This is a genomic window from Candidatus Ryanbacteria bacterium CG10_big_fil_rev_8_21_14_0_10_43_42 (assembly GCA_002793915.1).
GTDB lineage: Bacteria > Patescibacteriota > Minisyncoccia > Ryanbacterales > 2-02-FULL-48-12 > 1-14-0-10-43-42.
Genome location: PFEF01000006.1, coordinates 15,082 through 72,752, shown reverse-complemented (window position 1 = coordinate 72,752; position 57,671 = coordinate 15,082). Strand labels below are relative to the sequence as shown.

The window sequence follows — 57,671 nt, the reverse complement described above, 5'->3', positions numbered from 1 at the left end:
GTTCACTTCTGGTCATTTCCCCAGTATAAATCAGTGCGTAAAAAGTGGAAAGCGGATGTATAATGAAGACAAAAAAAAGAGCGTAATGCTCTTATACGCGTCTTTGTATTTCTTTTTTCTTATTTTTTTCCCTAACCCTCTTTCCTGTAATCTCCAATTTTTCACCTCTCACTCGTTCGACAATTGACATCCTTTCAAAAGCATTACCGGCACGGGCATGTCTCCCATAAAATGTGTCCAGAAGACGTCCGATTAAGGGAGGGTTATTCAGAATCGAAGGGATTTCCCTAAACGACATAACCTTCCGTAAAAACGAAAGAGCCTCTTCTTGCGTAGGAGGGTCTTCACCCTCTCGCGACAATGCTTCATCAAGTGCCCTTTTCGGAATGTATGTAATCATAACAAATACTCCTTGCATACATTCTCCTCCTTATCAGGTAATCTTCGTTCCACTATAATGCCATGTAAACTAAAAATCAATCTTCTTAAAAAAGAACCCCAAAATTTCCAATAGAAATTCTGGGGTTTACATCTACGCCGCTTTAACTTCGTTATTCTGTAATTGCTCAAGAATATCTTTTGTTGCCTGCGCCGCTGTGAACGGTGTGCTATAAACACAATCCGTGAATCCCGTCATTTTCCTTTCAGCATGTATCGTTACCAAAACACCGTTCCGAACTTCCGTCCCTCCCGTTACAGAAACAGAAAACTGAGTTTGTGGCATAATCCCGATCGTTTGAGCCGCCTGCAACATAAGCGTCACCGCTCTCTCCTCAAGCCGACACGAAGAATCATCACCTTCGTATATTTCCGTTGCCGAAATGTCGTTCATCTTAAGCGTAATTTCCATATATACGCGCTCATTTTCTTGACGTAGTTTAAATACCATATCGAGCATATCGCACTCCTCCTTAGAAAATGGGGGTGCGTGTAAGCATCCCCATAAATCTTCACGATGGCAATCGTGAAGCAATATATCGTCGTGCAACCTCCATAGAAGCAAGGTCATCGCGCTCATCGGAAACTTCAACAGAAAATGAATCATCCTCCACAAAAAGTGTCACAACTCCCGACTGAAAACAGCTTTTAAATGAAGGAATATTCTCTCCCGCTATAATATCTGATTTAAAAGCAGCCAATAAAATGGACTCAATTAAGACATCTCTTACCGGCCGAACAGCATCAAAAGAAGTTGCCATCCCCTCATATCGCACTCCGTTGATAATCATGCCCACACTCGCTATCACCACCTCTATCCCATTTGCTCTATCAACACTCCAATTTGTATAAACAAAACATACTCTCTTATCCTGACGCTCTTTATGCCGTTGGTTTGCGTCTGCCATATCTTGAGAACACTCTTCCACCACACGCTGTAAAAGATCAGAAAGATTATTTTCCATGACTACTCGCCTCCCTTCGTAACTTTTTACGCTCTTTCTCTAAGCGGCGTAAGTTATCCTCAAGATGAGGATTTTCTTCAATCTCCGCTCTATCATATGTATCTCCCATTACCGGAGTAATGACAAACGGGTCACCTCCGTGCACCAGATGAGAATCTTCATCTTTTCTATTCTTGGGCATACTAAACCTCCTCCCTATAAGAGTTTAAATTGTCAACGAGCCGGCTTATGATCTTCATATGCCCACTATCAAGCAGACACATCGCAAACCACAAACAATCCATACATTATACAAAAATACTCTGCCGTGAAGCAGAGCTTGTTACTATAAATCATTTAAAACAAACTCTGCTACCTTTTCGTAAGGCACATAATTACATCTCCAAAGAGAAGCGCGGTCTTTTTCGTATCGGAAATATTATCTCCCTTTAACATTCCTTCATGCTAACAAAAAACGATCTTTTGTCAATAAAGGCTGTTAATAACGGTATAGTGTAAGTTTTTAAGAAAAAAGGGGTTATTATTTAATAACCCCCTTACCTTCTTAACAAATGGCTCCTAAATCCAAAGAGCCGTTTTCGTGGAAAGAATTACAAATTTCTCTGCGCATTTTAAGGAACAATATGCGCTCCGGAGAAAGTACAAAGAGCACCGCGTTTATAATGCTCATTTTGCATGTACAACAATAACTTAATGCAGAGCATATCTTTTTCAATCTGCCATTACACGGAAATCCATTTTTATCATAGTGCACGGCCATATTCCTCCTTTTTAAACATCGAAGAACCGTTTTTTATCATGGCCAATCCGCTCTTCATACTGCTGTTCAAGTAGTGCACTCGGGACGTACAAGGGCTCGATGCGCTTACGAAGTTCCCACACCTGCTGGCAGGCAGCGACTAAGCGGGAGAGCTGTTCGGGAAATAAGCCTTGAAATCCATCCGACTTGGCAATCAGCGGATTGGGGTGGGATTCAACGAGAACAACTGAGGCACCGGCCATAATTCCAGCCAAGGTTAGCGGATGGACCAGATCACGAATACCACTGCCATGCGAGGCATCAATAGCCACAGGCAAACACGACAGCTGATAATGAAATGCGGCAATACCACCCATATCCAGCGTATTGCGGGTATATTTATTTGAACTCACAATCCCCCGCTCACAGAGGATGACATTTTCTTTGCCCGCTGCCATAACGCGTTCAACCCACAAGAGATACGCTTCGATATCTAAGGAATTACCGCGTTTGTGGATGACCGGGAGCTGGGTGTCACGTAGACGATTGAGCAGAGACTGGTTTTTGGCGTTCGGTTCGCCAACTTGCAGACAGTCCACCCCCATATCTTCATAGATCGACACATCAGCCGCATCCAGCACCTCAACAACGGTTGGCAGATCAAAGGCACGCCCGGCTTTCACAATCAGCCGTAAGCCATTCCGCAGGGCTTCTTCAGAGCTTGAACCAATGCCTTCCCAACCACTGTATGGACTTGAGCGATATTTTACCACTCCACCCCGAAGCGCTTTTGCTCCCGACTCTTTAACAAAAAATGCCGCTTCCATAATCTGGGCCTCACTCTCAACCGAACAAGGACCGGCGATTATACTCAATGCATCGCCGCCCACTTCAACTCTGCCAATGCGAACCGTTTGATGGATAAGTGCTCCGGGCACCCCTTTTTGGGCGACCCGTTTATAGGCGCGCGAGATTGGGATCAGGCGGTCTACACCAGCCATCTCTTGAATCTCGCCAGTTGGCAGCCGGGTGATATCGCCGTAGACACCAATGAGGGTGATTTCCTCACCGACCATTTTGCCGGTTGTATACCCCAAACCGTGCAGCTTTTCCTCGATTGCCGTAATTTCCGACGACGATGCATGTCCATACATCTTAACAAGCATACTATTCCTCCTCTTGATGTACTTCTCTTACCATGCAAGATTTTTACCATCTTGATCTTCATGGTCTTCGTTGTTTTTTTTCGGACTATACAATGGCGTATATGCGTTGCGCCACCATTCTTCCTGATCTTCGAACCACATAACTCGTTCCTCCCTATTCCTTTTTTAAAGAACTTTCCTATAAATATGCTCTATAGGGCTCATAACCTTTTTATATTAAAAAATTTATAAAAAGATTATGAGCCGTTAAAGCACAAAAAATTCCTGCTTGGACAGGACTGGTATTTAGCATGTATTGTGAGTTTATATTACATCACATTCCTAAAACCAGTCCGCCTCATAAAGGCAAAAAACCATCCCCAAAAGGAGAAAAAGTTTTTAGACTGGTTCACGAATCTATTCATTACCAACCATTCTAGCAAATGAACTTATTTACGTCAACATAGCTTATGGATAGTTCTTTTAAATAAATTATGGCATACTATTTCAGCAACAATAAAACTATTGACTTTTATATATTTTTATGTCATTAATGTTTACAGAATATATTTGAGAGGTGCTATATGAAGGAATGGTATGTGGTAATGACCAATGCGGCAAAAGAACGTTCCGTAAAGAGTTATTTGGAAAGCATATTTCCTAAAGATGATATCTACCTTCCCATGCGATATCAAAAGATACAAAGAAAAGGACGTATAAAAACCCCTCTCTTTCCGCAATATCTATTTGTGTGTATTAATAAAGAACACATACACACCACAAACAATGTACCAGGCGTAAAATATATAGTGGGAACGACCGGTGAGATTCTGCCCATTGATAAACTTATCATTACCGAACTCAAGGAGCGAGAAACTGGCGGAATAATAGATCTTGAGAAGCAGTGGTCGGGAAATGTTCTTGTTGTCGATGGTCTTTTTAAGAATATTATAGGAGAGGTAATTGAAAGAGTAAAAAATAAAAAGAACTCTCCTTACGATTACATGGCCATTTTGATAAATTTAATCGGAAAAAAAATTCGCGTGAATATACCCGAGCATAATCTCGCAGAGATATAGCTAAAAGCCGAAGCATGCCATGCTTCGGCTTTTTTATGCATTACCGGAAAAAATAAAGATTATCTTGCCAATGCACTTTCTATGACGGATGATACCTGCGCAAACGGAAGAGCACCATTGATTGGCGTAAATGTATCGCCATCAACAACCACTACCGTATATGGTGTACCCGTACCGCCAGCCGTACGCGCATCTTCAAATGACCGCTGAACACTTTCTGCATATGTTCCTGAGCTAAGGCATGATTCAAATGCCGGTCTATCAAGTCCTATATCCTCGGCAACAGCTAGAAGCATTGACGTGGAAAGTCCCTGATCCTGGCGCAAAAATACTTCATCGATATACGCCCAAAATCCATCATTTCCTCCCAGCTCATTCGCACACTCACTTGCCTGTGCCGCCTCATTTGCCGATGGGTGAATTTGTGATAGCGGAAAATGGCGATATACCCATGCCACTTGCCCATCTTTTCCATATTCATCCATTACCTGCTTCATGGTGGCGTGGAATCGTGAACAAAACGGACACTCCAAATCCGAATATTCCACCAATTTTATCGGTGCGTCCGGATTGCCTAAAATATGATCTTCTCCCGTAACGGATTTTACATCACCCGTAACAGCTTGTTCATTACCACTTTCCGTACCGTCTTTTGGGTTTGTTGTATCCGTTTGTGCCACAAAACCACCCCCGTCTCCGGCATACATAATGGCTCCTGCAATGAGAACACCGGCGACAATAATGGAGAGAGGAATGACATACGGATTGTGAGATTCTTGCATATATTTCCGTTATTTATTACTATTTCCTATAATCACCTTAGTATATAAAATAAAAAGGAGAAATGCCATAAAAGATAAGCTGGTAAAAAAATCTTTGACATTGACATATGAGATAAAACGCGGCACTCTGATAAATCGACACGCTGCGCAATATATTATGATTGCCAATCGAAAGAAAATTGCCGATAAACATGCCTCGCAACGGGCAATCATCATCCAAAAATAATAAGTCCATTACAGGGCTTTTTTTAATTCTGAAAGCACACATGCATCCTTCCCGGTAAATGCGCCTACGCGCGTTCGCGTAAGTGCCGTAAGATATCCGCCCGTATGGAGCCGCTCTCCCATATCTCTTGCAAGCGCACGAACATATACTCCCGGTCCTGTCACGGTACGAAAGCAGACAAACGGATAGACATATGAAACAAGCTCCATTTCCTTTACCATAATTTGCCGCTCTTTTAATTCCACTGCTTTACCGGCGCGTGCGTATGCGTATGCCGGCACACCCCCTACCTTAAGAGCGCTATAACGAGGAGGCGCCTGCATACTGCGCCCGATAAATGATTTTATCACCTTTTCCACATCTTTTTTTGATGGCTGAATGCTTACATTCCTTTTTGTTTTTTCACCCTCTTCGTCGTCCGTACTACTTGTGGTGCCAAGAAGTACTTCTGCTACATATTCTTTTTCTTTTGCGACAATATCTCCCAACTGTTTCGTGGCATCCCGCCCAACCCCCACCACTAAAACTCCTTCCGCAAGAGGATCAAGCGTACCCGCATGTCCTACCTTTTTTATTCCCGTAGCACGCCGAACGGCATTCACAACATCATGCGATGTCATACCCTTCGGTTTCCACACGGCAAATATATCTTTCATAATAAAATCCATTTCATATTCTTCCCTCTTTTATGTCTTCACGAATACGCGCAACTTTTGCATGGAAAAAAAACAAATTGTGTATTGTAAGCAGTCTAAGCGGTGTTATTTCGTGAGCACGCAACATATGCGTAATATATGCCCGAGAATATACACCACATACCATACACCCGCACGTTTCATCGAGCGGTTTTTTGTCTGTAAAAAATAAAGCTTTTCGAAGATCAAGCCTTCCTTCAGATGTAAACGCAATGCCGCGGCGCGCATAGTGTGTTGGCACAATACAATCAAACGTATCAACACCTGCTTTAATAATCGGCAAAATGTCTTCCGGATGTCCCACGCCCAAGAGATGACGGGGTTTTTCTTCCGGTAATTCTTCAAAAACACATCGAAGCATGGATGTCATTGCCCGTTTACTGAAACCGAATTCCCCGCCAATACCGAATCCATCAAAGGGGAGATTTCCTATATATCGTGCAGACTGCATACGTAAGTTCTTATATTTTCCTCCCTGCACAATACCGTACAAAGATTGCTTCTTTGTAGTTTTCGCACTCAAACTTTCCTCGGCCCACCTATGTGTTTTTTCGAGTGACCGAATCATATATCGTTCATCCGCAAGAGGTGGCGGACATTCATCAAATGCAAACATAATATCGGCACCCAGTGCCTGTTGAATTTTTATGGAAGTTTTTGGATCGAGAAAAATCTCTTTTCCATCCACATACGAATGAAAATGCACACCTTTATCCGTTATGCGCAAAAACTTCGATTTCATATCCGCACTAACAGATGGTTTTTGCCTCTTTTTAAGAATTTTTCCCATACTTTGCTCTTTACCAAACCCCAAACTAAAAACCTGAAATCCTCCCGAATCCGTCATAAGGGGGTTATTCCATTGCATCATGCCATGCAATCCTCCATTCGCTTTTACTATCTTTTCTCCGGGACGAATATGTAAGTGATATGTATTACAAATAAGCATCTGAGATCCGACCGCAACAACCTCCTCACTTGTAAGTGTCTTTACCACACCTTGAGTAGCTACCGGTATAAAAGCTGGTGTTTCAACGATTCCATGGGTTGTTTTTATCGTGCCAACCCGTGCATGGGATTTCTTTGATTGTTTTTGTATAGAAAAATCAAGCATAGGGATAAGAATACAGAAGTAACGGAAAATAAGAAAGCCCTAAAAACATTCGCTGTAAAAGTTTGACAATCATACTATCATAATGTAAAATGCGAAGACTTGAACGAAGAGAGTGGTTATAAGGAAGAGTTTCATCTCCTCCTTGGGTAATACCTCTCCCCCACACACTTTCTTCGTTCAAGTACACAATTAAAGAATCCCATTTAAGAGAGCATTACCATTACATGCTCTTTTTTTAAATAGTAGTTTTCAAAAATATTATATTTCTAAAGTATTAATATCCCCTTTTTACTTTCACAATAAAGATATACAATATGAATATGAAAAAGTATGCTATCTTTTTTCTTTTGTCTTTCGCTTTTGTCTCTTTTGCTTCCGCGGAAGATTTTACACGGGACTTGTTTGTTGGCATTCGTAATGATCCTGAAGTAGTGCGCCTGCAAGAATTCTTACGCGCAAAAGGATTTTTTACCTATCCGGAATCTACCGGTAATTATTTTAGTCTCACACAACAAGCCGTTGCCGCATTTCAACTTGCGCACAACATAACACCCCCTGCCGGCTATTTCGGTCCCCTTACCCGTAATGCCGTAAACGGTCAATTATCCGGCGAAATACCAATCACTCTTCCGCCCGAAAACACACCCACTCCTCCCTTTACCGAATTTAAACGCACCTTTTCTCCCGGTCTTACCAATGATCCTGACGTTGTACGTTTGCAAGAATTTCTTCGGACCATGGGATACTTCACATATCCCGTTTCCAACGGAAATTATTTCTCTCTCACCGAAGAGGCTGTACGCAAATATCAAGAAGCGAATGATCTTCGCGTACATGGCCGATTTGATGCTAACACCTTGCGAGAAGTAAATAAGGATATTACCGATGGCGTTATAATCGTTGACAATACAACAACGCGCACACTACCTCCTTCGGAAACTGCAACGTCAACGTTTCATGAAATAATAATTATCTCTCAATTCCGCGGAAACCGTACCGATCCCGTATCGGAACAAGTCACTATTTCCAATAAGAGTAAAGAACAATCCGTTAATATAACCGGCTGGACCATTACCAATGCACGAGGCGGACGTATCACTATACCACAAGTTCAAAATTTGCCCGGAGGTACATCCATTCAATTAAGTGATCTCATTCTTACTCCTCGAGGCACGGTAATTATCACGGTGGGCAAGCAAGATCGCAACATAAATTTTCGAGAAAACCTTTGTACGGGTTATTTTAAAGAAACCTCCAAATTTACGCCTTCCATAGGAAGTCGGTGCCCTAACACCATCGACACCGCCGATCTTACCTATTTCAGTGACCGTTGCCTTGAGGTTATTGATGATATTCGAGGATGCAGAACTCCCGATTCAGGCGACTTTTTCGGCATTGAAAGCGAATGCTCCGATTATCTTATAGAAAATTTCAGTTACGCCGGTTGTGTGCGAAATTATAAAAATCAGGAAAACTTCTACCAGAATAGATGGCTTATCTGGCTTCAAAAAGACGCTGAAATGTTTCGCAATACACATGAAACCATTACTCTCCGGGATACGAACGGTAAGTTTGTAGATGAACGTGGATACTAAAATAAAAAACCGGAAACAACATTTCCGGTTTTTTATTTAATTATTCTGAAAACCGATATTGGGTTTATTATGTTCTCCGTCTTCCAGTTTTCCAAATGATCCCTCATAACGCTCTATCTGTTCTGTAAGAGCACGGTGAAAGCGCTTTGCATGTCCCGGACTTATGATTATACGTGATACGAGCAATGGATGAGGCGGGAGCATATTAATAAAATCCAGTACGAACTCTTCTTTTGTATGCGATATCATGGCATTATTGGCGCTTCGCCCCTTTAGATCCCTGTCTGCCGCTTTTATATTGAGCTTTTGCTGATTATTTTCCATAAGAACAGTATAAACCATCTGCGACAACGAATCCAGATTACGCATAAGCTTACCATAATACCAAAAAAACTACTGCTTTCCGCAGTAGTTTTTTGGTATGCTTATTTCTTCGCAGTTTTCTTTTTTGCAGGTTTTACCGTTTTTATGTTTTTCATCACTTGAGATGAAATACTCTTCCAGTGTCCTTTTAATTCCCGTACCATCTGATCCAGTTCTTTTCGATCCACCTGCTTTAATGCGCTATAATGACGAGCCGTTTCATCCACCACTCTGTTGTACGATTCTTTACTTACGTCCTGCATTTTTTCTATATTGTCCTGCACCTCGGCACGCATCTTAAACATCCAACTTTTTACTTTTTTTCTATTTTTCACACCATTCTTTCCGTACAAAAAATATGCACCAGCCGCGGCGGCCGCTAATGCCGCAAGCCCGATTCCCACTCCTTCAGTTGTTGATTTTTTAGCCATATATCTATGAAATTAGATTATCGTATAAAATTTATATATTCCATTACAACACCTACTCTACCGAGTCTTTTTTTGGTTTGGTTGCTCGTTTCTTCTTTGCCGCCAAAGCTGTCTTCGGTTCTTTCATAAGCGCTTTTATAAACCCTATGAAATAGCCCATCTTAACGGCCTCCTCCCGTACATACGCACGCGCCTCGCTAACATCACTCTTAATTTGCTCCGTTTCAGATACAATAAGACGGGAAATATATGCCGCATTCCTTATTATACGAATGATATAGTAAAGTAGTATTAAAAACGCAACAGAAAAGAGAACAAGCGCGATGGTGGTTACAAAAAAGAATATATCAGCTTTTACAATACTTTCCATACGGTTAAGTATACGGATAAGAACATACAAACGCCAGTATTAAAAAAATACTAAACTGTTAATAACATCTTCCCCATTACCTTTTTCTTACATCACGAAAATTATTCTCGTATGACATTCCCGTGTGCCTTAATTTTTCCGATATATACCGCAATACAACGCGCCACATCTTCCAAAATATCTTCCGGCAGTGCATCGGATGCGTTCTCTTGTGAATTTAAATCGATTGGGTGATTTGCATAATCAATAATTTTATACTCACCCCCCTCATCTATAGCAACTTCCGTTGTAAACAAATCAAGACCAGTAATATCATGAATGCGACAAAGCATATTCTTCAAATCTTTTGCAATATCACGCTCTTCCGCCGAACGTCCAAATGGTTGATAAAAATGGGAAAGCGGATCCCACCACAGAGGAATAACTTCCCCACATACATAAAGCGGTCTAAACCATGCTGTCTTCTTTCTTACTACCGTTGGTACAACATACTCCTGTGCAAGGGTTTCATCCGTACCGTTATCCTCCATAAATGTAATAATATCATCAACCGTACGGGCACGAAGAAGAACATCATCCACCAAACCGCCATACGCCGGCTTCAAAATAAACGGCACGCCCAATGCTTTCGGTATGTGAATAAGTTCTTTTTTTGCCGGTGGACGCGCAGGAAGAAGGAATACCCTTGGCAGTGGAAGCCCGGCATTACATAAAGCGCCGTATAATGCCGTCTTACTTCCCCACGCAATTACCGCATCCGGATTATTAACTACATACGCACCTTTCTTTTGTACAAGATCGGCAAATAGAAAATATGCCGGGTGATCAAATGAGGCGCGATCTATAAAAACACGATATGCGTATCGGTCGTTTTTAATGTCATCATATCGATGACGTAGGTTTTCATAAGTGACTTCATCAAATGAATATTTTTTCTTTCGTAATTCTTTTTTTAAAAATGAAAGGAACACATTCTCCACCGAACTCACCCAGCCAATACCAGCATCGTATGTTTTCTTTTTATCCATACGACAATAATATCTTTTTCTCAAAAAACAATAAAGCTATAAAAAAAAATACCCGTTACCGGGTAATGCATACTATCGAGGTCGTGGCGACCGCTTTACACAAGGCTCTTTGGAAAATTTTCTATTAGCACTGCTTTTATGGGACAACTCACCTCCATTTGTATGTTCTTTGGGTAAACAACAGAGCGTACGCCGAACTATTCGCTCTTCTTTCGGCGTAACCGACGGATCAAACTCCAATTTGATCTGATTAGCACCCGGCCTGATACCATTTAAGGAAATAAGCTTAAGCGCAATATATTTCGGAAGCTCTCTCTTCACATCTTCCTGCAAGGCACCGATATTCATCCAAAGCAAGGTACCGTTATCCAAGCACTGTCCCTTCGGTACAAAATTCCTATGAGCATTGCTCACAACCAAAGTGGATGCCATACAAACCTCCTCTTCTATGTACTAATTTCCCATTGTACAGATATGATCCTATTTCTGTCAATAAAGGACTCTTGTCGAAACAGGAGTCCTTTGTATTACACGCGTCATAAACTTTACCCTATTTAATCTCGTATACCAATGTCACGTAAATAATAATATCCTGCGAGCCCGGTTCAATACTGGGTGCCGGCACGGGCGCACTCGTACCACCCCCGACACCGAGCACAGCGGAATCTTCCGCATAATAAGAGCGAAACGGCTGAACACCTCCCCCTTCATTAATAGAAATAAGTTTACCGATACGAAAATCTCCGGCGTTTGCCACCTCTTCCGCTTTTCGTTTCGCCTTCGCAACAGCATCCGCACGTGCTTCATTTTCTACCGCTTCCGGATCATCTACGGTAAAAGAAAGTTGTGACACCGAATTAGCGCCATTCTGAACAACGCCGGAAAGGAGTGTTCCTACCGCTTCAAAATTACGCACCTTAACCGAAATAACCTGGCGTATGGTGTGTCCCACAATTTCAGCCGGCGGACATGGTTCCCCAATAGTGCGAAGCGATGAACAATTAACATACTGATATCGCGGCTCCACATTAAAGCTCTGTGTTTTTATATCTTTTTCTTCAACTCCTTTTTCTTTTATAAACGCAATTGCCCCGTTTACTTTCTGTACATTTGTCTGCTGAAGCTCCGCTATATCAAGCCCGCCTTCCGTAATAACCTGAAATGTAAACTGTGCCACATCCGGTACAGCTATTGCCTTTCCCTCTGCTGATACAGAAAATGTACGTCGTTCCGTCGGATCATTCACCTGGGAAATAACATACGCGCCGACAGCAACCGCAATGGTGATAATGGAAAGAGCTGCAATACCCACAATACCTAAAGCATTTTTAATTCGTATATCCATAATAAATCTATTATTTTATAACAGAACCTTCGCTGATACATTAGTATCCACGAACATATGTATCATATCATCCCTTTAATAAAAAAACGACTCCATTAACGGAACCGCTATAAAGGTTTCGGACGTTTTACATCCGTAAAAATACCCATCCATTCCCCGAGACAAATGAGATACCAGGTGAGGTCTATCTGCCACCAGAATCGCCCTTGCCGCGCGAGATGCTGGGCTATATGGTGCCAGTTATGCCATCCTTCACCAAGAGCCAAAAGCCCAACAATGCCATTATTTCTACTGGTATCTCCCGGTGCTGTTTCCGGCATCTGCGATCCCCACAAGTGACACACGGAATTCACACACCAGGTAACTTGCAGTACTACGGTAAATCGGATAAATCCGGCAAGAAGAAGACCGCCGATTCCTCCCTCTAAAACTGACATAAACGACCCGTCTCGGAATAACCCTTCCAGACCCGAAACAATAAGAACGAACACAAAACTACCTATAAGAATATTATTGTGCCATTTACGCTCCCATTGTATCGTTTCATTTTTGTCGAGATCGTCCGTTTTTACATCATCCGGTATATCCAAATGAACAAGAAGCCACCCGACATGGGCCCAAAAAAATCCGCTTTGTACCGGTGAATGAGGATCGCGCGGCGTATCAGTATATAAATGATGCGTCCGATGTGTCCGCACCCACCCCCAAGCATCTTGCCCCGTCATTCCTCCCATAAAGGCAAGTATACGAGCAACATATTTACTCGAACACTTAAACGAATTATGCGTAAAGAAACGATGGTACGCAAGCGTAGTACCAAATCCCTGAACGCCATACATAACAAAGGCAAGAATCCAATGAAACGCCGTAAATCCAAAATACACTCCCCACACTATGCCAATCAATGACATAAAATGAATAGCGCCGATAGCAACAATGTTTTTGTAATACAATTTACGGCCCAGTTGTTTTTCAAGATGCTCAATGGACGCTATTCTCATAAAGCGCCTCCTTTCTGTTTTCTTTACCCTAAGAAATCTTTATCTTATTGTAAATGCACTACTCCTCTTTTAGAACATCTACTCATACCGCAACGCCTCAATCGGGCTTTTGCGCGCCGCTTTACGAGCAGGATAAATACCAAACACTAAACCAACAAGAGCAGATACGCTTAGTCCGAGCAAGGCCGCCGGGACAGAAAACGTAAACGCCCAAGCAAGTTCCGCATATGTAGTGAGAACAACGGAAGCAAGAAACGCAAAAAATGCTCCCAGAAAAATACCTACTAATCCTCCTATACCGGTTAGAATAATGGCTTCCAAAAGAAATTGGCGTAGAATGTCTTCATTCGTGGCGCCCAAAGCTTTTCGAAGTCCGATTTCGCGCGTACGTTCCGTAACGGATACGAGCATAATATTCATGACTCCCACACCGCCCACTACCAGGGCAATCGCCACCACGGAAGACAAGAAAATAGTGAGCGCACCAAGAATAGTTCCTATTTGTTCTACCAGTCCCTGTTGAGTTTCCACATAAAAATCATCTTTATCCGGATCGGTAATGTTATGAGAGATACGCAGTGTACGTTCAATATCTTCTACGGAATGTGCCACAGCATCCGGATTTGTCGTTTTTATGATAAATTCATGAAAATGATTAATTCCCAAAAGATATGTCTGCGCCGTTGTATACGGAACAACAACCATGTCATTGATATTTAAAAACGCAACCTGTCCTTTTGCCGGAAATATACCTACCACCCGAAACTTCCTTCCGCGAATGGAAATTTGCTTACCGAGCGCATCTCCATCGCCAAAAAATTCATTCCGTACTTTACTGCCAATAACGGCAACACTGGCGCGAGTACGAATATCCTGTTCATCAAATACCACGCCTTCGAATGGATAGATATCAAATGTTTTTGCAAAAAATTCAGCTGAACCGCCAAGAATCTGTCCGCGGTACGTCTCCCCTTCGAACGATATCGTTCCCGGAACGGCCAACACCGGCATAATATCAACCAAATCAGGGACATTTTCTTTTCGGAGAAGCGCCGTGACGTCCCGCTCCTTGAGCGAATCGGAAAAAAGCGTTTCTGTTAAGTCGGTGGGGCCCGATGGTTCACGACCCGGACGCACAACAATAGTTTCCGCTCCCAAACCGGCAATTTCACCTAAAATAAGCTGTTCGGCACCATCGCCTATGGAAACCATTAGAATAATGGATGTTATGCCAATAACAATACCAAGAATGGTAAGCGCTGAACGTGACTTATTTGTTTTAAGGCCTATGACGGCCGTTTGAAGAATATATTTTGATTTCATTTTTTTGAATCACTTTCAATAACTCCATCGCTAATCCGAATAATGCGTTTTGCATATGCCGCCGCATCATTATCGTGCGTAATAAGAATAATGGTGTGTCCCTTCTTCTTATGTAAATCGGCCAAAATATCCATAACATTCTTCCCCGAAACAGAGTCGAGATTACCGGTCGGTTCATCGGCAAACAACACCTGCGGATCATTTACCAATGCGCGCGCTATGGCGACGCGTTGCTTTTCTCCCCCCGAAAGCTGTCCCGGATCGTGCTCCATGCGATGATTCAGATCAACGGCGGAAATTGCCTCGAACGCCTTTTTGTGCCACTCTGCCTCCGGCTTATCCGAATACATAAGCGGCAACGCTACATTATCAAAAACGCTGGTCCGCGCTAATAAATTAAAGGATTGAAATATAAACCCCATCTGACTATTGCGCAGGCGCGCGCGTTCTTCCTCCGTGTAGCTCGAAATCTCCCGCCCTTCAAATGTGTATTCCCCGCTCGTAGGTACGTCTAAAAATCCCAAGATATGAAGAAGTGTTGATTTTCCGGATCCGGACGGACCCATGATGGCGATAAATTCTCCGTTTTCAATGGAAAACGACATGCCATTCAAAACATGTGTTACAATATCTTCACTAGAATATGTTTTTTTTAAATTTTTTACCGAGATAAGGGCCATGGCTATTCTTCAATAAAAATTACAACCCTATCCCCTTCCTCTACACCTGAAATAATTTCCACGCTTCCATCCGACCCGCGAATACCCGTTACAACATCACCTTCCCGTATCGTTCCGTTCTCTTCCAAAAAACGTACCGTATGTCGTCCATCTTTTGTTACAACGGCTCGCCCCGGAACGGCAATAACTCCCGTTCGACGATTGGTTACAATGGTAATATTTGCCGTCATGCCTGAACGAATACGGTCATCTTTTTCGAGAAAATAAAGTGTTGTCGTATATGTAGGTACGCCTTCTATAATTGTCTCCGCCGGATCAATAGCGCTTACCTGCGCCTTAAATGGAATATTTCCATATGCATCAAGGGTAATATCAGCCATATCTCCCACATACACATTTGTAATATCAACCTCCGGAATAGAAACTTCAATATGAAGCATCTCCCCCGTAATAACCGAGATGACCGGCGTATTCGGACTCACAATTTCTCCGAGGGAAATATCTACAGCACTGACTGTGCCGGAAATGGGAGACCGAAGCGTTGCTTTAGCGCGCTTTGCCACAGCTACATCGCGTGTGGCAAAAGCTTTTTGCACAGCGGCGCGCTGTGCTGCGATATCCTCCTTTGTACTGCCAGCTTCAAGAAGAAGTAATTCATTTTCTGCAAGTGTGAGTGCGGAAGATTTTGCACGTTCATCTTTTTCGGCAGCGGCCACGTTAATGGCCGCCGTATTTATATTCGCCCGTGCTGTTGAAATATCCGCTCGATAACCGTCTATTGTCGCTTGAGTAAGATTTCCTCCTGGTTTTAATTCACTAATTACGGGAGCAAGCATATCAAAAAACACACGAATAGTTATAATATTTGCTTTTGCTTCAGTAATATAAAGTTCTACATCTGCAGATAGGTTAAGGTCTTTTAGGGATGTATTCCATTTTCTTAAAAGATCTTCAATGGAAAATCGCATCTGTTCAAGATCCGACGTAAGCTGAGAATTACTTATCAAAAGAGTAAAATCGGGATTTGTTCCCGGATTTTCAAAAAACTGGTCGGTTTTATTACGCACCACATCATCAAGTTTTGTATATGCATCCCGTATTTTTTGTCGAACATCCTCCGTGGCGTCATCAAGAGCTGTTTTGGCATTCGCCACCTTTACCTTTTGTATTGCTATCTCTTCGGGACGCGCTCCGCGTTCTAATTGTTCTAATTTTGCTGACTCAACCGCAAGGGCCGCCTCTGCTTCTTGTAGTCCCGCAGTAAGTTCTTCCGATCCCAGCCTTGCAAGTGCCTCTCCGACAACAACGTCATCTCCCACATCCGCAAACAAATCCTCCACTTTTCCGGCCTGTTCGAACGCTAAATGAATGCGGTCACTTGGTACGATAATCCCCGTCACGATTATTTCTTCCACTACATCCTGCCGCGCCGCCGTTACGGATGTTATTTGCGGATCGGCGGTTTGTGAAAACCACCAATATCCTCCTCCTATAAGGATAACTACAAGAACGCCAATACGAATAGCATACGTTGACATATGCTTTCATTATAGCAAACTATAAGTCATATATAAAACGGCGTTGTGTATTTAATCATAGAAAATTCATATAATATTACTCCCCCATTTTTTGCTTCAAAAAAGCAAGTGCACCATAAAGCCCTCCCACATCTCCTAATTCCGCTTTTTTTAATTTTGGTAATGTCGGGAAAATTTTTGTAATAGTACGTAAATAATACTCTATGCGATCCATAGGGATAACCGGATTTCCCATAATCATCGATCCCCCCAAACATATAACATCCGGAGACCAATGCACCATGGTATTATATAATCCGTATGAAAGTAATTTTGCCGCTTGCTCCCATACAGCGGGGTCATCAATATCATATGCCTTTTTTCCATACCGGTTTTCAAATGATCTCCCCGATACATAACCCTCCAAATGTCCCACCTGCCCGCATCCCAAACATCGTGTATCTCCATCGGGGGTATGTGTAAGTGAACCGTCCGCATCTATGATTTGATGCCCTATTTCAAACCCAAACGCGCTTCTGTCTATTCTACCGTCCACATAACGCGTTCCTCCCACACCGGTTCCCACACCCACATAAGCCACTATATCACACCCTTTTGCGGCGCCCGCCGTAACTTCTCCCAATCCCACAATAGCATTATCATTTTCCACAAAAACCGGAGCGTTAATGCTGTGCGCCAACGATTCCGTAAGTGGTTTTTGTATCCAATCGGAAATATTAGGCGAATTTACCAGCATGGTGCGATTTTTATCCAACGGACCAGCAATGCCACCCGCCGCCGCTTCAATTTTCGCACCTCCCGCCAGTTCATGAGCAAGTTCTCCAAACGCCCGTACGCCTTCCTCAAAATTATGTGGCGTGGGAATTTTTTTTGGTTCGCAAAATGTCTCGCCATCCTTAGAAACAGCAACGCGCATTTTCGTCCCCCCGATATCAAAAAGTACATACATATGATTGATTATTAACTTGTCTCAAGAATATTTTTTGTCTCCTTTTTATACGCTTCCACGTTCGGTTGATCAAAAACATTAAGCCGCATAAGCTTGCCAAGGTACATCATTTCCATCATCTTAAACTGCAAAAACATACCCAGTTCATATTCCGACAGTTCCGAAAGAATAATTTCCATAAACGGTAAATTATTTTTTTGATACGCAATTTTTACTCCTTCCCGAATCGCATGTATTATTTCCTCAAACGTACGTCCTGAAATATCTTTCACAAGTTCAGGAAACAACATATCCTTTCTTTCGGGTATACGCGCTTTTACCCCCGATACGTCGCTCCATACAAACGTTGTTATTTTGTCACGCGGTCCCCCTAAATATAATTGCGCCATAGAGTGCAGATCAACCGATCCCAGCGAAACTGTCGGAGTTATACCGGCATGCACAACAACACCGTCAATGTCTTTTTCTTTACCAATACTTTCTCCCATTAATTGCCGGTACCATTTTCCCAATGATTCGCATTCCGGATGAAAAAAGAAGTTATCGTTTATTATTTTTCCCTTTTTGGCACTTGCATATAAAACCGCCGCCGACTGCATGGCATAATTTTCTTCTATGGAATTTCCCGCGCATAGGGTGCGCATATCACATGCACCTTTTCGCAATGCTTTTATATCAAATCCGGCGGCCGCAAGTGGAAATAATCCCACGGCAGAAAACACCGAATAACGCCCGCCCACTATATGCGGAATGGACAAGCGTGTAATATCCGTATCCTTTTCCAAAACCTGCCACCATTTTGAATTATAATCCGTTATAACCACCAGACGATCCCGCACATTTACAATCACTGTTTTTAATTTCTGCATAAAAAATTCGGTATTGACGATAGTTTCAGTTGTGCCTCCCGATTTGCTGACGGCAATAACAAGAACTTCCTCCGGATCGGTTATATGTGAACACAAAAAAGCACACAGTTTTTTTGTGAACTCGTTATCGTTTGTATCCGCAAAAAATATTTTCGGATAGATATCCGGCTCAAGCGCATCCGCGTATCCGCGCATTGCATTATATACCGCTTGCGTACCCAAGTTAGAGCCGCCAATACCAATAACTACAATATACTTAAGTGCTGAAGATACTTTTTTTTCTTTTATGCGTAAAATATTTGCTAAAAGATTATCATCGGATGGCAAATTAACTGATGCTTCCGGCGCTTCATACTCTCCCGCGGAAATAACGGACCGCATGTGATTTACGTAGTCCGTAAGCAAACCTTCCGTTTCCAAAAGCTCCCTATCTTCTATTAACGCCGTTTTTTCATAAAAAAGCTTCATATCATTTTTTTACCTCATGCCCCCCAAAAGTGGTGCGCAAAGCCGACAATATCTTCCCCGCATAACTGGGATTATGTTCCGACTCCGTACGAAATTTTACCGCGCCTTCAATAATGGGTGCTGACACGCCCAGCTCTTTCGCCGCCTCTACAGTCCAAAGCCCTTCTCCGCTTTGCTTGACTGAACCGGAAATATCGGCAAGGTCAGCGCCATGCGTCTTATACGCTTCCACCAGCCACTCCGTGAGACGTGACTCCACCACAGAACGATGATTATATACATCGGCTATTTTAGGCAAATCCAAACCAAAAGGAGATGTCTGCATAATTTGAAAACCCTCTCCCATTGCTTGCATCATACCGTACTCAATACCGTTATGCACCATCTTAACAAAATGTCCCGCACCGGATGGTCCCATATAACCATACGCATCGGGAGCGGCAATGTCCTTGAATAACGGTTCAAACTTTTTGTATATTTCTTTTTTGCCCCCAATCATAAGACATGCTCCATCACGCGCGCCCTTAGGCCCTCCCGATGTCCCTACGTCCAAAAAATTAATTCCCACCTCTTCCAACTTTTTTGCATTCGCCATTGAATTTTTATAGAACGAATTTCCGCCATCGATAATGGTATCGTCTTCCTTCAAGATGGGAATTAAATCATCAATTACTGCATCCACCACGGTATGCGGCACCATAAGCCAGATAAGGCGCGGTCCTTCGAGCGAATTAACAACGTCCCACACAGATGTAGCGGTTTTCACGCCACCCCACGCAATGCGTTGCATAACCTCTCTATTTTCATCAAAGACAACAAGTTCATGCTTTTGTTCAAGCAAGTGCTCCACCATATTAAGTCCCATTTTTCCAAGACCGATATAACCTAGCTTCATATGTTTTTATATTAGCTTATAGTATGCTTGGGCTTGCTCCCTTTTTCATACTCCATCAAGGGATTATCCTGCCAATTCTGGAGTATGGGTGTTATAAACTTCCACTCCGCATTAACTTCTTCCGTACTTGCAAATAATGTCTGATCTCCCCGAACGCAATCATGAAGTACGCGCTCATAAGCATCCGGGAACATAACAGCGTTGGGAGAATCAGCGTACGAAAACGATAAGCGCTGTGGCTCTAAATCCATGCCAAACCCGGGTTTTTTTACCCAGAATAAAAGGGACATTCCTTCATTCGGCTGAAGACGAATGGTTAACATATTTTGATGATGCTGATCGGTATCCTTCGGACATACACACGATACCTTTTCCCGAAAATATAAGGTTATCTCTGTTCGTTTCTCATGCAGTGCTTTTCCCGCTTCCAAATAAAACGGCACATCGCGCCATCGTTCATTATCAATATATGTCTTCATACGAAAATATGTCTCCGTTGCGGAATTGGGATCGACACCTTTCGTATCCCGATAACCAACGTACTGTCCGCGTACCACCTGTGTTTTGATATCATTTTTTGTAAAAGGACGCAGGCACGTAAATACCTTTGCGCGCGCCGCACGAATTAAAGACGCATCCAACTCTTTCGGATCTTCCATAGCAATAAGCGCCACCATTTGAAGAATATGACTTTGCCCCAAATCTCTAAGCGCTCCTACGCCATCATAAAATGATCCGCGCGTGCCCACATCGATATCTTCCAACAATTGCACTTCCACCTTTTCTATATGGTCTTTATCCCAAAGCGGACCAAAAATGGTGTTTGCAAAACGAAATGCAATAATATTCTGTATTGTTTCTTTAGCAAGATAATGGTCAATACGAAAAATCTGCTCTTCTTTAAAGAGTAGTCCCAACGTTGCATCAAGTTCCTGCGCCGTATGCAAATCTTTTCCAAACGGCTTTTCCACCAAAATACGCGTCCACCCACCCACACACGGAATGGAAAGACCTGCATCCGCCAAATTTGTAAAAATAGACGCAAACGATATGGGAGGAACCGCAAGATAAAAAATCTTATTAGAACATTTTTTTGCAAGAATGTTATCAAGAGTTATAAGGGCTTCGGCAAGATTTTTATATGCTTCAGCATCTTCGAACGATCCTTGCACATACGAAACATGTTTTAAAAAAGCATCCTCCTTTTCCTTCGCGTGATTATGCATTTTCTCCCCAATAGCATCCCGCACCATATCATGAAATGTTTCTATCTCACAAACTCGCCGGGAAAACCCCATAATATAAAAAACATCCGGCAACATTTTTTTTACATATAAATCAAACAGTGCCGGAATTAGTTTTTTCCGCGCGAGATCTCCAGTGGCACCAAATATGACAAATGTTGTGGGGGATTCCATATAGTCATTATACATTGCTTTGCAAATTCGCAAAAATTGCCCTTCTTTCGAACGGGTGATAATCTAAGACCATGACTACCAAAAACATAGGCGCCCTTCCCGTTCAGCTGATTCGCGATCTTATCAATGCGGGCCATATTCATGGCGCAGAAATGGAAAACATAAGCCCCGCATCTCTCGATCTCGCATTATCAGACGAATTGTACCGCATTAATGAAGTATTTCTTCCATACCCAAACGAATCCATACGCAACCTCATGAAAGAAGTACATACAACGCCGCACGCGCCACACGAACCACTAATAAGGGGTAATACTTATCTGGCTCGTCTTCGGGAATCTCTTGCGCTCCCTCATGAGGTATATGCTTACTGTAATCCCAAATCAAGTACCGGCCGAAATGATATACATGTACGCGTCCTCGCAGACGGCATACCGCGCTTTGACTTTGCTCCCGCCGGATATAAAGGAGAATTATGGGTAACTATTACACCCAATTCATTTTCAACCAACATACCGCCCGGAGAAAAACTTTCCCAAATACGGTTTTTCACACATGACACCCGCCTTTCGGAACTCGAATTGCAACTCGCAATTGAACGCGATAAACTCTTATGGGATGCTTCTGGCACACCCATACGTTATCAAAATCTTCATATGAGCGACCGAGACGGATCTCTTATTCTTACCGTGGATCTTTCCGGAGAACATGTCGGATGGGAAAGTATTCCGGGAAATGCCGTATTAGACCTCTCTAAAAAACGTGAACATGACCCATTCACCTTTTTCCGCCCCGTGTTTTGTAGAAACGGACGCATTCTTTTAAAGCAAGGGCATTTTTATATTCTTCGCACAAAAGAAGCTATTCGTGTACCTCCCTATCTTGCTTCCGAAATTGTTCCCATGGACGAACGCGCCGGTGAATTCCGTTCGCACTATGCGGGATTTTTTGATCCCGGATGGGGATGGGGGAAAGATGGCGAAGGAAAAGGACGAACCGCTGTTATGGAAGTGCGTCCCCTTTTTCAAGACGTGGCTCTGCGCGATGGACAACCTATTGCCAAATTTCGCTTTGAACATTTAACCCATCTTCCCGAAAAGCATTATGATGAGGTTGAAACATCCCATTATACTAATCAGTCCCGCACAGCAGTGCTTTCCAAACACTTTCGTTTACCCGGAAAAATAACCATTAATCTTACGTAATTCCCGTACTACCAAACCCTCCCCTGCTATTGTTCTCCATCGAATCTGTTTCTTCCCACTTAGATACTTTTCCCAGACGCACAAACAGAGCCTGTCCAATGCGTTCCCCTCGTTTAATATGTACAGGGTCTTTTGTGATGTTGTATACCTGACACCCAAGCTCATCTTTGTTTCCACAATAATCCCCGTCCACGATACCAATGCCATGCGGAATAATAAGTCCGCGCTTTGGCGTACTGGAGCGAGATGCCATAATAAGAACATAATCCGGCGGGGATTTAATGATAAGATTTGAGGGAATAATACCAATTGTTCCCGGCTCTATAACCACATCTACGCGTGCATACATATCAAAAGCCGCCGCTCCTTCTGTTTTATATTCCGGCAACGGCAATGTTTTATCTATTCGTTTTATTGAAATTTTCATATACATTTTCGCTTACGGGTAATGAATGCATATGGGTATGGATTTTCTTTATCGGCTTCGTGGTCTTCTCGCGATATTTCACTCCATTCGTCTTCATTAAACGATGGAAAATATACATCCCCTTCAAAAACATGTTTAATGTATGTTAGATACATATAATGTGCGTACGGAAGAAATGTTTCATATATTCCGGCACCTCCAATAACCATAAGTTCCTGTTCTTCTTTATATTTTTCCATAATTTCGTGAGGTGAATACATAACTAAACACCCATGTGCCGCGATATACGCCTTGTTGCGGGTAAGTATGATATTTTTTCTTTCTGAAAGCGGATGACCAATGGATGCGAATGTCTTACTCCCCATCACTACCGGTCTCCCTACCGTGCAAGAGCGAAAATGCCGCATGTCTGCAGGCATATCCCACGGCAACTTTCCCTTATTACCAATCACACCATTCTCCCCCATGGCCGCTATAATCGATATATTCATAGAGTTAAACGGCCATATCCGCCTTAATGGAAGGGTGATGCTGATAATGCTCCAACGTAATATCCTTCATAGTAAAATCATTAATGTTACGCACAGCCGAACGCAGAACAAGTTTAGGTGATGGATACGGCGTTCGTGATATCTGCTCACGCACCTGATCAAAATGATTATGGTAGATATGCGCGTCTCCTAACGTATGAATAAAATCACCCGGCACCAGGTCCGTAACCTGCGCCACCATATGCAGTAAAAGCGCATACGAAGCAATATTGAACGGAACGCCTAAAAACATATCGCATGACCGCTGGTACATTTGCAATGAAAGTTTGCTATCAGCCACAGAAAACTGAAAAAAAGCATGACATGGCGGAAGTGCCATCTGATCCAATTCTCCAGGATTCCACGCTGTTACAATAATACGCCTATCATGAGGCGTTTCTTTAATACGACGTATGGCTTCCGCTATCTGATCAATCTCTCTACCATCCGGTGCTTTCCACGAACGCCACTGCACGCCATATACGCGTCCCAGATCACCTTCAAAACGCGCTTTCGGTTTCCAATAATCCGCATTGGCATTAGCGTCCCATATATGGGATCCCAATTTCTGTAAATCTTTTACATCGGAACTCCCCGACAGAAGCCAAAGAAGTTCCGCTGTAATGGATTTAAATGCAAGTTTTTTCGTGGTGACCGCTGGAAATCCATCCGCCATAGCATAGCGCATCTGCATACCAAATACACCACGCGTATCTACCCCCGTACGCGTAGGTCTATCAACTCCATGATCCATAATATGGGTAAGCGCATCAATATACTGCTTCATACAGGTATTCTTTTTTATGATATACTTCCATTGTATGACTGAAATCACCCCATCACAAGGTATGCTGATTCTCTTTGAGGGAGGTGAAAAAGCCGGCAAGACAACTCAAATTGCGTACACGAAAGAATATCTTAAAGCGCATGGATATACGGTACTCTCAAGCCATGAACCGGGTGGAGGCGACCCCTCTATTCGCACGAAACTCTTAGACATGAAAGGCGTACTCACACCGGAAGAGGAACTTAATTTGTTTTGCAGAGATCGCGCACTTCACATACAAAACACCATTATTCCGGCCCTACAGGAAAAAAAGATTATTCTCCTGGATAGATTCGAGCCTTCTACTATTGCCTATCAAGGATATGCACGCGGTATATCCATTGATCATATAAAGAAAAAAAGCGCGCGCGCACGAAAAGGCATATGGCCCGATATAATATTCCTTCTCGATGCTGATCCAAAAATGATTCTTACGCGAGAAGAAGCGACATCACGTTTCGATGCCGAAAAAATAGACTTTCATGAAAAAGTACGTAATGGATTTCTTGCGCAAGCAAAGGAGGATTCCGCAACATGGCATATTATTAATGCTCTACAGACACGGGAAGATGTATGGGAAGCGATTAAGAAAAAAATAGACACCTTCCTTTCTCTTCGATAAAACTTCCTCTTATTACCCGAATAATCGAATGCCATAGAGGCCCACGTACGCCATCATCGTATTAAAAACAACAGCTCCGAGCGTAAGCGGAATCATAACCTTCCAATACGGATAACGCGCAAGGCCGAACGATATTACCACAACATCATTCGAAAACGGAAATAAAGCACCATACAAAAAAATAAAGAACGGCATAACGGATGTAAACCGCTCTTGCACAAGCCAATTATGGAATCTTTGCAGATACTCTTGCAAACGGGACGGCACCACGCCATTACCATAATACCCTAAAAAATATGATGTGGAATCTCCCAAAAAAAGTCCCAGTGACGCCACGAGACCAAGACCCAATGGATGAAGCCCTCCCGCACCAAGTGTAACAATAATAAGAGTATACGGCACCGAAGAAAACGTGGAGAGACCGCCCAGAAATGCGGCGACAAAAGCAATAATAAAACCGTTTTCAATGCCTATCATTTCAACAATTTCACCCGGCGTGTATTTGTATAAAAAAACCGCCCACACAAAAACAAAGAGGGAAAAAATTAAAAATGCTCCGTATGGGGGATGTGATCTGGTTCGTTCCTCTTTAATAATTTCAACTTCTTTTTTATTCATACCCGCAACCTAATTTTATAACTTATTTCTTAAGTATATCACATTATGGGAAATTATTTTTTAATTGTTTAAAAAAAAACGACCAAAGTCGCTCCTTATCGTTAATACACCATAAATAACATTCCGGAAATAATTGATACGACGGTAAGACACGCAAGCACACATGTTACAATCCATCCATCGGGATCATCTTTATTCATAAAGAACTTTCCTCCTGTTTCAGAAGTATCCTAAAAAATAATATCATACACCTAACATTTCACGAAGCCCTTCCGACGGCTCCCAGGGCGGATCAAACGTAACTTCAATTTTAAGAGATTTCGGCTTAAGATTCTTTACGATTTTTTCTTTAATAGTACCCGCCATTTCCGTCCCATACGGACAAAGAGGTGTTGTAAATGTCATTATCATATAAATATCCTTTCCGTCTGTTACCGAAATATCATAAATAAGCCCAAGCGTCCAAACATCAAGATCCAACTCCGGATCTTTTATAGTCTTTAATATTTCTATAACCTGTTCTTTCGTAATCATAACACCTTATATTGACTGATATCCCTCCTTCTCTATTTTCTCCGCAAGTTCGCTTCCTCCCTCTTGTATAATTTTTCCCTCCTTCATGACATAAACCTTGTCCGGCACAAGGTATGAAAGAATATGGGTATGATGTGTAATTACCAATATGCCCATGTCATGTTTTATACGGACAATAGAATTCGCAATTATCTTAAGAGCATCAACATCAAGACCTGAATCAGTTTCGTCAAGAAAAGCATATGTCGGAACAAAAAGTGAAAGTTGAAGCATCTCCATGCGTTTCTTCTCTCCGCCGGAAAAACCCTCATTCAACGACCGTTTCAGAAAAGCGTTATCCATACCCAACATTGCCGCTTTTTCTTCAATATAATTTTTAAAATCCGGGACGGACATGGGATGCTTTTGAACGATATTGTACACTGAACGCAAAAAAGAAAATACTGAAACACCCGGAATTTCCGGCGGATGCTGGGGAGATAAAAACAGTCCCCTGCGTGCTTTTTCGTATGCCGGAAGTTGTGTTATATCCTTTCCGTCAAGAACAAGTGATCCACCGGTAATACAGAATCGGGGATGTCCCATAAGGGCACTGACAAGCGTACTCTTTCCGGATCCGTTCGGTCCCATAAGGGCAACGATTTCTCCCCGGGGAATTTCCAATGTAACACCATGCACAATCTCCATTGCATCTGCCGCAATATGAATATTATTTATTTGTAATACATTCTTTTTCATTATTCTGATTCTTTATTTTTTTACGGCTTTTTGTGCCGCATTCAGTGAAAGTACGGCACATCGCATACGCACCACATTAAGCGAAACCCCCAACATGCGTTCCATATCATTCTGCGTCAAAGCACATACATCTTCTACGGTCTTTCCTTTTATATAATCCGTAAGAAGAGATGCCGATGCCTGACTTACAGCACATCCGGTACCATCGAAGCTACTTTCCACAATAGTATCATTTTCGTTTACCACAACATACAATGTTATACTGTCTCCGCATAATGCATTATGTTCCGTTGCTTGCAAGGCGCCCGAAAGCACCCCTTTATTATGAGGGTTGTTATGTAAATCAAGTATCTGCTCCCGGTATAAATCCTGATCCATATTATACATTCTTAGAAAATATATGTTTTACATCTTTTATTCCTTTTATAAGCGCATCAACATCTTCCCGCGTATTGTAGATGTAAAAACTTACGCGTACGGTACCTGATACATCCAATTTCTTCATGAGTGGCATAGCGCAATGATGCCCCGCACGCACCGCTATACCATTTTTGGCTAAAATTTCGGCCGTATCATGCGGATGCACGCCGGACACAAGAAATGAAATAATACCGCCTTGTTTGTCAGCATCTCCCGGACCAAACAGCGTTACACCGGAAAGAGCTTTTAATTCCGAGAGCGCGTAATGCGTTATGTCATTCTCATGTTTTTTTATAACGTCCATACCAATACCGCTTAGGTAATCCATAGCTGAAGCAAGACCAAGAGCTTCGGCAACCGGCAGTGTTCCCGCTTCAAATTTTGCCGGTATGTCTGCCCACAAAGATTCTTCAACGGAAACGGATCGAATCATGCCACCGCCAAATACAACCGGCTCCAAAGAATGCAAAACCTCTTTTTTACCGTATAAAACACCGACGCCCGTAGGTCCCGCAACCTTATGTCCGCTTATAACAAGAAAATCGCAATCTATATCCCGTACCGATACCGGCATATGAGGCACGCTTTGCGCCGCATCAACAACCGAATATGCCCCCACTTTCCGCGCCATACGACAAATATCCTTCACTGGCACATAAGTTCCTAATGTTTGAGACACATGTGTTACGGCAACTATTTTTGTTTTTTCGGTAATTATGTCTTGCACGTCATCCAAAGAAATAGTCCCATCCTGCTTTATAGGTATACTGCGTAGGTGCGCGCCTGCCACCCGAGCAAGTTGTTGCCACGGAATAAAGTTGCTGTGATGCTCCAGATCCGTCACCACTATTTCATCTCCTTCTTTTATACCGCCCGCAAGCATACGGGATATCATATTTAAAGCAGTAGTGGCTCCTCCCGTAAAAACAATTTCCTCCTGATCGGCGTCAATAAACGAAGCTACGGTATGCCGCGCTTTTTCATATTCCTCGACTGCACGCACGCCTATGGGATATATACCGCTATGCACATTTGCCTTAAATGAATGATAATACTCATTCATGACGTCCGTTACCTGCCGGGGAACTTGAGCGGTGGCCGCACTATCAAGAAATATAAGATCGGGATTGGTTGTAAATATCGGAAAATCTTTTTTTATATCTGATATATTCATAGTGTTGGCATTACTTTTAAAAATCCTTCTATAATCTGTTTTTCCGCATCTTTATCAGACATACCACGACTTGTAAGATAAAACACCTGCTCTGGATCCAGCGTTGTTGTTGTGGCGGCATGACAAGCACGTACATTGTGCGTGAAAAGCTCCACCATAGGAACAGTATCCGCTTCCGTCTCATCATTCATAAGAAGCGTGCGCGATATTTGACTTACCATAGATTCTTTCGCCTCCTGTAACACACGTGTTCTTCCGCGCCAAATGAGTTTTGCCTTATCTTTTACGACATGCCTCTCTTCTATGGAAGAGGTTGTGTTCCTGCCCCTGTGCAAAATACTTTCCTCACTATCAAATGTACTCGCGCCCGAAACGGTATTGCGCCCTATGAGGCTATATGACGCATTATCTCCCGCAAGAATTACTTCGTGCAAAACACGTAAAAATACAACCGTTTCTACAATACGCTCCATACGCAAAGAAGCATTGCGTTCAAGTGTATAGCGCTCCGTATGCAAGGAAGGTGCCCCTGGCGCATATCGCCGCCGAATCCGGACATTCGCTCCTTCTTCCACGAACACATCCATAGTACTGTTTGCGGAAACATCTGTATCGTTTACTATTTCTATTTCCGCTACATTCTCTTTTTTTACCGTTATGTGAATACCTTTTTTATTTCGCACCACGACAACCCCTTTTGAGACTTTTATGCTTGGTATTTCCATATCGGCATGTACTATATCCTGCGGCATTACCGAAAAGATTCCAATACCGTAATGGGATACTATTTCCTTTTTGTCTGTATTTTTTTCCTTATGCATTATATCGCTTGCTTAATTAACGCCCTCCATTTCCAAATCTATAAGTCGATTAAATTCGACCGCATATTCCAGGGGTAATTTTTTTGATATATCACTCACAAAACCGCCCACAATCATTTTGATTGCCTGCTCTTCGGTAAGACCGCGGCTTTGCGCATAAAATAACTCCTCCTCACCTATTTTTCCCGCCCGCGCTTCATGCGTCACCGAAACATTTTTATTTTCTACTTTCATAAACGGATAGGTATGCGATACGGATTCATCTTCTATCATAAGAGCGTCACATACAACACTGCTTTTCGTTCCCGTAGCTCGCTTTCCAACACGCACGAGTCCGCGATACGTTGCCGTACCCCCCTTTCGAGATATGCTCTTCGCCCGAATAACGGATGATGTATTCGGTACCACGTGAACCACCTTTGATCCCGTATCCTGATTCTGCCCTGCACCGGCAAACGCGATACCCAAACTTTCACTGTGAGCACCTTCTCCCGCTAATATACTGGATGGATATAACATAGTTATTCCCGAACCCATATTACCATTCACCCATTCAATTCTTCCGTTTCTTTCCACCAATGCTCGTTTCGTATTAAGGTTATACGTATTACGGCTCCAATTTTCTATGCTCGAATATCGAATGGTTGCATCTTCGTTTACAAAAAGCTCAACACAACCGGCATGCAAAGCGCTTGTCTGATAGCGCGGCGCGGAACATCCTTCAATATACGAAACCTCTGACCCCTTATCCGCAATAATAAGTGTATGTTCAAATTGCCCCCCGCGCTCCGCATTCATACGAAAATACGCCTGCAAGGGAACGGTAACCTTTACGCCCGGAGGAACGTAGATAAATGTACCTCCCGACCATACAGCCGCATGCAACATAACAAACTTATGATCATTGATGGGTACACATCTTGTCATAAAGTATTCCTTTACATACTCCGGATACTTATGAACAGCCGTATCCATATTCTCAAAAATAACCCCTTCCCGTTCCCACTCTTCCTTAAGATTATGATAAACAATATCAGAATCATATTGCGCACCAACGCCACCCAACGCATTTTGTTCAGCTTCCGGAATACCTAATTTATTAAATGTTGTACGGATATCTTCCGGTACATCTTCCCACGATCGTGATTCCTTTGCGTCAGGACGCACAAAATATGTTATTTTATCAAGTTCCAATCCCGATAAATCCGGACCCCATGAAGGCAAGGGGCATTCTTTATAAAGAGCAAATGCCCGAAGACGCTTTTCAAGCATCCACTCCGGTTCGTTCTTTTGCCGGGAGATCTCCCGCACTAAATGTTCCGTCACACCCAAATCAGCGCGATATTTGTTTCGCGCCTCATCGGCAGTATCATACCGCTCTCTATTTGGTGTATAAAAAGCATCTTTTTTCATATAGATGTATGTCTATATATACCCATAAAGCCGTTGAAAGTCAACACTTCTCTACAAAAAAACTGCATGGATATTCATGCAGTTTTTCCGTTTATAGCACTTTACTGATTCCTGTTTCTAAGCCATCCGTCAATTCCCCATACGTTCCCGGCACCGACAGCTGAAAAATAGAGAAGAACCAATGCATAAATAATATGATCATCAACAATATAGGAATGATCTCCCACCATGGGAAACGCAAGAGTAGGAATATAATACAGTAACATTAAAAGCGCCCCCAGTGGAGCACTCCACCGCACAAATACACCTGCAATAAGTGATATTCCCAAAAGCGTAAGTCCCCATTCATTCATAATATTAATGAATGGCAAAATATCCCCGCCCGCAAGCCAACCATAAAAGCCGGAAAATGTCTTTGCGCCCGCCAAATATCCCGCCGCAGACCAATCAGGATTGAGAACTTTTGTAATGCCCGCATACAACATAAGCCATCCGAGAGAAATACGTAACAATACAAGAATACTTTTTGACATATTACATTACTATTCTAATATAGATAACTACTATAAGTAGTTTACTCTATTCGTGAAAGTATTAACATACTCTCTACATGAGGTGTCTGTGGATATAAATCATACAACCGCCAATGGGATGTCGTATAAAGATCCCGAAATATACGCCAATCACGTGCCTGCGTTTTAGGGTTGCACGATACATAGATAATCTGACGTGGTGGTGATTCCATAAAGTACTTCATCACACGAGGATGCAATCCGCTTCGTGGCGGATCGATAATAACCGTATCCGTTTTTTGCAAGAGTGTCCGCAAATCTTGCCTTTCCGCATCTCCCACAATCGTATCCCCATTTTTCAAACATTGAGCCTCGGGCATGGCACGCGTGCCGTTTTTTTGTATCATTTCCCGTGCATATACATCCGATTCAATAAAATACATCCCCTCAAACATGCCGGCAAGAGAAATACCGATAGTCCCCACACCGGCATACATATCAGCCGCATATCCTCCCGAACATGCATGTAAGCGCATATCCTCCAACACGGATCCAAACGCAGAGGGATTTACCTGGAAAAAGGAATTATAGTGATAGGAAAATATATTATTTCCCACCTGCTCCTCTATATATTCGCTTCCGTTACGATATACTACCTCCGTTGCCACGGACGCAGGAGAACGCGGATCGGAATATACAACATAAAATCCTCCGGATTTTTTTTCGTTAAAGAGCATGTGCTCGATGCGAATGTTATCTGCTCCGTTTTTGTTTTTTACATACAAAACCGCAATGCAAGTATCTTCCAGAAAACTATAACGTATGACGAGTGATTTAAGAATATGCGACGGTATTTTTTTCTTCCTAATCTCCCGCACGATAACCTGCGCGCATTCGTTCATTTTTTCGTTTCCCAATACACTGCCGGCAACTCTTTGCATATCATACCGGCGCCCGCGTACATGAAACGCCAAATGCCCTTCATCAAAGCTAAACTCTAATTTATTTCTATATCCCCACTCATAAAAACTTCTTTCTATGGAAACTTCATTACTCGGTAATCCGCCGGTATCACGATACCAATTGCGTATCAATAGCTCTTTTTTGTATGCGAGTTGCTTCTCATACGGTATGCATTGCCACGGACTGCCCGTACGATAATAATATTCCTCTTTCGGATCTCGCCTATCGGGAGACGCATCCTCTACCTGTAAGAGATGTGCATGCAAAACACCGCCCCGTTTCTTGTAGGGCAGAACCTCTACCACTTCGCCCGGTAGCACACCCGCAACATGTACCTCTTTTCCCTGCTCATATCCAATACCGTCACCGCCCCAGGACATGTTTTCTATAGTAATTTTTATCTTTTCACGGTTCATAATCTTATAAAAAAGGGTCGTAAAGACCCTTTAAAAACCCTCTTGATCCTTTATACATCCGCGTGCCACTAACCATACCTGTCTTTTTTTGCAATGTACCATCCCGATATCTCAGGTGATTCCGTCAGACGAATTACCATATCCCCGGGATGCATACAAACACGCTGGACTATATTATATTCTATATCATTCCTTGCAAGTAGTGTTCTAAAATTATCCGGTACGGATATAATATTCATTTTTTGAACCATGGAAACAAAATCATACTCATCACCGCCAAGAAGGATAATTCTGTAATGACGTTCCGTGAATTGCGTATAAAATTCTTTTTTAAGAACAGTAAGATCCCCATTAAAAGCATCGGGAATTTTCGTACGTTCCTCTTCCACCCATAAACAGCGACACACTCTCGCAACGGTATCCAGGGAAAGAAACATCCCCTCATTTTCTTCCCAACAATCGCCCCCTTTCGGGAAAAATTCCGGCGAAACAATAATCATACCGCAAGTACGGCGTATTCTTCCAAATGACATAATATCCTCCTTACGCCTTATTTTTCTGGTTTTACTCTAGCATTATGCGCATATTTTTGTAAATAATATGCCGTCATAATGTAACCCATATGTGAAAATGCCTGGGGATAGTTTCCTAAATATTCTCCCGTGCGTTCGTCAATTTCTTCAGAGAGAAGGCCGTTCCAATTTATATAGGTGGAGAATTTTTCAAACAAACGATGCGCCTTTTCAGTTTCTCCTAAAATAGCAAGTGCTGAAAAATACCAAAATGAAGAAAGGACAAAGGCTCCTTCGTCTCCCTTTAAGGCATCGTATGTATGATATCTATCAACAAATATATCGTTCATTACCAATTCACGGGCGGTATTTTGCATAATATTCTTCGTAGATATATCATGCTTATTTAAAAATTTAAGAGGAATCAATAAAAAATTAGTGGCATCCTGCTTGTCCGTTTTACTATGCTGAAAAAGAATATTCCGTTCGGTATCATAGCAATTATCCCATACCCACTGACGAATATCTTTTTGCAGATGATCCCATTCTTTTTTCTTTTCATCGGAAACACCGAGCACATCGGCAAGTAATAAAGCGCGATCAATACCAACCCAAGCCATGGCTTTTGAATATGAAAAATGCTTAGGTCCGCTACGCACTTCCCAAATACCGTTATCCGGCAATTGCCAATGTTTCTGTATTTGCTCTACCATATGTAAAATAATATCTCTGCTCATTTCTGTAAGCTTCACACCGCGTCCCGCCATGAAATAATGCGCATCAATTAAAGATCCATAAATATCCAACTGAAACTGATCTTTAGCGCCGTTACCGATACGAACGGGGTATGCATCTTGATATCCGCTCCAGTGAGAAAGTATTTCTTCCTCCGGAACGGGACGGCCATGAATTGTGTACATAAGATGAATGGTAATATCGCAATCTTCGCATTCTCTTGCAACGCCCTCTATGAACTCAAAAAACTTAACAGCTTCCTCCGTATACCCAAGTACATACAAGGCATACAATGCAAAAGTGGCATCCCTAATCCACACATATCGGTAATCCCAATTGCGTTCACCTCCCATGTGTTCCGGTAGTGATGTTGTGGGAGCGGCTACAATAGCTCCCGTAGGATAAAATTGCATCAATTTAAGTGTAATTGCCGAACGTACCAATTGGTCACGACAGAATGTGAAAAATACCCCCTGCTCCACCCACGTTTTCCAAAATTGATTTGTTACCTTCTCAAAATCCTGTCCCGCATATGCCGCGTCCGGATGAGATCCGTATTCAAGAACAAGCGCCCGTTCATCTCCTTTTGAAACATGACATATTATTTCATATCCCCTCGCTTTTTTTATAACCTCCGCGTGGATGGGCAAATGTAATATTAAAAAACTTCCTTCCAGTGCACAAATAAGCATCCCTTCTTTTTCTTCTATAATCGCTTCTTTCCTTCCGTAATCCGGATGAGGATCAAATAAAAACGATACATCGGTTTTTCCCGTAATGCCCGTTATCTTCCGAATAAGAAAATGACTTTTGCATATATTTACCGGTTGCGGCACCATAAAATCGTGTAATGTATATTCCGCAGAATTGTATCTAACATAATGCTCTACGGTAGCCGTATCCGAAATATATCGCGATTCCATATCCGCACCCTCTTCCATTAAGGCAAATGTACCTCCGTCCTCATCAAGCATTCTTCCAAACATACTGGAAGAATCAAAGTGTGGCAAACAAAACCAGTCAATGGACCCTTTCCTGGATACCAGTGCGGCGGTATGTAAATCACCTATTAAAAAATAATCACGTATTGGATACATAACAATACCGACCCCTTGTAAAAAACATTACAAAAAGCAGAGGTAGACGTCCCTCTGCTTTTTCTCATTATTATTCGTCTTTTTTATTGTTTTTATTTACCTGGGAGAGCGCTTCGAAAGCACGCAGTACTTCAAGCGGCACGGCAAAAACGATGGTATTTGATTGATCCGAACTAATATCGTTCAACGACTGAAGTGAGCGCAAATGCAACGCTCCCGGTGTGCTTGCTAATATTTCAGCGGCACGTGCCATATCGGTGGCCGCGGCAACTTCACCCTGCGCCTTTATAATGACTGCCCGCCGCTCTCGTTCCGCTTCTGCTTGCTTGCTAATGGTTCGCTTCATATCCTCCGGAAGCTCAATATGTTTTAGATCAACCGATACCACCGTAATACCCCACGGATCCGTTGCCGTGTCCACAATGCCTTTTATTTTTTTGGAGATTTCATCGCGATTCGCCAAGAGTTCATCCAGCTCAACCTCTCCTACGATATCTCTCATGGTTGTCTGCGCAAGTTGTGATATGGCAAACATGTAATTTGTAATTTCAATAATTGCCGCACGTGCATCATGCACCTTAAAGTATACGACGGCATTTACCCGAATAGAAATATTATCCTTGGTAATGGCTTCCTGATCCGGCACATCAATAACATTCACACGCATATCCACCTTGCGCATAAACTGAAATACGGGAATCACCAAACGCCACCCCGGCTCTTTAATGCCGGTAAATCGCCCCATAGTGAACATAACACCACGTTGATATTGATTTATTTGCCGCAATATAGCAACAAATACAGCGATACCTATTACTAAGCTAATGAGAAATTCTGGCATATATATGAGAGTTATTAAATAATAGCACCACAACTCTTTTATACGGCCATGATATCATTTATGTACATACTTTTCCACAGGCATATAAACCGTATATATCATATACTTAAGGGACATGAAAACAAATATGAAAAGATGTGTCAGTACACCAAAGAACTGTCGCGCGGGTTTTACCTTAATAGAACTTCTCACCATTATCGCCATTATATCGCTTTTGTTTTCGTTTGTGTTTGCCTCCCTGCGAGACGCTCGCGGAAAGGCGCGTCTTGCGGAAGCTCAAACAACCGTAAATCAACTGCGTCGCGCTATCACCGTAATGTCGGAAGATACCGGAGAATGGCCGAATCACAAAAAAATCGACGCCATAGAACTAACGCCCAATAATGAAATTTGGGATCTTTCCACTCCGGCCGCCGGTCTTGTTACAACAGACGGAGCATATAGCGGATGGAGCGGACCATATATGGCTAGCATAAAGAACGATCCATGGGGAAACCCGTATTTCTTTGATACGGATTATGACATCGACCCGTCTCCTTCCGTACTAAATGCTGTTGTTGTCGGATCATTCGGACCCAACGGACAAGGACAAAATATTTACGATACCGATAATATAATTCATATTTTTATCGTAGAGCAATAAATATAAATCGCCCATTCTTTTACGAACTATGTTAGGTCGGTATATATTTTTACATGCTTCATCTTTCGCATAATACGTGCAGGTGTTTCAGCATAAGAACCATTCTCCGCAACAAGACGCGTAAATGCTTCTTGTTTTTCTTTCCCGACAATGTAAGCGATAGACACATCCACCTCACATTCCAAAAAAGGCATCGTGACCGTAGCACGCAGAGGATGACTACTTTTTTCCCCCGTATTATATCCGCATGTCCAATGATGCGTATCTTCGAACTGTTTAGCAAACGTTTCCGGATCCTCCGGATACGGCATAATACCCGCCGTATGACCATCCGCTCCCATTCCCTGCGTTATAAGAACAAATCCTTCTTTATTGCGATGTCGCCAATTCTGTAGACTAAACTCAATTCTTCCGGCAAGATCTTTCTCCGATTCTCCGTCTCTAAGTCGCGTATCGATAAACTCAACCCCCTTCACCAATGACTCGGCATAAAGATCCGTTTTCATAAACCGGGCGAAATTATTTACCTCCTTTTGTTTATCTGCCCGTTCATCAAGGATGCCTATAGTAAGAAATTCTCCCAAACAATTACGGTCCAAATCCGCCAATATACCAAAGGCCGATCCTCCCGAAATTAAAAACAGCATTTGCATACCCCATCGCGTCACAATCTCATTACGTAGCGCCAATCGTGCTTTTTTCTCCGCCTCTTCTTTTGTTGCAAATGTAAATATATCCATAAAACATGCTTATTCCTTTTTTGAAGATAATGCAGATTTTTCTTCAGCCCAATGCTTTAAATTTTCATACGATGTTTCTCCGCAGATAAAATTTCCGGACTCGGTATTAAAAAAGAACGGTACTCCTCCGCAGAGTCCACGGTCATATTCTTCCATCTTACGGGCATTCTCCGTATTGTGCCATGTTTCAAAGGTTTCCACCCGCACACCGGTTTCTTCCTCCAGCTTTTTTACGAGCGCATCCATCTCCTGACAATGAGGACATTCTTCACCATAAAATTCAAGTAACATAATATAGGTATATTAATACTGGTAACTATTATTTTCTTTTATTCTATAATAACCTCTTCTCCCGGATTATTTATGGAATGGAACATACTGCCATAATCTTTAACATATGCCGCGAACTCTTTATATTGCATGCTTAAGAAAAATTCTTTCACATATCCGTCATGAATGGGAATAATATGTTTAGGATGCATGGCCGCGCCAAACTCTGCAATACGCACCTTATCCGCCCACGGCGCCGTAACAGGAAGAGCTAGTACGGAGACCCCCGCATATTTATGCAAGGATACGTTCAATGAATCTCCGGGATGCAAAAAAGTACCATTAATAATATAAGCCGTATTATGCGGGACGGGAGTAAGTAATGGCTCATGGTCGGCGGAATACGCTTCTATACGCACTCCCCCTATATTTTTTTCTCCCTCCTCATATATTTCCGCTTCTATGCCTTCGGACGCAAGGATATGCGCCACGCCCGTATTCGTAAAAAGTTTGGCATGTATGTTATTCGCCATAATAATTTTAAGCGCCCCAATATCCACATGGTCCACATGCTGATGGGTAATACATACAGCAGACAGTTCCGTAAAATCATACGGAGAAACACGGTCTTCTTTGAATGAAAATGTTCCCGGATCAAAAAGAATTTTTACACCCCCTTCCTCCACCAGCAAGCAGGAATGAATATATTTACTGATACGCATATGTACATCATATCAAAATACCCCGAAAGACAGAATGGACGACAAAGTGAACAAAAAAATCCTGCCGATAAAGACAGGGTTTTACTTATATCCGTTTCCTACGAAATCTTTTCCACTGCCGCAAGTACATTTTTCGCCTTCTACAAAATCATCTTTTTCGAAATCATAAAACGCGCACGGTAAACATCCATCATCACAAAAATCACATGGCGGATATTTCTGTTCATCCACAAAAGAAGAAACATCCGCTACTTCTTTTTTATGCTCCATGGTAAACCTCCTTTTCTACACACCATACTACATTATGACAACAAATCAGACAATTGACTCTGATGTGATAATACAGTATATTTTTATGATATGTCACAAAAATATACAACCCATAAGGATTGGTTTTGTGTAAAGCGTGCAAAACCCGGTGCAGGACTCGCTTTGTTTACAAAACGGGAATTTAAGAAAGGGGATTTTGTTATTGAATATACGGGAGAAAAAATTTCCGACGCGGAAGCAGATAGACGAGGCGGAAAATATCTTTTTACCATAAACACCAAATGGACACTAGACGCAAAAGACCATAAACACTTGGCTCGGTATATTAACCATGCCTGCAAGCCTAATTGCGAAACAGATGAACGTGGCGGGCGTATCCTTATTTTCGCCACACGCACCATTAAACCCGGTGAGGAAATCACCTATGATTATGGCGAAGAATACTTTGATGATTTTATAAAGCCGCATGGATGCAAATGTCCGGCAAAAAAACATGGCGGACACAAAAACAGAGATTGAGTTTTTAGAATGGATAACACAAATAAAAAAGAGCTGATATATATCAGCTCTTTTTTATACGAAGAAAGTCTTATTCCTGACCTTCTGTTGGTGTTGCAGGAGCTTCTTCATCACCGGCTGCTGCAGGCATATCACCACCTTCTGTTGGTGTTGCAGGAGCCTCACCTTCTGTTTGAGGATCCATTGGATTCATTTCATCCATGATTTTGATTATAAGCTGATAAGATGCGCCTCTGTAGACATTCTTACTCTAACATATATACCTCATACCTGCAAACTCACCCTATCCCTTACGTCCTCTTAAAAGAAGCCAGACCGCTACCAAAGCGAGTACTGCACCTCCTCCGTAACGACTCACCGGTTCACTTACTGTCGCAAATATCCACACGGCTATAACAAGTATAACAATACCTAATAATGTTTTCATAAATTGTCCTATTACCCTATAAAAGACCTTTTTTGTATGCTCATATTATAACATTAATAATATATTAGGTCAATAATATTCCTTGCATCACCGTATCTCTGTTGTAAGAAGAAGTTCTTTCTCTGCATCACGTACCATAAATGTCGTACGTCCCAGAAGCTGTTTTCGTTCGGTAATGACATCCACGCGCCATCGTCCCGGAAATACATTATGTTTTACCGAATACCCTCGGTATCCGCCGTCCCGCCCCCCATAAATAGCATAGGGAAACTCATCCGTTTGTATCCACGCACCGGTTTTCTCATTATAATATAACCATCTGTGTATAATTTTTGTCTGTAGTTTTGTTGGTGCAAATACGGCACTGTAACTATATATAGGATTGTTTCCGCTTCGATAGAACACGTGTTCCCTCTTCCAAAACACATACCATGGCCTATCTTCTTTCGTCACCCTATACTCATCCCCATACCTCTCCACATTATAGTATATTCCACTTTCAATAATAGAAAGCGGAATGGGAGGGATGATATTGGTAAAATAAAATACGTTAAATAATATATATATGCCTCCGATGCTTATAAATAACAAATACTTAATACTCTTCATGCGCTCCGGCATAATACGCATAAATAAAAACAATAACGCACCGATAACAACTAAACTCATCCATCCGCTTATAAGGAACGTACTCGCTCCAAGCGAGCCTAAAACAATGGGCATATAAAACGTAAGAAATGAAAATATGGCAACAAATAAAATACTTACGTTAAATGTAAATCGGTGATATCGTTTTTCAGAAAATTCATTTCCCACGAGCAGTACCGCAAGAAAAAAAAGAAACGGCCAACTTGTTGCAAATGCGGCACTGCGAGAATAGTACACAACATATCCGCTGAATAAGCCGCCAAATGCAAACTGCATAACCAATGGAAGCCATGGTGCATAAATCCGGAAAATGGGCCGTTGCAATCGTCCAATATCATATAAATTAAAAAGCGTTATACTCGTACCGGCAATTACGATATATAAAAACAACATCAGATTATCTATCCATAAATCAATCCGGGTAAGCGTAAGCGTATCCCATAAAAACCCGCCCAAAAATGCACCCCATGCCATTACATGCTCATATTTTTTGTATACGTCTCGCAGTGCATTCATATTTTTGTTGCGTATTATTTTGTTATAGTCACAGATGCTTGTTTTGCGTACTCCATAGACGCTGATATGCTCCGCATTCTTGCAATAATTCCTTATGCGTACCCTGTTCGATAACGGCACCATCTGCCATAACAACAATCTTATCAAAATCAACAATCGTGGAAAGACGATGAGCAATAACGATAGTCGTACGCCCTTCATGCGATAATGCGGCAATAGAATCTTGTATCAAGCGCTCTGATTTACTATCCAAGGATGCTGTTGCCTCGTCGAATAATAAGATAGGAGGATCTTTAAGCAACATACGCGCGATGGCAACGCGCTGTTTTTCCCCTCCCGATAATTTTACACCGCGCTCTCCAACGCGCGTATTATATTGTTCTGGTAATGTTTCTATAAATTCATGGATATGAGCAATCTTTGCCGCGCTCTGTATCTCCTCTTCCGTAGCATCCGGTCTTCCATATGCAATATTGTTACCAATCGTATCATTAAATAAAATGGTATCCTGCGCCACAACGCCAACGGCTTCCCGAAGTGACTTTTGCGTAACATCCCGTATGTCCACACCATCAATATATATCCCGCCTTCCAAGACATCATATAATCGAAGGAGAAGTTTTGATATTGTTGATTTTCCAGATCCGGAATACCCTACGAGCGCTATACTTTTTTTTGCCGGCATATCGATGGAAATACCCCTCAGTATCTTTCTGTTGGTATTATATCCAAAAACAACATCACGAAACTCCACCCGTCCCTCATTTATGATAAGGGGGTGAGCATCGATCTTATCAGTAATGGTATTCTCCGTATCAAATAACCGAAACATAGCATCAATATCCGCAAGTCCTTCCTTAATGCGCCTATATAATGCTCCGAGGAAGGACATAGGAATGGCGATACGATTCAAATATGATGTTATAAGGACAAAATCTCCTATAGTGGCCGCTCCTTGCATAAATTCGCGTGTTGCAAGAGCTAATAACACCGTAAGTCCTGCGGTTATAATAAATCCCTGCCCCATATTTAAATTTGCCCCCTTCTTTGTAGATTCAACGGCAACTTCGGCCCATTTTCCCAAGGCCGTATCATAGCGCCGGATTTCAAATTCTTCATTGGTAAAGTACTTCACTGTCTCAAAATTAAGGAGGGCATCAACAGATTTTTCCGATCCTGCATCATCACGTTTATTCGCCTCAATAAGAAGAACCTGCCGACGATCGGTTATCCTTACTGTATATACAATATATACCGCCACAAAAACCGCAAATACAATACTAAACGAAATCGGAAATGTGAAAAGAAATATCCCTAATATAAACAGTATCTCTATAATTGTGGGGAGAATGTTTCCGGTAAAAAAGAAGCTAAGCGACGAAAGCGAGTTAGTGCCACGCGCAATTTTTCGCGCAACGCCTCCCGTTGCCTGATCCGCGTGAAAATCCAACGGCAAAGAAAGGAGATGCTCGAACACGTCCAGGGGAATGCGACGCTTAACACCAACTTCCACTTTGGCAAAAATATAATCCTTAATACCACCGGTAATATCCGTACCCCACCGAAAAATAAAAAAGAGGATGATAAGACCAATAATAAAAGAGAGGTTCGGTAACGCCCCGTCCACAAGCATATCGATAAGTTTTTTTATAACGTAAGGATTTGCCACAGAAAACACGCGTCCCGCAACAATAAGCATGAGAGAAAAAACAACCCGCCATTTATACGCGAGTAAGTACGGAATTATTTTAAGTAAATGCGATTTTTCCTTTTCCATTTTTTTATTATATCATGTGCATACTAATCCAAGAAAAAAACCCTTGCTGTGCCAAGGATTGTAGTTATCGTAGTCGTAATCGAGATTCTTCCAAATATTCTCTGTAACCCCGACTGTTTGTAAGAACATACCTTGATCTTTCAGAAATACTTCGCCAATGAAATGATTCTGATGGCCTACTAAGCTCATTCCACGCTTTCAGAAGCATCTCTTTTGAGTCAGCGGCTCCAAAATAATACTCTCCGACCCACATCTTCCATCCCCCGCGAACCGACCCATCGGGAAGTTTTATGTCGTATTTCTCGAAAATTAACTCTACCTTTATGTTCCCACAACGCACCGTCGGTTCCTTAAACATACAACCCCCTTAAATGCCATTTCCACGATTATACATTATTATAATTTAATCGTCAACATACTCGCATGTATGTTGCCATTCAAACAAAAACATACCCGACGTACGTCGGGTATGTTTTATGGGTATTTTTATACCTATGCACGACTCACCTGTACGGCGCGTGCTCCCTTTGAATCTTCCTCAACTTCGAACTGCACAGCATCTCCTTCACGAAGATCATTGAATGCGCCGTCCTTAACTTCAGTTGCATGAAAGAAAAGGTCTTTTTCTTCGCCCTCTCGCTGGATAAAGCCGTAGCCTTTGTCCATGATACGGGCAACTGTTCCCTGTTGCATTGTTAGAACATAAATTCCTATAATCACCTGTCTTCAAGTATAAAATTCAACCTTATTTTTACTTCGTCGACATGTATAGCGCATAGCATACCATAGGCATTAAAAAATTGCAAACATTCCTATGCGCCACCCTTTCCTCTTTTTGATTTTGAGCGTTCATTTTCTGTTAAGTACTGCTTCCGTATACGTACGTTATGCGGCGTTATCTCCAGATACTCATCCTCGGCAATCAGCTCAAGTCCGGATTCAATCGTAATAATATGCGGCGGTGCCAGCTGGATAGTATCATCCGATCCGGAAGCGCGCATATTGGTAAGCTGTTTTCCCTTTATGGGATTTACCGACATTTCATCTCCTTTTGCCGTATTTCCAATAACCATACCCTCATACACTTCCGTCGCCGGACCAATATACAAAACACCGCGTTCCTGCAAATTTGCAAGTGAAAATCCCAACGCCTTTCCGGTAGCCATTGATATCATGGATCCCGTAACACGCTTTTCTATATGCCCTACATAAGGCTTAAATCCTATAACTCTACTTGAGAGAATACCTTCCCCTTTCGTATCCACCATAAATTGCCCTCGATAACCTAGAAAACCACGGGTAGGCCCTTCAAACGTAAGTCGTACCGTCGCGTCCGATTCCGTCTTCATATCCGTCATAATTGCCTTTCTTTTGCCTAATTTTTCTATAACCGCCCCCTGAAATTCACTTGGCACATCAATTGTCACTTCCTCAAAGGGTTCTAATTTCTTACCATCCTCTTCCTTGATAATAACGTGTGGCTGTGAAACCTGAATCTCATACCCCTCCCTTCGCATCGTTTCCAATAGAACGGCAACATGTAATTCTCCGCGGCCATAAACCTTAAACTGATCCGGCTGTGTAAAATCAATCTTAAGCCCCACATTCACCTCAAGTTCTTTCTCGAGACGCTCCCGTATCTGCCGCGACGTAAGTAACGTACCATCACGCCCTCCAAACGGAGAGTTGTTTACCAAAAACGTAAGCGTAATCGTTGGTTCGTCCACTTTGATTGCGGGTAATAACTCAACTTCCTTGTCTGCACTGATAGTCTCTCCGATAAAAATATCGGGAAGTCCGGCTATCATGCAAATGTCTCCCGCCTCCACGAAATCAACTTCTTTTCGCGCCACTCCTTTAAACGTAAACAGCTTCGTTACTTTTCCGGTTCGTATATCCCCATCGGGCGTTGTAATATATACCTGTGCGCCCACGCGAAGAATACCGTCATATACGCGCGCAATAGCGAGGCGTCCCAAAAAATTATCATATGCCAAGTTGAATGGTTGTGCCCTAAGAGGCGCGTCCACCGTATGAGGCGCTGTTGGCACCTGTTCTAAAATAGTATCCAGCAAAGGCGAGAGATCTTTTTTCTCATCATCTCTGTTTTTCATGGCAACGCCATCTTTTCCAATTGCATAAACTACCGTAAAATCCGCCTGCTCATCAGAAGCACCCAGTTCAAAAAACAATTCGAGAACCTGTTCTTCGGCACGCATGGGATCCGCCGCCGGCTTATCAATTTTATTAAGAATAACAATAGGCTTAAAACCAAGTTCAAGAGATTTTTTGAGAACAAATCGTGTCTGCGGCATAGGACCTTCCTGTGCATCCACTACCAGAAGCACTGAATCAATAGAGCGAAGCACTCGTTCCACCTCTGATCCAAAATCACTGTGTCCCGGCGTATCTACAATATTTATTTTTGTATCTTTATATATCGTTGCCGTATTTTTGGCATAAATAGTAATACCACGCTCCTGCTCAAGCGCATTCGTATCCATACTCATACCCTCCTCAAACATACCCGTCTGCCGCATAATGGCATCAGTTAGTGTTGTTTTCCCATGGTCTACGTGGGCTATTATCGCTATATTCCTGATTTCCATAATTCCAAAAAGAAAAAATATGCTTTCTATTCAATAAATGTAAGAGCTTTTCCTTTTTTAGTACCGCGCCCCGTGCGTCCGATACGATGCACGTAATCATCATACGTCGCCGGTATATCAAAATTAATGACGTGGGTGATGTTACTAATATCTAGCCCTCGGGATGCAACATCCGTAGCTACCAATGTTTGTACTTTATTTTCCTTAAAATTACGGAGTGCACGCTGACGCTGACCATGCGATTTGTCTCCATGAATAGCATCCGCCTTAATACCACGCCTATATAATGCATCGCAAATATTCTGCACGCCATATTTTGTCTTTCCGAAAACAAGCACCTTACTACATTCTTCCGTTTTTAGAAGATCATATAGTACATCCATTTTATTACGTCCGCGAACACGCACCACTTCTTGTTCAACGTTGGCGGCCGTCTCTCCCGTTTTTACTGAAATGGTAACGGGATTGATAAGAAAATCGTTAATGAGATTGGATATATTCCGTGACATTGTAGCAGAAAAACAAAGCGTGTGTCGCACTCGCGGCATCTTACTCATAATAAAACGGACATCATCTATAAAACCCATATCAAGCATGCGATCCGCCTCATCAAGAACAATTGTCCCCACCTGTTCCAAATTTAAAGCACCCTGCTTCATAAGATCCATAAGACGTCCCGGTGTACCGATAATGAAATGACTGTGCTGACGAAGCTTGCGAATTTGTGCTCCCATATTAGCACCTCCAACACACACTACCGCATACAAACGTATTCGTTTTATCAAGCTGTCAAATTCCCGTTCAATCTGAACCGCAAGTTCGCGCGTGGGCGCTATAATAAGAACCTGTTTTTCAGGATTTTGCAGTACATTATGAATCAATGGAATAAGAAAGGCGCCCGTTTTGCCGGTACCAGTATTGGCAAGTCCAACCACGTCAGTCCCTTTTAAAACATGAGAAATAATTTTGTCCTGTATAGGGGTCGGTGTCGTATATCCACGGAAACGAACGGCGCGCGCAAGATCGGGATGTAGGGCAAAATCAGCAAAACTATGTTCGATAATATGTTCTTCGGTTTTTATCTCGGCAACTGCCTTATTTATAAAAATAGATATATCATCGGTAGACATACTAAAAGCGCCCTTGCCTCCACGTCCGCGTCCACTCTGAAAACGCCCTCGGGATGGTACCGAGCGGCGCTGTCCAAAACCACGCCTGTTATTTGATCTGCCCGGAGACTGTGTCCAGGAATTACTTCGATTATACATATGAGATTCTACTCTGACATAAATAAAGTTAAATGTCAATCATTTATCAATATTTCCTTATAAAATAGTGCTATTTAAAGGTTTTATACCAAAACCCCTTTCTTCCCCATACCTGTTTATACCTTCCGATACCGGTGCGTTTTATATGGTAAGCAAGCCCCATAGTATCTGCTTTTTCCGCAATTTTTTCGGCAAGCGTGCGTATGTATGTGCCGGAGGAACATATGCATGTAAACCGTGCTATCTGAAACATATACTCGTCATCGAAGGAATCCCATACGCTTTTCCACCGTCTTTGTATATCAGATCGGCGAAAATCGGTGCCCAACGCTTTTGATTTTTCGGCAACAACGGGAATGCTTTTTATTTTTTTCTCCATACATTCCCATAATTCTTTTTTTGCAACAGTACGCATACCTTTATAATCAAGGTTATATATCGTAATGTCTGCAAACGGTATATTTATTTCTCCGAGACGCCCTTCCAATGCCCATAAAAAAAGGGGCTTTCCTTTGACTGTTTTAGATGAAAATACCGGATAAGCAAATTTCTGCTTACCCTCCAATTGTCTCATTATACTTTTCATGCGCGCATCTGACACACGAGACATGCCCGCATCGGATTCCGCCATTCCCAGTATATCCCCCGTATCACTTGAAAATCCGAGAAGAACCTCAAACTCATACTCTTTATCCAGGGCATGGTATTTTTTTTGATTTTTACACTCATCTCCCACAAGCACCAATAATAATCCTTCCGCCATAGGATCCAGACGACCGGCGTATGCAAGCGGTATATCCCCCACCCACGTATTTTCTTTCCGGTACCTATCAAGGACCATGCGCGGCGTTTCGCCCACTTGCTTTTCAATAACAATATATTTTTTATTTTTTTGCATAACAACAAAAACCTTGCCGGTACATTCAACAAAGTTAACTTCGTTATCGTATTTCTGCACCAGGCGAAATCTCCTTGTCAGATGTAAGAAGTACCGGTCCATCTTCTCCGCTTGCCGCGAGCAACATACCATCGCTTTCCATGCCCATCATTTTCCGCGGTTTTAAGTTGGCAACCACCGCAATTATTTTTCCGACAAGATCATCGGGTGTATACGACTTTCCGATGCCGGCCAATAACTGCCGTTCCTTCGTACCAAGCGAAACTCGGAGACGCACTAATTTATCCGATCCTTCCACCGCTTCCGCTGATAAAATTCTTGCCGTACGCAATTCCACCTTCGCAAAATCATCATAGGATATTTTGATATGTAAAACCGGCTCCGTTTCATTATTATTTTGTTTTTTATCTTCCATATTATTTTTTATATTTTTTCTTCATGTCCTGATATCCCGTCTTGATGAGTTTTTTAAGCGTAGGGATATGCATATCATCTAATCGCTTAATATACAAACATGATTTTCCAAGCGCATGCGGACCCAATTTTTTCATGAGGGGTCCGTAATCTTTATATCCCGGCATAATATAAATAGTAAGATTCTGTTTTCGGGGGGAAAACCCGACAAGAAACCAATCGCCCTCGCGGCCGGACGCGTATGTGTAATGATAGTCCCCAAACCCCACCATACTATCTCCCCACATCTGAGGCCTCTCTCCGGTGATTTCTTTCATAAGCGCGAGTATTTTTTTCGCATCTTTCTTTTTTTCCAGATCCTTAATAGTATTTAAAAACGCTATAACACTTTGTTTTGTTTTTTTGGTTTTGAGCTCTGCTTTTGCCATATGCACATTTAATAATTAAGGGTACTCCGCCATAAAATGTCTTACTTCCTTATTTGTGATTTTATCAAGCGCAAATGGTACCATCCACCGTAAATTAGGAATTACTTTGTCCGGCAAAGACACGGTAGAAAACCATTCCACCCTTTCATCCGTAGTAGTAACCGCGTCTGTTCGTGCTCCCATATATACGAGCGCATACACGTCTACCACATACTCTTCCGCTTTTAGTACTCCGATATATATCCAGTCCGCCTCCTCGGTGGAAAGTCCCGATTCTTCCTCTATTTCCCGCACGATACATGCCCGACTCTCTTCCCCTTCCTCAATTTTACCGCCAATGCCATTATATTTTCCGCGTTGCCAATCCGGATGCTGTTTTTCCATCAAAAGAACTTTTGAGAGATCCGTATTAAAAACAAACCCCAGCGTATAAGATTTCATATGATATAATTATACAAATATTTTATGTAAATAAAAAAACTCTTCGGATAATTCCGTTGAGTTATTGCTCTTATTCTCCATATGATGAAACATCATGTGGACGTAATATACAGGCCTCGACCAAAAAGATTTTCTTTTCGATTACTTTAAACGCCGCTTCCATTTCTCGCATATTCGCCACATTAATGGAAAATTGTTGATAAATATCATTTGTGTTTCGGCGAACATATTCACCAACGTCGGAAAAACCTCCTCCGAATATGGCGTTGAGCACCTCACATACTACAGCATACGGCTCTAGAGATAGATACTCTCCAAGCATTACCTCAAAATAAAGCGGATGGTCCTTTATTAGTTCTTTTATCCTTTGTTCGTCTTCTTCACTCATAACTTTTTTCGCCGGTGAAGAGGCCGACGTTTTTTGGAACCAACCGCCGTCGATTTCACGCCTCTCTCCATTAGGAAGCTCAATCGTTACCCATTCCGCGACAGTGGCGCTGAATTCCATCTCATCTTCTTTTTTTAACCGGACACCGACAACGAGAAACGGACCTATGCCATACTTCTTTACTATCCTTTCCCTTAATTCGGATGGGTATCTATTGCTCCATGTAACGAAATCGTACAAAGAAAATAAGGGTTTCTTTTCCTGCGACATACATCCTCCTATAACAATGATCAAACTAGGAGAATTGTACCACAAAAGTAGTACCATGTCTATACCAAATGATAAGACTGTTTAACAGCGCGAAGTGTTATGTAATTTCCTTCCGAATCCTGTATTCGCGCCATATTATGGTGCTTGTATATCTGACCACACGGCAAGCTCATTACCGCCCGGATCAATAAAATGAAATCGCCGACCACCGGGAAATGAAAAAATATCTTTGCAAATGACACCGCCACCCTCCATAACAGCATCTTTTGCCTGTTCCAATTTTGCACAATATAAAATTATAAGCGGCCCTCCCCGCACCACGGCTTCCCGTTTCTCAAATCCTCCTTCGACACCGCTATTAGTAAACGCCGTATATCCTTCACCATAATCAGTAAACTTCCATCCAAAAATGTTTGCATAAAATTGCTTTATCTTCGTAAGGTCCGGAGCATAAAGCTCAATATACTGGATACAATTATCTTTCATACTTTTTCATAGTACCATCTACAATTTCTTGGCAAAAGGGTCTATACTTGAACTAGTGGTTATTATAAGTAATATTCTAACATATGAATTCACTCTTTAAGCCCATAACATTAAGATGGTGGCAGGTATCGGTTGTGAAAATATCCCTTCTTTCACTTGGAATATATATCGGCGCCACATGGACTGATATATTTGAAAAATGGACAACCATTCTTCTTGCAGTATTTATCGTGACAGCGTTTTATCTTATTATCGTATGGTGGAAGCAATGGCATAACATTGACACACATTCGTCAATCCATGATTCCACACTTGAAAAAAAGTTTTAAGAAATAATTCCCGCCATGGCGTTCTTTCACATATTTCCCATCAGTACAACAGCCATCCTTCTTTTATTCATAACGGCCGTGGGCGCATACGGCTCCGTCCGCCTTTCATGGCGCGTAAAAGAACATGCCGATAATCCGCTGTTTTGGTATTTCCGTAATTCCTTCATTGCGGTAACTTTTTTTGGCATTATTTTTGTAATTCCCTTTCTTTTCACTCCCTATAACGAAACGGTAATGGTATGGGGATATATTACGGCACAGGCATTCCTCACCCTCGCGGCCGCCTGGCTTGCCGCTCTGTTTGCGCGCTATACACATATTTCTCCCGTTATCGGTTTTTTTATCATTCTGGCCATAGGAGCTTTTGAGGTTTATATACATATTACACATTTACCCGTTTTTAACTTTACTTCTTTTGAAACCCACAATATTCAACAAATAATACCCTCCCGACTGGCCGGTAGTATGATCGCTCTTAAACTTATTCTTGGCATAATTCCTCTTTCTCTCGCTTCTTTTTATTTTGCCGCTACGTACCCGGGGGAAACTCGACGGCGCAGTTTTCTTATTGCCATAGGTCTTTTTTTATGGGTGGCGGGAGGACCTCTTCACGATTTTGCAAATTCAACTTTTTTTCTGCTTGCGGATATTATTACCCTTGCCGGTTTCGGCTTTATTCTTTTTGGCCTTCTTACCCATGGAAAAACAGAGCTTCTTCCGTCCGTACATACGGAAATAAGCCAATAAAAAATACCCGGCAAATGCCGGGATATTTTTTATTATCTACGCCTTGTTGATATTAACCGCGTTAGATCCTTTTGGACCTTCCGCTACTTCAAAGGTAAGTTCATCACCTTCGCGCAAATCGTTAAATTCAACATTCTGAAGCTCATTTGAATGAAAGAAAAGATCCTTTTCTTGACCCTCTTGAGCAATAAACCCAAAACCGCGATCGGTTAAACGGGTAATTATTCCTTTTTGCATTTCTGTAAAAAAAAACTATATTAATAAATGTCTCAAACACAGAACACTATATGGTAAAACTCGACTATGATTCCCCTACAGCTTATGATTTGAATAGCTCAATTATATCATATCTATAATATAATGTCAAGATTTTTGCATATTTCCCACTCCCTACCATACCCATACATCCATAACTTCTTACTCTATAATACTTTTCCATCCTATTTTTTCTTTTTATCGAGGTCTAATACGTCACTAATGGCAATATGCGATACAAAATCCGGTACGTGGGACACTAATATCATGGTACCCGCATACGCATTAAGAGCGCGCGCTATTACGGGAACATGTCGGAAATTTATATGATTAGTCGGCTCATCTAAAATAAGAAGTCCGGGCTCGAGAAGCACAAGACGCGCAAATGCCACCAATCCTTTCTGCCCTTCTGAAAGCAGTCCGATTTTTGTTTTTATAATATCACTCGTAATTAAAAATCCAGCCGCGCACGCACGCATATTCTCCTGATTTTTTTCCTTCATTACAGACATAAGACAATCAAATACCGTTTGATCAAAATCAAGATTTGAAAAATCCTGCCGGTAATACCCGATTATAGTTCCCTTCGCTATCTTTTCACCATCCGCCTCTCCCGATGCAAGCGATTCCAATAATGTTGTTTTGCCAATGCCGTTCGGACCGACAATTTGTAAATGATCTCCGCGCCGAAGCGTTATATCACAAAAAATAGTTTTGACTCCGTTATTACGAATAACATTGTATGAAGAAAGCTTTAAAACATCCATAGGAACCCCCTCCTGTACGGGAATGGTAAACGGGCGAATGGTCTTATCTTCCCTACGCACATCCACCTTACTTTCTTCATGCGCCTCTACTTTTTCACGCATACGCTTTGCTACCATACGCATATTCCCTCCCTTCTTTGCAAAAAAGTTTGCCTTCTCTTTATTTGCCTGGATTTCTTTTTGAAGCTGTGCATTCTTCCGCTCTTCTTTCATAACTCGTGCCGTAATTTCCTCCACAACATCATAATAATTTCCCTCGTATCGCTCAACGGCATGAGTTTGTACATTAAGATACAAAACGCCATGAGTAAATGCATTAAGAAAATCGGCATCATGGGAAATAACAATTACGGTTTTTTTATATTCCTTCAAATATTCCGTTAAATGCTCAATCCCCTCTCTATCGAGATTATTTGTCGGCTCATCAAGCAAAAGAATATCAGGATTTTGAATAAGAGCCGAGGCGAGCAAGAGACGCGCCTGCTGACCGCCCGAAAAACTTCCCACCGTACGATCTTTATATGATGCGCTATCCTTTTCCGGCGGTAAAAGATTAACTATTGAAAGCACATCGTCTATTTTGGGATCAATATCGTATACTTTATCCGTAAAACATTTTTCAAAAAATTCCCTCATAGTAAGAGCGAGCTCATTACGCGGAATGACCTGCCGTGAAATCCCTATACTCGTTCGAGGCATAATACTAACCTGTCCTTCATCCGGCTTGTACATACCCGTAATCAAGCCAAAAAGAGTGCTCTTACCGGCACCATTTTGCCCCATAAGCGTCAATTTTGCACCGCGTCTAACAGAAAAACTTGATTCTACAAGAATTGGCTTAAGAGGACTATGCTCGTATGAAACTGCATTAAATGTAATAAGTCCGTGGCTATACGACATAATGCGTCTTAGCATACACGAGACACCACATACAATCAATGACTACTGCATGCTCTCTTTCTTATTATCTTTTATGATATGGTCATTATTTTTATGCATCATGGATTTGGACGCCTGTATAATGGCACGCTCTAATTCCTCCGGCTCATCCGTTCCGATCCGGTATATTCTTCCATCTTTCAGCCGTATTTCAACGGCATTAAATCCGGAAACGTTAAAAATCCACATATACGGCCAAAACCAAACGCGTATACCCCAACCGTAATACCAATGGTTAGTGACGACATGTGCGGATATAATATCCGCGAGAAGAATTTTTTTTCTCACCACGCCATACCCAAATACGATACGCACATACTCACCATCAATAGAAACAGTAAGCGACACGAAAGATGCCATAATAAAAAGAATGACGATCGGGATAACATTAAAAACGGCACCAAGTCCCGCCTGCATAAGCATTATTCCAAAAAACAAAGCAACCACAAGGAGTGCACTTATTATAAAATACCCTATTTGCGTATGATGATATGACATAATCAATATTATAACACCCATTCGTTATATTTACATTCGCCTTGCATATATCTTTATACATAAAACCACACCAGCACATACAATACTGGTGTGGTTATACACCGCACAATTACGATTCCCACAATACAGGAACCATTTAAGTAATGTTATTTAAAACTGCAAAATGACGTTCGATAACGCGGTAAAACCTCTACCTCACTACCTATAACTATCTGATTGCGGCTCCATGAAGTTCCACAGCTCGGATCCAATGTATATTCCTCCGTAAATACGCCCGGAGACGTCTCAACAAGAAAAGGAGTTCCATTTGGCGGATTTTTATAGACATTATGATCAAATTCAATAGAGTCATTGGATCTTCCCTCATGAACAAGCCACTGGGCAGTACCTCCGAATATGTTGTTATTATTGATATCGGTAAGATCAGATCCCTCTATCTTTAATGCGATACAATCTCCTCCCATACATGTTATATCATTCCAAAAAATCTGCCCCTGACGCGCCCTATACTGAATGGCCGTATCTCCATTCTTGGTAAAAAACTCATTTTTCTCTATGCGAAAATGACGCGTACCTGCGCCCATAAATACACCCGTCGCGCAGTTTGTAAACGTTGTACGATCAACGCGTCCACTGAATGCATTTCCATGTTCCGCATACTCCACGCCCGTAATACCGGGACTTAAGCAAGTAATAGTATTTCTTTGAACAAAACTTTTTTCAACATCATCGGGAAATGAAATCACCACCGATGAATTACCGATTTCAAAATCAAGATCCTCAAAAATTACTCTTTTTACAGGATCCGTAGAACCCGCCGGACGCCGAACTGTAATAAAAGGTCCGCCCGGCTCTAAATTAGCATCAGATAATACAGACTTACTTCGCCGATTAACACTGCGTATACGGACTGATTTTGTTAAAACAGCACGGCCTACATTATGTACGCCGGGTGAAATAATAATTGATTCTCCCGGCCTATCAGCGGCATCATGAGCCTCTTGAAGAGTCGCATATACCGCGTCACACGGTTTTACCAACTCACCGACACAGTGGGTTCTTATATCATCCCACTCTCCCGCAAATGCCCATGATCCCGTTACTACAAGCAAAGTCAGTACCCCCATTAAAACAACATTTTTCTTCATATTTGATTGGATTAATTTTTAATAGCGATTCGACTTTTGCCTTATATAACTATTTATTACTACGTCTTTTATTCAATATCACTTACAATTTATTGTACCAGAATTATGTATTACCGCTAACAATACGTAACAAGCCATGTGGATAAAAACCAAAATAGCTCAACAATAACTTATCTCCATTAGAAACCTCTCTCATGGGTTGAATTCTCATATTTCATATTCTTATGTCTCTCCTAAATCGGATATATTATAGTATGGTAGAAATTTACTTTTAAATATCAAGTCTGTACTAAAAATCCTTGCATTAATGCAAGGATTCTTTTTTGTGCTATGTGGCCACATATCGTAACAAGGTTTATAAAACTATGTTATTACGGTAAGTATAACCGGGTGTCTGATACTTATTTCTTATTTCTTCCGTCGAACACTTCGACAGAGCTCATGGTAAATATATTAATTAAGGACATAAATTGAATAGTTTAAATACCCGGCGAAGCTGACCCAGAGAATATAGGGCACGAGAAGCCAGGCGGCCGGACGAGAGATTTTATAAAATGCAATGATCGTGGTGAGAATGGCGAGCCAGAGGAACACTATCTCAAAAAGTGCTCCGCCCGGGCTATGCAGGCCGAAAAAGATAATTGACCATAGCGCGTTTAAAACCATTTGAATACCAAACATCCAATAGGCCAGGTGTTTGCTTTTTCCGCTCTCGTCTCTCCAGACAAGATACAGCGCATAGCCCATCAAAAAAAACAGCGTCGTCCAGACCGGACCGAATATCCATGCCGGCGGATTGAGGGCGGGCTTCACCAGCACCGGATACCAATCTTTCACCGAACCGATGGTAAAAAAGCTCCCCAGCCCTCCTGCCAACTGCGGGATAATAAGTGAAATGATGAGTTTGAATGTGTTGCCGATTTTCATAGTTATTTCTTAGTTTTATTATGATGTTATAATAATTTCTCGGCTAGGGAAAAAATGAAAAATAGGGTAAGTCCCCTTTTTTCTTTTTAAAAAAGCCGCCTTAGAAATCTATGACGGCAAAATATCGTTATTGAATACCGGCTGTAGTCAAAAGATCTGACCATGCCGGTTCGTTCAGGAAAGCGGCTCCATTTTGCACCGTTGTTCCAGTGCCATCTGTGACATATAAAGTCAGGATGCCGCACCATACATTAAATTGTATTCCTGCGTCCTCCGGCGCCGGATTACCCGCATCACAGAGCACGACAGCACCGCTTATACCAGGCTCCATATTACCTCCGAAGATATATGTTGTTGAATCAAATAGTCTCATGGTAATGGATGTGAATTTTACCATATTATTACCCGCGTCGTGTCCGCTTGAGTACCCACGAACCGTAACAATCCTGTTAATACCGGGATCTTCTATCGATACGGGCATCGCGGTAAGTGTCTTTGCGTAAGACCGACACCGGCGCCTGCATGGTCTGGGTAAAGGTGGCGGAGGGGTAGGGTCTTGAGTGTCCCACCCTATAATAGCGTAATCCTCTTCGGAAGGAATTACATTAATTGTCTGTATAAGACGAGATGTTACCCATGTTTGAGTAATAGGAAATTGCTCGCCGTTTGGAAGAACAAATATACCGCCCTTAATAGGTCCCGAAGAAGAATACTTGCAATGACCCGCTGTTACCGCACGAGCTTGTCCGGGAAATCGTTCCGCACTGCACCAACCGCCGCCTATTACAATTTTTCCGGTATTTGGGTGATCATTTGCATGCCACACCATCTCCGTTAAATAATCTGATTCCGGCAGGCCTAATTTTGAAGGAGGGTGTTGCAGAAAACGATGGCTATCAATTGGCCATAACTTCGCCAATTGATCGGGTGATATACTTTCCCTATTCGGATTGTTTTCTATGAAATGTATAATTTCACCGTAAGAATAGGAAGTGGTTCCGAAAAGCAAGAACACAATAGCCAGCAAGGTACGCATAATTTTTCCTTTCCATAGTGCGTTTCAGATAATGAAATGTGATCCGGTACGGTAGAGCTCTTGTTTCTTTCTGTATATTTTAAATACCTCCTCCATTCAATTTTATTTAGAGGGAGTGTATGTTTTTTTTAATAAAAGTCAAACGTACATCCTTAAATTCCAACCTGAAGCGCAATTCATACTTCTAAACACATCCGCAGGGATATGATTCATGCGACGTACGGGAAAGATACCCTACACACTCCACGTAGCTGTACAGGCGATCGAGACTGGGAAAGACTTAGAGAACCTGAAATGTCTCCCAAATCTTCTGCACATCCTCGTAGGGTACCGCGCGGGTAAAAATTTTATACAGCTTGTCATTCTTGAAAAAGACGGTCGTCCGCCAGCGATTTTCTTCGGGATGCAGAGGAGCGCCCGCTTCTTGTGGTGTGTGCGTAACAAGTGCCCTGTGGCCATCTATCATTATTTCTCCGTCCTTGTAGATAGAATAGCCGACCTGTTCTTCCCTCCATGCAAACCACTCTTCCAAAGTCGTAAACGGCGCATGTTGAACAGAAATGCTGATGAAGCCAAAACGACTGTCTGGATAAAATGTAACTCCTCCCTCCGTTGTAACACCATCTCTTTCGGAAGCGCTAAATTCCGATACAAAAATATCCTCTCCGTTAATTACAGATGGATACTCAAACGCAATGCCCAATGTTTCGTTGCGGTATGCCGACCAGTCACCCGCAAGCGCAATAATTGTCCCATCAATGCGAATACGTTCCTCTGCGCCAACACTGGTATATGAGCGTATTACCGATTCCAGCGTATCCAACCGCTCCGTATTTTGCGGTTCGAGCGGATAAAGAGAAAAGACATACACATACTCATCCTCAAAGACATAGTATGTTAATTGAGGGTCGGCAGGTGTCTCGTGCTCTACGCGCAGAAAAGTTATATCGCCAGGATCAATAATGTTATCGCCGTTGTCTACAATGCTCCATGCCGCCTCTTTGACAAGCACGTCGTCCAAGTCTATGAAATTTTGGCTAACCCACTCTTTCGAGGGTGTACCTGCCGGCAAGACATTGATATTTATCTGCTCGCCATAGGCGTATCCTTCGGTGGCACCAATATCGGGAAAATCTTCCTGCCTTGTCAAAATAATATGTGTATCACTTAATCGATGCTCATACCAACCAGGGGGAATGTTTATCCTTACGTCTGGTAGCTCATTTTTCGTCATATCCATCCCGCGGTCAATGAGGTAAACGCCATAAATTACTCCTCCGATAATGAACAGCACCACAATTCCGATAAATATTTTATAAGATTTTATCATCATCTTTTATCTTACTGCGTTTAATCAAATTGATAAAACAACGCATGAGTGTAGCGTCCCGCAATAATAAGTGTAATAGGTGTAATAGGTGTCAGTAATAG

The 57,671-nt window shown here is 42.1% G+C and carries 70 protein-coding genes (1 of these 70 running past the window's edge); 8 read left to right on the top strand and 62 right to left on the bottom strand.

Going from position 1 to position 57,671, the window contains the following annotated elements:
• The 6 genes from xseA to COU90_02800 all read right to left on the bottom strand — a co-directional run.
• On the bottom strand, positions 1–16 hold the start of the coding sequence (xseA, locus tag COU90_02825) for an exodeoxyribonuclease VII large subunit (protein ID PJE64361.1). 1,631 nt of this gene lie to the left of the window's left edge; only the first 16 of its 1,647 coding nucleotides appear in the window; it begins with the start codon at positions 14–16; its stop codon lies beyond the left edge, outside the window.
• Between the two features lie 75 nt (positions 17–91).
• Positions 92–418 carry a hypothetical protein gene (locus COU90_02820; GenBank protein PJE64360.1) on the bottom strand — a complete coding sequence of 109 codons (327 nt, stop codon included), beginning with the start codon at positions 416–418 and terminating at the stop codon, positions 92–94.
• A gap of 114 nt (positions 419–532) precedes the next feature.
• The gene (locus COU90_02815) at positions 533–889 is read right to left on the bottom strand and encodes a hypothetical protein (GenBank protein PJE64359.1); all 357 of its coding nucleotides are present in this window, start codon (positions 887–889) and stop codon (positions 533–535) included.
• A 61-nt stretch (positions 890–950) separates the two neighbouring features.
• The gene (locus COU90_02810) at positions 951–1,403 is read right to left on the bottom strand and encodes a hypothetical protein (GenBank protein PJE64358.1); all 453 of its coding nucleotides are present in this window, start codon (positions 1,401–1,403) and stop codon (positions 951–953) included.
• A complete protein-coding gene (locus tag COU90_02805; GenBank protein PJE64357.1) occupies positions 1,393–1,584 on the bottom strand; it encodes a hypothetical protein in 192 nt (63 codons plus the stop codon). Before COU90_02805 ends, COU90_02810 begins: the two co-directional genes overlap by 11 nt.
• Before the next feature lie 590 nt (positions 1,585–2,174).
• A complete protein-coding gene (locus COU90_02800; GenBank protein ID PJE64356.1) occupies positions 2,175–3,308 on the bottom strand; it encodes a 3-deoxy-7-phosphoheptulonate synthase in 1,134 nt (377 codons plus the stop codon).
• Positions 3,309–3,871: 563 nt separating this feature from the next.
• Here COU90_02800 and COU90_02795 point away from each other — a divergent pair.
• The gene (locus tag COU90_02795) at positions 3,872–4,366 is read left to right on the top strand and encodes a hypothetical protein (protein PJE64355.1); all 495 of its coding nucleotides are present in this window, start codon (positions 3,872–3,874) and stop codon (positions 4,364–4,366) included.
• Positions 4,367–4,425: 59 nt separating this feature from the next.
• Here COU90_02795 and COU90_02790 read toward each other — a convergent pair whose 3' ends face one another.
• Genes COU90_02790 through COU90_02775 form a run of 4 tightly spaced genes read right to left on the bottom strand, consistent with a single transcriptional unit; the run spans position 4,426 to position 7,183 of the window.
• Positions 4,426–5,148, bottom strand: a complete 723-nt coding sequence (locus tag COU90_02790; GenBank protein PJE64354.1) for a disulfide bond formation protein DsbA — start codon at positions 5,146–5,148, stop codon at positions 4,426–4,428.
• Between the two features lie 37 nt (positions 5,149–5,185).
• On the bottom strand, positions 5,186–5,383 hold the full coding sequence (locus tag COU90_02785; GenBank protein PJE64353.1) for a hypothetical protein: 198 nt from the start codon (positions 5,381–5,383) through the stop codon (positions 5,186–5,188).
• Entirely contained in the window at positions 5,383–6,042 is a 660-nt protein-coding gene (truB, locus tag COU90_02780; protein PJE64352.1) for a tRNA pseudouridine(55) synthase TruB, read from the bottom strand. Before truB ends, COU90_02785 begins: the two co-directional genes overlap by 1 nt.
• A gap of 1 nt (position 6,043) precedes the next feature.
• Positions 6,044–7,183, bottom strand: coding sequence for a tRNA guanosine(34) transglycosylase Tgt (locus COU90_02775; GenBank protein PJE64351.1), 1,140 nt, complete (start codon positions 7,181–7,183; stop codon positions 6,044–6,046).
• A gap of 314 nt (positions 7,184–7,497) precedes the next feature.
• On the opposite strand from COU90_02775, the gene COU90_02770 reads away from it, so the two are divergent.
• Positions 7,498–8,778: a hypothetical protein gene (locus COU90_02770; protein PJE64350.1), complete on the top strand. Its 1,281-nt coding sequence runs from the start codon at positions 7,498–7,500 to the stop codon at positions 8,776–8,778.
• Between the two features lie 36 nt (positions 8,779–8,814).
• Here the strand turns inward: COU90_02770 and COU90_02765 are convergent, their stop codons facing one another.
• From COU90_02765 to zwf, 14 genes are all read right to left on the bottom strand, one after another.
• Complete coding sequence (locus COU90_02765) at positions 8,815–9,102, bottom strand: DUF3467 domain-containing protein (GenBank protein PJE64349.1); 288 nt, start codon at positions 9,100–9,102, stop codon at positions 8,815–8,817.
• Between the two features lie 101 nt (positions 9,103–9,203).
• Entirely contained in the window at positions 9,204–9,572 is a 369-nt protein-coding gene (locus COU90_02760; protein ID PJE64348.1) for a hypothetical protein, read from the bottom strand.
• 52 nt (positions 9,573–9,624) lie between these two features.
• On the bottom strand, positions 9,625–9,942 hold the full coding sequence (locus COU90_02755; GenBank protein PJE64347.1) for a hypothetical protein: 318 nt from the start codon (positions 9,940–9,942) through the stop codon (positions 9,625–9,627).
• A 101-nt stretch (positions 9,943–10,043) separates the two neighbouring features.
• Positions 10,044–10,970: a hypothetical protein gene (locus COU90_02750; protein ID PJE64346.1), complete on the bottom strand. Its 927-nt coding sequence runs from the start codon at positions 10,968–10,970 to the stop codon at positions 10,044–10,046.
• A 72-nt stretch (positions 10,971–11,042) separates the two neighbouring features.
• Positions 11,043–11,402, bottom strand: a complete 360-nt coding sequence (locus tag COU90_02745; GenBank protein ID PJE64345.1) for a hypothetical protein — start codon at positions 11,400–11,402, stop codon at positions 11,043–11,045.
• 118 nt (positions 11,403–11,520) lie between these two features.
• Positions 11,521–12,315, bottom strand: coding sequence for a hypothetical protein (locus COU90_02740; protein ID PJE64344.1), 795 nt, complete (start codon positions 12,313–12,315; stop codon positions 11,521–11,523).
• 107 nt (positions 12,316–12,422) lie between these two features.
• Positions 12,423–13,316, bottom strand: coding sequence for a hypothetical protein (locus tag COU90_02735; protein ID PJE64343.1), 894 nt, complete (start codon positions 13,314–13,316; stop codon positions 12,423–12,425).
• Positions 13,317–13,394: 78 nt separating this feature from the next.
• Positions 13,395–14,639 (bottom strand): ABC transporter permease, encoded by a 1,245-nt coding sequence (locus COU90_02730; GenBank protein ID PJE64342.1) that lies wholly within the window; start codon positions 14,637–14,639, stop codon positions 13,395–13,397.
• Positions 14,636–15,319, bottom strand: a complete 684-nt coding sequence (locus COU90_02725) for a macrolide ABC transporter ATP-binding protein (GenBank protein ID PJE64341.1) — start codon at positions 15,317–15,319, stop codon at positions 14,636–14,638. Before COU90_02725 ends, COU90_02730 begins: the two co-directional genes overlap by 4 nt.
• A 2-nt stretch (positions 15,320–15,321) precedes the next feature.
• Positions 15,322–16,857: a hypothetical protein gene (locus tag COU90_02720; protein PJE64340.1), complete on the bottom strand. Its 1,536-nt coding sequence runs from the start codon at positions 16,855–16,857 to the stop codon at positions 15,322–15,324.
• Positions 16,858–16,933: 76 nt separating this feature from the next.
• Positions 16,934–17,806: a hypothetical protein gene (locus COU90_02715; protein PJE64339.1), complete on the bottom strand. Its 873-nt coding sequence runs from the start codon at positions 17,804–17,806 to the stop codon at positions 16,934–16,936.
• An 11-nt stretch (positions 17,807–17,817) separates the two neighbouring features.
• Positions 17,818–19,143 carry a hypothetical protein gene (locus tag COU90_02710; GenBank protein PJE64338.1) on the bottom strand — a complete coding sequence of 442 codons (1,326 nt, stop codon included), beginning with the start codon at positions 19,141–19,143 and terminating at the stop codon, positions 17,818–17,820.
• Position 19,144: 1 nt separating this feature from the next.
• Complete coding sequence (gene gnd / locus COU90_02705; GenBank protein ID PJE64337.1) at positions 19,145–20,038, bottom strand: 6-phosphogluconate dehydrogenase (decarboxylating); 894 nt, start codon at positions 20,036–20,038, stop codon at positions 19,145–19,147.
• A gap of 11 nt (positions 20,039–20,049) precedes the next feature.
• A complete protein-coding gene (gene zwf / locus COU90_02700) occupies positions 20,050–21,471 on the bottom strand; it encodes a glucose-6-phosphate dehydrogenase (protein ID PJE64336.1) in 1,422 nt (473 codons plus the stop codon).
• A 56-nt stretch (positions 21,472–21,527) separates the two neighbouring features.
• On the opposite strand from zwf, the gene COU90_02695 reads away from it, so the two are divergent.
• A complete protein-coding gene (locus tag COU90_02695) occupies positions 21,528–22,661 on the top strand; it encodes a 2'-deoxycytidine 5'-triphosphate deaminase (protein ID PJE64335.1) in 1,134 nt (377 codons plus the stop codon).
• Here COU90_02695 and COU90_02690 read toward each other — a convergent pair.
• From COU90_02690 to COU90_02680, 3 genes are read right to left on the bottom strand one after another with little or no spacing between them, the layout of a single operon-like run.
• Complete coding sequence (locus COU90_02690) at positions 22,654–23,088, bottom strand: dUTP diphosphatase (GenBank protein ID PJE64485.1); 435 nt, start codon at positions 23,086–23,088, stop codon at positions 22,654–22,656. The genes COU90_02695 and COU90_02690 overlap by 8 nt on opposite strands.
• On the bottom strand, positions 23,085–23,579 hold the full coding sequence (locus tag COU90_02685) for a dihydrofolate reductase (protein ID PJE64334.1): 495 nt from the start codon (positions 23,577–23,579) through the stop codon (positions 23,085–23,087). The genes COU90_02690 and COU90_02685 overlap by 4 nt, the downstream gene beginning before the upstream one ends.
• Before the next feature lie 4 nt (positions 23,580–23,583).
• Complete coding sequence (locus COU90_02680) at positions 23,584–24,405, bottom strand: thymidylate synthase (protein ID PJE64333.1); 822 nt, start codon at positions 24,403–24,405, stop codon at positions 23,584–23,586.
• A 16-nt stretch (positions 24,406–24,421) separates the two neighbouring features.
• Between COU90_02680 and tmk the strand changes: the two genes are divergently transcribed.
• Positions 24,422–25,066, top strand: coding sequence for a dTMP kinase (gene tmk, locus COU90_02675; GenBank protein ID PJE64332.1), 645 nt, complete (start codon positions 24,422–24,424; stop codon positions 25,064–25,066).
• Positions 25,067–25,078: 12 nt separating this feature from the next.
• On the opposite strand, the gene COU90_02670 is transcribed toward tmk, so the two are convergent.
• The 12 genes from COU90_02670 to COU90_02615 form a co-directional block, all read right to left on the bottom strand.
• Positions 25,079–25,684, bottom strand: coding sequence for a hypothetical protein (locus COU90_02670; GenBank protein PJE64331.1), 606 nt, complete (start codon positions 25,682–25,684; stop codon positions 25,079–25,081).
• Positions 25,685–25,927: 243 nt separating this feature from the next.
• Positions 25,928–26,218, bottom strand: coding sequence for an aromatic ring hydroxylase (locus COU90_02665; protein PJE64330.1), 291 nt, complete (start codon positions 26,216–26,218; stop codon positions 25,928–25,930).
• 6 nt (positions 26,219–26,224) lie between these two features.
• A complete protein-coding gene (gene sufC, locus COU90_02660) occupies positions 26,225–26,956 on the bottom strand; it encodes a Fe-S cluster assembly ATPase SufC (GenBank protein PJE64329.1) in 732 nt (243 codons plus the stop codon).
• 12 nt (positions 26,957–26,968) lie between these two features.
• Positions 26,969–27,343, bottom strand: coding sequence for a Fe-S cluster protein (locus tag COU90_02655; GenBank protein ID PJE64328.1), 375 nt, complete (start codon positions 27,341–27,343; stop codon positions 26,969–26,971).
• On the bottom strand, positions 27,336–28,550 hold the full coding sequence (locus COU90_02650; GenBank protein PJE64327.1) for a cysteine desulfurase: 1,215 nt from the start codon (positions 28,548–28,550) through the stop codon (positions 27,336–27,338). The genes COU90_02655 and COU90_02650 overlap by 8 nt, the downstream gene beginning before the upstream one ends.
• Positions 28,547–29,371: a hypothetical protein gene (locus COU90_02645; protein ID PJE64326.1), complete on the bottom strand. Its 825-nt coding sequence runs from the start codon at positions 29,369–29,371 to the stop codon at positions 28,547–28,549. The genes COU90_02650 and COU90_02645 overlap by 4 nt, the downstream gene beginning before the upstream one ends.
• A gap of 12 nt (positions 29,372–29,383) precedes the next feature.
• Entirely contained in the window at positions 29,384–30,784 is a 1,401-nt protein-coding gene (sufB, locus tag COU90_02640) for a Fe-S cluster assembly protein SufB (protein PJE64325.1), read from the bottom strand.
• 101 nt (positions 30,785–30,885) lie between these two features.
• Positions 30,886–31,317, bottom strand: a complete 432-nt coding sequence (locus COU90_02635; protein ID PJE64324.1) for a hypothetical protein — start codon at positions 31,315–31,317, stop codon at positions 30,886–30,888.
• Between the two features lie 41 nt (positions 31,318–31,358).
• A complete protein-coding gene (locus COU90_02630) occupies positions 31,359–32,675 on the bottom strand; it encodes a hypothetical protein (protein PJE64323.1) in 1,317 nt (438 codons plus the stop codon).
• 68 nt (positions 32,676–32,743) lie between these two features.
• Complete coding sequence (locus COU90_02625; GenBank protein PJE64322.1) at positions 32,744–33,175, bottom strand: hypothetical protein; 432 nt, start codon at positions 33,173–33,175, stop codon at positions 32,744–32,746.
• Positions 33,176–33,225: 50 nt separating this feature from the next.
• Complete coding sequence (locus COU90_02620; protein PJE64321.1) at positions 33,226–35,019, bottom strand: hypothetical protein; 1,794 nt, start codon at positions 35,017–35,019, stop codon at positions 33,226–33,228.
• Positions 35,020–35,089: 70 nt separating this feature from the next.
• Positions 35,090–35,860: a hypothetical protein gene (locus tag COU90_02615; GenBank protein ID PJE64320.1), complete on the bottom strand. Its 771-nt coding sequence runs from the start codon at positions 35,858–35,860 to the stop codon at positions 35,090–35,092.
• Between the two features lie 115 nt (positions 35,861–35,975).
• Between COU90_02615 and COU90_02610 the strand changes: the two genes are divergently transcribed.
• Positions 35,976–36,503, top strand: a complete 528-nt coding sequence (locus COU90_02610) for a hypothetical protein (GenBank protein PJE64319.1) — start codon at positions 35,976–35,978, stop codon at positions 36,501–36,503.
• A 26-nt stretch (positions 36,504–36,529) separates the two neighbouring features.
• On the opposite strand, the gene COU90_02605 is transcribed toward COU90_02610, so the two are convergent.
• The 4 genes from COU90_02605 to COU90_02590 form a co-directional block, all read right to left on the bottom strand.
• Positions 36,530–37,243, bottom strand: a complete 714-nt coding sequence (locus COU90_02605; protein PJE64318.1) for a hypothetical protein — start codon at positions 37,241–37,243, stop codon at positions 36,530–36,532.
• 9 nt (positions 37,244–37,252) lie between these two features.
• Complete coding sequence (locus COU90_02600) at positions 37,253–37,534, bottom strand: hypothetical protein (protein ID PJE64317.1); 282 nt, start codon at positions 37,532–37,534, stop codon at positions 37,253–37,255.
• A 38-nt stretch (positions 37,535–37,572) separates the two neighbouring features.
• A complete protein-coding gene (locus tag COU90_02595) occupies positions 37,573–38,235 on the bottom strand; it encodes an MBL fold metallo-hydrolase (protein PJE64316.1) in 663 nt (220 codons plus the stop codon).
• 81 nt (positions 38,236–38,316) lie between these two features.
• On the bottom strand, positions 38,317–38,505 hold the full coding sequence (locus COU90_02590; GenBank protein PJE64315.1) for a hypothetical protein: 189 nt from the start codon (positions 38,503–38,505) through the stop codon (positions 38,317–38,319).
• Positions 38,506–38,595: 90 nt separating this feature from the next.
• Here COU90_02590 and COU90_02585 point away from each other — a divergent pair, with 90 nt between their 5' ends.
• Positions 38,596–39,024, top strand: a complete 429-nt coding sequence (locus COU90_02585; protein PJE64314.1) for a hypothetical protein — start codon at positions 38,596–38,598, stop codon at positions 39,022–39,024.
• Positions 39,025–39,538: 514 nt separating this feature from the next.
• On the opposite strand, the gene COU90_02580 is transcribed toward COU90_02585, so the two are convergent.
• From COU90_02580 to COU90_02525, 12 genes are all read right to left on the bottom strand, one after another.
• Complete coding sequence (locus COU90_02580; protein ID PJE64313.1) at positions 39,539–40,816, bottom strand: DUF2914 domain-containing protein; 1,278 nt, start codon at positions 40,814–40,816, stop codon at positions 39,539–39,541.
• Complete coding sequence (locus tag COU90_02575) at positions 40,644–42,392, bottom strand: hypothetical protein (protein PJE64312.1); 1,749 nt, start codon at positions 42,390–42,392, stop codon at positions 40,644–40,646. Before COU90_02575 ends, COU90_02580 begins: the two co-directional genes overlap by 173 nt.
• A gap of 64 nt (positions 42,393–42,456) precedes the next feature.
• Positions 42,457–42,750, bottom strand: coding sequence for a hypothetical protein (locus tag COU90_02570; GenBank protein ID PJE64311.1), 294 nt, complete (start codon positions 42,748–42,750; stop codon positions 42,457–42,459).
• A gap of 134 nt (positions 42,751–42,884) precedes the next feature.
• Complete coding sequence (locus COU90_02565; protein ID PJE64310.1) at positions 42,885–43,085, bottom strand: cold-shock protein; 201 nt, start codon at positions 43,083–43,085, stop codon at positions 42,885–42,887.
• A gap of 119 nt (positions 43,086–43,204) precedes the next feature.
• Positions 43,205–45,001, bottom strand: coding sequence for a translational GTPase TypA (typA, locus tag COU90_02560; protein ID PJE64309.1), 1,797 nt, complete (start codon positions 44,999–45,001; stop codon positions 43,205–43,207).
• 26 nt (positions 45,002–45,027) lie between these two features.
• Positions 45,028–46,269, bottom strand: a complete 1,242-nt coding sequence (locus COU90_02555) for an ATP-dependent helicase (protein ID PJE64308.1) — start codon at positions 46,267–46,269, stop codon at positions 45,028–45,030.
• Between the two features lie 70 nt (positions 46,270–46,339).
• Positions 46,340–47,299: a hypothetical protein gene (locus COU90_02550; GenBank protein PJE64307.1), complete on the bottom strand. Its 960-nt coding sequence runs from the start codon at positions 47,297–47,299 to the stop codon at positions 46,340–46,342.
• Positions 47,211–47,582 carry a methionine--tRNA ligase subunit beta gene (gene metG, locus COU90_02545; protein ID PJE64306.1) on the bottom strand — a complete coding sequence of 124 codons (372 nt, stop codon included), beginning with the start codon at positions 47,580–47,582 and terminating at the stop codon, positions 47,211–47,213. Before metG ends, COU90_02550 begins: the two co-directional genes overlap by 89 nt.
• Before the next feature lies 1 nt (position 47,583).
• Positions 47,584–48,009: a hypothetical protein gene (locus COU90_02540; protein ID PJE64305.1), complete on the bottom strand. Its 426-nt coding sequence runs from the start codon at positions 48,007–48,009 to the stop codon at positions 47,584–47,586.
• A gap of 15 nt (positions 48,010–48,024) precedes the next feature.
• The gene (locus COU90_02535; GenBank protein PJE64304.1) at positions 48,025–48,450 is read right to left on the bottom strand and encodes a hypothetical protein; all 426 of its coding nucleotides are present in this window, start codon (positions 48,448–48,450) and stop codon (positions 48,025–48,027) included.
• Between the two features lie 70 nt (positions 48,451–48,520).
• A complete protein-coding gene (locus tag COU90_02530; GenBank protein PJE64303.1) occupies positions 48,521–49,108 on the bottom strand; it encodes a hypothetical protein in 588 nt (195 codons plus the stop codon).
• Between the two features lie 135 nt (positions 49,109–49,243).
• A complete protein-coding gene (locus tag COU90_02525; GenBank protein ID PJE64302.1) occupies positions 49,244–49,594 on the bottom strand; it encodes a glyoxalase family protein in 351 nt (116 codons plus the stop codon).
• 83 nt (positions 49,595–49,677) lie between these two features.
• Here COU90_02525 and COU90_02520 point away from each other — a divergent pair, with 83 nt between their 5' ends.
• Both COU90_02520 and COU90_02515 read left to right on the top strand, forming a co-directional pair.
• Positions 49,678–49,923, top strand: coding sequence for a hypothetical protein (locus COU90_02520; GenBank protein ID PJE64301.1), 246 nt, complete (start codon positions 49,678–49,680; stop codon positions 49,921–49,923).
• A 15-nt stretch (positions 49,924–49,938) separates the two neighbouring features.
• A complete protein-coding gene (locus COU90_02515) occupies positions 49,939–50,670 on the top strand; it encodes a hypothetical protein (protein PJE64300.1) in 732 nt (243 codons plus the stop codon).
• 36 nt (positions 50,671–50,706) lie between these two features.
• On the opposite strand, the gene COU90_02510 is transcribed toward COU90_02515, so the two are convergent.
• From COU90_02510 to COU90_02480, 7 genes are all read right to left on the bottom strand, one after another.
• A complete protein-coding gene (locus COU90_02510) occupies positions 50,707–50,907 on the bottom strand; it encodes a cold-shock protein (GenBank protein PJE64299.1) in 201 nt (66 codons plus the stop codon).
• Positions 50,908–51,110: 203 nt separating this feature from the next.
• Positions 51,111–52,607 carry a hypothetical protein gene (locus COU90_02505; GenBank protein ID PJE64298.1) on the bottom strand — a complete coding sequence of 499 codons (1,497 nt, stop codon included), beginning with the start codon at positions 52,605–52,607 and terminating at the stop codon, positions 51,111–51,113.
• A gap of 27 nt (positions 52,608–52,634) precedes the next feature.
• Complete coding sequence (locus COU90_02500; GenBank protein PJE64297.1) at positions 52,635–53,129, bottom strand: hypothetical protein; 495 nt, start codon at positions 53,127–53,129, stop codon at positions 52,635–52,637.
• A gap of 146 nt (positions 53,130–53,275) precedes the next feature.
• Entirely contained in the window at positions 53,276–54,277 is a 1,002-nt protein-coding gene (locus tag COU90_02495; GenBank protein PJE64296.1) for a hypothetical protein, read from the bottom strand.
• A gap of 453 nt (positions 54,278–54,730) precedes the next feature.
• Positions 54,731–55,204: a TspO protein gene (locus COU90_02490; protein PJE64295.1), complete on the bottom strand. Its 474-nt coding sequence runs from the start codon at positions 55,202–55,204 to the stop codon at positions 54,731–54,733.
• Between the two features lie 127 nt (positions 55,205–55,331).
• On the bottom strand, positions 55,332–56,240 hold the full coding sequence (locus tag COU90_02485; GenBank protein PJE64294.1) for a hypothetical protein: 909 nt from the start codon (positions 56,238–56,240) through the stop codon (positions 55,332–55,334).
• Positions 56,241–56,520: 280 nt separating this feature from the next.
• Positions 56,521–57,570 carry a hypothetical protein gene (locus tag COU90_02480; protein PJE64293.1) on the bottom strand — a complete coding sequence of 350 codons (1,050 nt, stop codon included), beginning with the start codon at positions 57,568–57,570 and terminating at the stop codon, positions 56,521–56,523.
• Between the last annotated feature and the right edge of the window lie 101 nt (positions 57,571–57,671).

Coding starts and splice junctions, on each gene's coding strand:
- COU90_02615 (PJE64320.1), bottom strand. CDS start 35,860: ATGCCAGAATTTCTCATTAGCTTAGTAATAGGTATCGCTGTATTTGTT.
- sufB (PJE64325.1), bottom strand. CDS start 30,784: ATGAAAAAAGATGCTTTTTATACACCAAATAGAGAGCGGTATGATACT.
- COU90_02480 (PJE64293.1), bottom strand. CDS start 57,570: ATGATAAAATCTTATAAAATATTTATCGGAATTGTGGTGCTGTTCATT.
- COU90_02745 (PJE64345.1), bottom strand. CDS start 11,402: ATGGCATCCACTTTGGTTGTGAGCAATGCTCATAGGAATTTTGTACCG.
- COU90_02585 (PJE64314.1), top strand. CDS start 38,596: ATGTCACAAAAATATACAACCCATAAGGATTGGTTTTGTGTAAAGCGT.
- COU90_02580 (PJE64313.1), bottom strand. CDS start 40,816: ATGAAGGGCGTACGACTATCGTTATTGCTCATCGTCTTTCCACGATTG.
- COU90_02765 (PJE64349.1), bottom strand. CDS start 9,102: ATGGAAAATAATCAGCAAAAGCTCAATATAAAAGCGGCAGACAGGGAT.
- COU90_02635 (PJE64324.1), bottom strand. CDS start 31,317: ATGTCAAAAAGTATTCTTGTATTGTTACGTATTTCTCTCGGATGGCTT.
- COU90_02750 (PJE64346.1), bottom strand. CDS start 10,970: ATGGATAAAAAGAAAACATACGATGCTGGTATTGGCTGGGTGAGTTCG.
- COU90_02565 (PJE64310.1), bottom strand. CDS start 43,085: ATGCAACAGGGAACAGTTGCCCGTATCATGGACAAAGGCTACGGCTTT.
- COU90_02525 (PJE64302.1), bottom strand. CDS start 49,594: ATGAAAGATAATTGTATCCAGTATATTGAGCTTTATGCTCCGGACCTT.
- COU90_02655 (PJE64328.1), bottom strand. CDS start 27,343: ATGTATAATATGGATCAGGATTTATACCGGGAGCAGATACTTGATTTA.
- COU90_02680 (PJE64333.1), bottom strand. CDS start 24,405: ATGAAGCAGTATATTGATGCGCTTACCCATATTATGGATCATGGAGTT.
- COU90_02805 (PJE64357.1), bottom strand. CDS start 1,584: ATGCCCAAGAATAGAAAAGATGAAGATTCTCATCTGGTGCACGGAGGT.
- gnd (PJE64337.1), bottom strand. CDS start 20,038: ATGAAGCTAGGTTATATCGGTCTTGGAAAAATGGGACTTAATATGGTG.
- COU90_02690 (PJE64485.1), bottom strand. CDS start 23,088: ATGAAAATTTCAATAAAACGAATAGATAAAACATTGCCGTTGCCGGAA.
- COU90_02550 (PJE64307.1), bottom strand. CDS start 47,299: ATGGTATGTTGCTCGCGGCAAGCGGAGAAGATGGACCGGTACTTCTTA.
- COU90_02500 (PJE64297.1), bottom strand. CDS start 53,129: ATGTCATATCATCATACGCAAATAGGGTATTTTATAATAAGTGCACTC.
- COU90_02775 (PJE64351.1), bottom strand. CDS start 7,183: ATGCTTGATTTTTCTATACAAAAACAATCAAAGAAATCCCATGCACGG.
- COU90_02490 (PJE64295.1), bottom strand. CDS start 55,204: ATGAAAATCGGCAACACATTCAAACTCATCATTTCACTTATTATCCCG.
- COU90_02515 (PJE64300.1), top strand. CDS start 49,939: ATGGCGTTCTTTCACATATTTCCCATCAGTACAACAGCCATCCTTCTT.
- COU90_02595 (PJE64316.1), bottom strand. CDS start 38,235: ATGCGTATCAGTAAATATATTCATTCCTGCTTGCTGGTGGAGGAAGGG.
- COU90_02590 (PJE64315.1), bottom strand. CDS start 38,505: ATGGAGCATAAAAAAGAAGTAGCGGATGTTTCTTCTTTTGTGGATGAA.
- COU90_02625 (PJE64322.1), bottom strand. CDS start 33,175: ATGATTATTGTTTCGCCGGAATTTTTCCCGAAAGGGGGCGATTGTTGG.
- COU90_02735 (PJE64343.1), bottom strand. CDS start 13,316: ATGAGAATAGCGTCCATTGAGCATCTTGAAAAACAACTGGGCCGTAAA.
- COU90_02520 (PJE64301.1), top strand. CDS start 49,678: ATGAATTCACTCTTTAAGCCCATAACATTAAGATGGTGGCAGGTATCG.
- COU90_02505 (PJE64298.1), bottom strand. CDS start 52,607: ATGCTAAGACGCATTATGTCGTATAGCCACGGACTTATTACATTTAAT.
- COU90_02730 (PJE64342.1), bottom strand. CDS start 14,639: ATGAAATCAAAATATATTCTTCAAACGGCCGTCATAGGCCTTAAAACA.
- COU90_02665 (PJE64330.1), bottom strand. CDS start 26,218: ATGATTACGAAAGAACAGGTTATAGAAATATTAAAGACTATAAAAGAT.
- zwf (PJE64336.1), bottom strand. CDS start 21,471: ATGTATAATGACTATATGGAATCCCCCACAACATTTGTCATATTTGGT.
- COU90_02630 (PJE64323.1), bottom strand. CDS start 32,675: ATGAACCGTGAAAAGATAAAAATTACTATAGAAAACATGTCCTGGGGC.
- COU90_02495 (PJE64296.1), bottom strand. CDS start 54,277: ATGAAGAAAAATGTTGTTTTAATGGGGGTACTGACTTTGCTTGTAGTA.
- COU90_02620 (PJE64321.1), bottom strand. CDS start 35,019: ATGTATCCAATACGTGATTATTTTTTAATAGGTGATTTACATACCGCC.
- COU90_02575 (PJE64312.1), bottom strand. CDS start 42,392: ATGGAAAAGGAAAAATCGCATTTACTTAAAATAATTCCGTACTTACTC.
- COU90_02570 (PJE64311.1), bottom strand. CDS start 42,750: ATGTTTAAGGAACCGACGGTGCGTTGTGGGAACATAAAGGTAGAGTTA.
- sufC (PJE64329.1), bottom strand. CDS start 26,956: ATGAAAAAGAATGTATTACAAATAAATAATATTCATATTGCGGCAGAT.
- metG (PJE64306.1), bottom strand. CDS start 47,582: ATGGAAGATAAAAAACAAAATAATAATGAAACGGAGCCGGTTTTACAT.
- COU90_02695 (PJE64335.1), top strand. CDS start 21,528: ATGACTACCAAAAACATAGGCGCCCTTCCCGTTCAGCTGATTCGCGAT.
- COU90_02510 (PJE64299.1), bottom strand. CDS start 50,907: ATGCAAAAAGGAATAATTACCCGTTTAACCGATCGCGGTTTTGGGTTT.
- COU90_02795 (PJE64355.1), top strand. CDS start 3,872: ATGAAGGAATGGTATGTGGTAATGACCAATGCGGCAAAAGAACGTTCC.
- COU90_02670 (PJE64331.1), bottom strand. CDS start 25,684: ATGAATAAAAAAGAAGTTGAAATTATTAAAGAGGAACGAACCAGATCA.
- truB (PJE64352.1), bottom strand. CDS start 6,042: ATGGATTTTATTATGAAAGATATATTTGCCGTGTGGAAACCGAAGGGT.
- COU90_02600 (PJE64317.1), bottom strand. CDS start 37,534: ATGTTACTTGAATTTTATGGTGAAGAATGTCCTCATTGTCAGGAGATG.
- COU90_02785 (PJE64353.1), bottom strand. CDS start 5,383: ATGGACTTATTATTTTTGGATGATGATTGCCCGTTGCGAGGCATGTTT.
- COU90_02755 (PJE64347.1), bottom strand. CDS start 9,942: ATGGAAAGTATTGTAAAAGCTGATATATTCTTTTTTGTAACCACCATC.
- COU90_02540 (PJE64305.1), bottom strand. CDS start 48,009: ATGGCAAAAGCAGAGCTCAAAACCAAAAAAACAAAACAAAGTGTTATA.
- typA (PJE64309.1), bottom strand. CDS start 45,001: ATGGAAATCAGGAATATAGCGATAATAGCCCACGTAGACCATGGGAAA.
- tmk (PJE64332.1), top strand. CDS start 24,422: ATGATATACTTCCATTGTATGACTGAAATCACCCCATCACAAGGTATG.
- COU90_02815 (PJE64359.1), bottom strand. CDS start 889: ATGGTATTTAAACTACGTCAAGAAAATGAGCGCGTATATATGGAAATT.
- COU90_02770 (PJE64350.1), top strand. CDS start 7,498: ATGAATATGAAAAAGTATGCTATCTTTTTTCTTTTGTCTTTCGCTTTT.
- COU90_02760 (PJE64348.1), bottom strand. CDS start 9,572: ATGGCTAAAAAATCAACAACTGAAGGAGTGGGAATCGGGCTTGCGGCA.
- COU90_02715 (PJE64339.1), bottom strand. CDS start 17,806: ATGTATGTACTTTTTGATATCGGGGGGACGAAAATGCGCGTTGCTGTT.
- COU90_02605 (PJE64318.1), bottom strand. CDS start 37,243: ATGGATATATTTACATTTGCAACAAAAGAAGAGGCGGAGAAAAAAGCA.
- COU90_02740 (PJE64344.1), bottom strand. CDS start 12,315: ATGGATATACGAATTAAAAATGCTTTAGGTATTGTGGGTATTGCAGCT.
- COU90_02555 (PJE64308.1), bottom strand. CDS start 46,269: ATGTATAATCGAAGTAATTCCTGGACACAGTCTCCGGGCAGATCAAAT.
- COU90_02820 (PJE64360.1), bottom strand. CDS start 418: ATGCAAGGAGTATTTGTTATGATTACATACATTCCGAAAAGGGCACTT.
- COU90_02810 (PJE64358.1), bottom strand. CDS start 1,403: ATGGAAAATAATCTTTCTGATCTTTTACAGCGTGTGGTGGAAGAGTGT.
- COU90_02485 (PJE64294.1), bottom strand. CDS start 56,240: ATGCGTACCTTGCTGGCTATTGTGTTCTTGCTTTTCGGAACCACTTCC.
- COU90_02530 (PJE64303.1), bottom strand. CDS start 49,108: ATGTCGCAGGAAAAGAAACCCTTATTTTCTTTGTACGATTTCGTTACA.
- COU90_02645 (PJE64326.1), bottom strand. CDS start 29,371: ATGCATAAGGAAAAAAATACAGACAAAAAGGAAATAGTATCCCATTAC.
- COU90_02725 (PJE64341.1), bottom strand. CDS start 15,319: ATGGCCCTTATCTCGGTAAAAAATTTAAAAAAAACATATTCTAGTGAA.
- COU90_02685 (PJE64334.1), bottom strand. CDS start 23,579: ATGAATATATCGATTATAGCGGCCATGGGGGAGAATGGTGTGATTGGT.
- COU90_02790 (PJE64354.1), bottom strand. CDS start 5,148: ATGCAAGAATCTCACAATCCGTATGTCATTCCTCTCTCCATTATTGTC.
- COU90_02610 (PJE64319.1), top strand. CDS start 35,976: ATGAAAACAAATATGAAAAGATGTGTCAGTACACCAAAGAACTGTCGC.
- COU90_02800 (PJE64356.1), bottom strand. CDS start 3,308: ATGCTTGTTAAGATGTATGGACATGCATCGTCGTCGGAAATTACGGCA.
- COU90_02535 (PJE64304.1), bottom strand. CDS start 48,450: ATGAAATCTTATACGCTGGGGTTTGTTTTTAATACGGATCTCTCAAAA.
- COU90_02710 (PJE64338.1), bottom strand. CDS start 19,143: ATGAAGCTTTTTTATGAAAAAACGGCGTTAATAGAAGATAGGGAGCTT.
- COU90_02650 (PJE64327.1), bottom strand. CDS start 28,550: ATGAATATATCAGATATAAAAAAAGATTTTCCGATATTTACAACCAAT.
- COU90_02720 (PJE64340.1), bottom strand. CDS start 16,857: ATGTCAACGTATGCTATTCGTATTGGCGTTCTTGTAGTTATCCTTATA.